We start from the raw sequence: 57,671 nt of genomic DNA on the forward strand, positions 1-57,671 counted from the left end.
GCGCGCCACCCAGCAGCAAACCGGAGACAGAACCGAGGCCGGTCATCATCGCAAAGATGGCGAACGCCTGGTTGCGCACGGGACCTGGCGCGAACGTGGTGGCGACGAGAGCGAAAGCGGTGGGCGAGGCGACAGCAGCACCTGCCCCTTGCAGAACGCGAGCGGCAATCAGGGTGATGTCCGTCGTGGCCAGGCCAGCGATCAGCGACGCGACGGTGAACACAGCGACCCCGTACATGAACATCCGCTTGCGCCCGAATGTGTCGCCCAGCCGGCCGCCGAGCAGCATCAGGCCACCGAAAGCGAGTGCATAACTGGTCACGACCCAGGTTCGGCCGCTATCGCTCAGCGCGAGATCGTCCTGAAGGCGCGCAAGCGCGAGGTTGACGACTGTTCCGTCGAGCACGACCATGAGCTGAAGCGCGCTGAGCACGACGATCGCCCAGCCGAGCACTTTGGTCGCGGCAGCTTTCTGAATCACCAGATCACTGCCTCCGCCCACGCTGGCCTCCGCTGAATCGGTCCTCCCCTGAGTAGGCCCCAAGGTAGCCGACTTCAAGGATCCAGACCCGTCGGCATCGCTGTGCCGATATTTTGCTTCTGAGGAAGCATCCACGGTCCGGGCTCCTTAGTGTCGTAAACGGCATCTCCTTGATCAATCGTTCACTGAACCGTGATTCGTTTCAGCCAAATTCAGTGCGAGTCCCGCCACAGGGCCGATAACGATGATCGCAGGAGGCCGGATTTCCTCCTTTTTGACCGTTTCTGCAACGCTGCCGAGCAGCGAGTGAGCAACCCGCTGTGTGCGAGTGGTCCCCTCCTGGATGACTGTCACTGGTGTGGTCTCGTCACGCCCGCCAGCAATGAGTGCAGTAGCGAATTGATCGATCCGTTCGACCCCCATGAGCAGCACGATCGTGCCTTTCATGCGGCCTAGCGCTGCCCAGTCGACAAGCGATTGGGGATGACCGGGCGGTACGTGTCCGCTGACGACCACGAACTCATGCGAGACACCTCGATGAGTGACCGGAACTCCGGCTGCCGCGGGCACCGCGATCGCACTTGTGATTCCTGGCACAACTGTGACGGATATCCCAGCTTCTGCGCACGCGAGCAGCTCTTCGTAACCGCGCCCGAATACGTATGGGTCGCCGCCTTTGAGCCGCACGACGAATTTCCCGGCGCGGGCACGCGAAATCAGGGTGTCATTGATTGCTTCCTGAGCCATTGCCCGGCCGTAGGGGATCTTCGATGCGTCGATCACCTCGACGTGCGGGCCCAGTTCCGCGAGAAGTTCCGGCGGCGCTAGCCGGTCAGCGACGACCACGTCGGCCTGCGCAAGCAGCCGGCGGCCGCGCACGGTGATCAGGTCCGGGTCGCCCGGCCCGCCACCGACAAGAGCGACACCACTGCGCCGTGCGTCGTCCTCCGGGTGGTCGTCGACGACGCCGGATTGCAGGGCTTCCAGGATGGCGGAGCGGATTGAGGCGGACCGGCGATGGTCTCCCCCAGCGACCACGCCGACATTCAGTCCCTCATAGGACATTGAAGCAGGGGTGACAGCAGTGCCCTCGCGAGCGTTGTCAGCCCGCACGCAGAAGATCCGCAGCCCCTCCGCCTCGGCGACGATTGCGGCATTGACGGCCGGGTCATTAGTGGACGCAATCGCGTACCAAGCGTCGGCGAGGTCACCTGGCGCGTAGTCGCGCAGCGTGAGCGTGATGTGGCCTGACGCGGCCATCCCCTCGACAGCGGCGGTCGCTTCACGCGTGATGACTTCGACCTCGGCACCAACGGAAACAAGTAACGGCACTCGCCGCTGAGCCACCGACCCGCCGCCAACAACGACGACTCGCCGCCCAGCAAGCGCAAGACCCGCCAGATACACAGGATTGTCCCCGGCCACGCGCGCTCCCTCTTTCCCGGTTATTCGCCACCAACCGCGATTACGTCTGCAACTACGGGTATAGACACTAGTGCGGCGAACAAAGCGTCCATAATGCGAGGCTCCGGCGTGCGGCCGTGCGTACCCGTTGTGTGCACAGACGTGCAGCATCCGCGCGGAAATTCTGCGAGTTTGCGCACAGAAGCGTCAGGGGTGCCTCCAGCTCGCGACAGCGACAGCGCCGGTCACGAGGTTTCCTGTTGTTTTTGGGACGCGGACATGTATACAGGCATGCACATCGGGGCCCAGCGCCGCCATCACCGGAATGAGGTCCTTCCGCCACGCCGAGTCGCAGCACGTTCCGTAGACGCAGCTCTCACCGAGTACGTATTCCGTGTGAGCAACCGCCTCCGCATACCGCAGCGCAGCACAGATGGCCGCGGCCTCGGCAACGCTGGCCGTGCCAGTGTGAGATGCGACGCGCAGACTGGGGTGCGGGACGGGAATGTCGTCGAGGACCGCCGCAGCGAAACCCTTAACCGCGATGAGCCCGAAGTTCTGCACGCCGTCAACGAGCGCGGGCAGGTGTTTCCGCTGGTCCAGCGTGCCCACCGCGTCGAAGGTGACGATCCCGGCCTGCTCGGCCAAGCCCCGGAGCATCGTCGTGACGTCGTCGGCCTGAGCGCGCAGCGATACCCCGATCCCTGCTGCGGCAATCGTGGCGGGAACGGTCACGGCGCGGACGCTGCTCGCGGATGCGCCACTGGCTGAGTCGCTCGCGCGGCCGCAACGAAACGCGCAACTGCTGACGGATGACCGGCCGGATGAGTGTGAAGATACGACGCATGAACTGACTTACCGACGAATCCTTCACGAACTAACGCGCCTGCGTGGTCCCGCCACCCCCACGCCGCGTCCGTTCCCTCAGCTTCTAGTAAATGCGTCCGGTGGAATTCGTGTCCAGTGACGCGTTCGCCCGCACGGAATGTGACGGAGTCGGACAGCGCTGCGGCGTCTCGGTACCCGAGAACCAGGCGCTTGCCGAACACCGCATCAACGGCGATGACGCCCGCCATCGGGTACGCATCAACCTTGCGAGCGAGGTAGAGCAAACCTGCGCATTCGGCGACCACAGGCACCCCAGCCGCCGCTGCGTCGCGCACCTGGCTCAGCAGCGCCACGTTTTCCGCAAGCGCTGCCGCGTGGAGCTCTGGGAAACCACCTGGCAGTACGATCCCGGTGGTGCCGTCCGGCAGACCATCGGACAACGGGTCGAAGGTGGCAATGTCCGCTCCCGCTGCGCGCAGCAGCTCGTCGTGCTCCGCGTACCGGAACGTGAAGGCAGGCCCACTCGCCACAGCGATCAGGGGGCGGCATTGATGTGCAGCTCCGCTGCTCTCCCCCAGGGCAGCACCGGGGTCCCATGCCTCAGCCAGCACCGAAGACCGGGCGATCTGCCGGAGACCTGGCAGATCGATGCACGAGCGCGCTAATTCCCCCATCGCGCGGATAGCCACGTCCGCTGCGCCTCCGTGCTCGGCAGCCGTCACGAGCCCTAGGTGCCGTGACGGCAGCGAAACCTCGCCATCACGCGGCACAACGCCGAGAACACGCATTCCAGCGCGGTCACATGCTTCACGCAGGACGTGTTCGTGGCGATCACTTCCCACTTGATTGAGTATCACTCCGGCGATCCGGACCCTCGGATCGAAAGTCGCGAACCCGTGCAGCAGCGCGGCCAGACTCTGACTGTGCCCGCGAACATCAACAACCAGTACGACTGGGGCTCCGAGCAGCGCAGCTACCTGAGCGGTCGAGCCCTCGGCTAGCTCAGCGGAGCCGATGCGCCCGTCGAATAGCCCCATCACCCCTTCGACGATGGCGATATCGCACCCGACAGAGCCATGCTGGAACAGGGGGCCGACGAGCTCCGGTCTGGTCAGCACAGGATCGAGATTGCGTCCCGGCCGTCCTGTGGCGAGCGAATGGTACCCAGGGTCGATGTAGTCGGGTCCGACCTTGAACGGCGCGACGCGTAGTCCTGAAGCCCGCAGCGCCGCCATGATCCCAGTGGCCAGTGTTGTTTTTCCGCTACCGGACGAGGGCGCGGCCAGAACAACGGCGGGGATGGTCACCACTCGATACCCCGCTGGCCCTTGCGGCCAGCGTCCATAGGGTGCTTCACCTTCGTCATTTCTGTCACCAGGTCGGCAGCTTCGATGAGTTCCTGCGGTGCATCGCGCCCAGTGATCACGACATGCTGTCTGCCTGGTCGGCTCCGCAGCGTATCGACGACCTCTCCGACGTCGACCCAGCCCCATTTCAGCGGGTACGTGAATTCGTCGAGGACGTAAAACCGGTGTGTTTCGGCCGCGAGCCGGCGCTGGATCTCGCGCCAGCCATCCCGGGCAGCCTCCGCGTGATCAGCGTTGTCGCCGTGCTTTCGGATCCACGACCAGCCCTCACCCATCTTGTGCCACTCGACGGGAGCGCCCTGCCCTGTAGTGGTGTAGAGATCGCCGAGGGCGCGCAGTGCAGCTTCTTCCCCAACGCGCCACTTTGCACTCTTCACGAACTGGAAGACGCCAACATTGAAGCCCTGATTCCACGCGCGCAATGCCATTCCGAACGCAGCAGTTGATTTGCCCTTGCCGGGGCCGGTATGAACCGCGAGGACCGGTAAATTCCGGCGTTCACGTGTCGTCAGCCCATCGTCGGGAACGGTTCCAGCAACGGGCACACCCTTCGGCATCGGCATCCTTTCGTCACGAGTACTGCCAACTGAGCTGGCTGCCAGACTATGCGGCTGCGCGGACAACACCCGTGACAGCATCCGCTGAAAGCTCGGCCAGCCGCACGTACCCACCTTGGAGATGACGGGAAAGATCGGCCGCCAGCCCGAGGCGGACCATTCCATGTTCACAGTCCACGGTGACGGACGCAATCCGCGCGCCCACCACAAGCCCTGCGGCCCGGTGCGCTCGTTTCACCGGTTCCGTTCCCGCAGTGGCGCGCCCATCCGTCAGGAGGACCACGAGTGCGCGTCGCTGCGCGTCACGGATACGCTCGCGCAACACCACCTCGCGTGCTTTGAGAAGACCTTCAGCCAGTGGCGTGCGACCGCCTGTGCGCAGCGCATCGAGGCGGCGAACCGCGATATCAATCGACGATGTAGGAGGCAAGACGAGTTCAGCCTGACGGCCCCGCAAAGTGATCACTGCCACCTTGTCTCGGCGCTGGTAAGCGTCACGAAGCAGGGAAATGACTGCTCCCGTCACGGCTGAAAGGCGGTCACGGGCCGCCATCGAGCCCGAGGCGTCGACAACGAACACTACGAGGTTGCCTTCCCTGCCTTCGTGCTCGGCGCCCCGCAAGTCTCTGGGCCGCACTGAGAAGCGGCCGCGGCTCGGCAGCTGCGCCGCGGCTTCGAGAATCGTCGCTGGTACATGCAACGCCCGCCCGCGAAACGCCGCAGGACGCACAATCCGTCCTCGCTGGGACCGTGCACGCGAACGACGCCCGGGCGCCCCTTCTCCGGTTCCGGGTATCTCGAGCAGACGTGCCCGGAACGAACCCTGAGGAGGCGCGGAGCTGCGCTCGGGCGCGTTGCCTGAGGGACCTTCAGTGCCGCGGTCATCTGCACTCTCGGCAGCCGGGTCGCCGTCGGGAGGAGTTTGTCCGCCAGAAGGCGGCGGGCCCGGGTCTTCGGGGCCAGGGCCGTCTGGGCCAGGGCCGTCTGGGCCGGGATCGTCTGGGCCGGGGTCATCCGGGTCAGGCTCGGGCCCCCCAGCTTCCGCATCCTGGGCTGCCTTCGTCATCGCGTCGTCAAGCTGGTTCTGATCGAGACCGGGCTCGTCGAAGGGGTCCCTCCGCTGCCGGTGCGGCAGGGTGAGTTCCGCGGCAGCGCGGACATCGCCTTCTCCTACTTCGACCCCACCACGCCATGCCGCGTGCGCGATCGCGGTGCGTGCCATCACCAGGTCGGCGCGCATTCCGTCGACACCGAACTCCGCGCACAGTGATGCGATGCGCCGCACCTCCCGGTCAGGCAGGTTGACCGAAGCGAGCGCGTCTCGCGCCACTGCGATGCGCTCCGCCAGTTCGATGTCCTGCCCGTCGAATCGAGCGGCGAACCGATCGGGGTCGCGTTCGTAGTCAAGGCGGCGCCGGATCACCTCCGCTCGCACCCCCACATCACGTGAAGCGGAGACGTCGACGGTCAGGCCGAATCGGTCCAGCAACTGGGGCCTAAGCTCACCCTCCTCCGGGTTCATGGTCCCCACGAGAACGAACCTTGCGGGATGCGTGTGCGAGAAACCATCGCGTTCGACGTGCACCCTGCCCATCGCGGCCGCATCGAGCAGAACGTCGACCAGGTGATCGTGCAGCAAATTCACTTCGTCTACGTACAGCACACCTTCGTGTGCATGCGCCAGCAGACCGGGCTGAAATGCCCGTTCCCCATCGCGGAGCACGCGCTCCAGGTCGATGGACCCGACCACACGGTCCTCGGTGGCACCCACTGGCAGTTCCACGAGTCGCGCCGCACGGGGACCGTCCGGTGATCGAACGGGAGGCAGCAGCCTGGCGAGGGCGCGAACTACTGTCGATTTGGCGGTGCCCTTTTCGCCACGGACGAGCACACCACCGATACCGGGGTGGATCGCACACAGAACCAGCGCGAGGCGCAACTGATCCTGCCCGACGATTGCGCTGAAGGGGAACCCTCGTTCAGCAGTCACGGCGTGGGTCATGGGGCACTCACTGAGGACGCTCACCTACTGCTTTCGTTTGCCGACAAACACTCTTATGTCGCAGGTTCAGCATCTTCGGGCACAGCAGGAACAGTGTCCTCTTGCGTTGTGAGCTTGAGAACCTTGTTGCTGTAGTCCCACACCTCACGGTAGAGACTGGCGTTCTCGTTCAGCGACTGGCCGATCGACGGGATCGCGCCCTGCAAGTCCGTCTCCCACTTCTGATACCTGTCACCGAAGCAGCGCTCCAGCACCTCGAGCATCGCTGAGACACAGGTGGAGGCACCCGGCGACGCGCCCAGCAGACCAGCGATCGTGCCGTCCTCGGCTGCCACGATCGCGGTGCCGAGTTCGAGGGTGCCCTTCGTTTCTTTACCCGGACGAATCATCTGAACGCGCTGACCTGCAGTGATGAGTTCCCAGTCGCTTGCTTCAGCTTCCGGCACGAACTCTGCTAACGCGCCGATACGCGTGTCGTTCGACTGCAGAACCTGCTCAACCAGGTACTTCGTGAGGCCCATCTCGTTAAGACCCACACTCATCATCTGGAAAACGTTGTTGGGCTTAACCGAGAGGAACAGGTCCGAAAGGTGGCCTTCCTTGAGGAACTTCGGTGTCCAGCCCGCGTAGGGTCCAAACAGGAGTCCCCGATCGCCCCCGATCACCCGCGTATCGAGGTGCGGCACAGACATCGGCGGAGCACCGACCGCAGCTTTTCCGTAGACCTTCGCGTTGTGCGCTGCGATGAGGTCCGGGTTAGTGCACCGCAGGAACTGCCCGCTCACGGGAAATCCGCCGAAACCTTTGATTTCCTTGATTCCGGACTTCTGAAGGAGCGAGAGCGCGCCGCCTCCCGCGCCGACGAACACGAAACGAGCGCGGACGATGCGCTTGTCACCCGTTCGGACGTTTCGGATCGTCAGCTTCCAGCGTCCGTCGCTTTCCTTACGCACGTCGCGCACTTCGTGGCCGAAACGAATGTCGCAGCCCGCCGCGCCCAGATACGTGAGGAGCTGACGCGTCAAAGCACCAAAGTCGACGTCGGTACCGAGATCGAACCGGTTCAGTGCGACAGGATCGCTGAAATCCCGTCCTTGCGCCATCAGCGGTACCCACTCCGAGAACGCGTGCTTGTCCTCGGTGTACTCCATGCCCTCGAACAGGGTCTGGCTGGCAAGGGCGTCATACCGTGCGCGCAGGTACTTCACGCTGTCTTCACCATGCACGAAACTCATGTGCGGGATCGGGTTGATGAAGTCCTTGGGATTGCTGAGGATGCCCTTGTCGACGGCGTATGCCCAGTACTGCCGTGACACCTGGAAGCGCTCATTGATGTCGACGGCCTTGTCGACCGCAACGCTGCCGTCAGGCTGCTGTGGCGTGTAGTTCAGCTCGCACAGCGCCGAGTGGCCGGTGCCCGCATTGTTCCAGGGGTCGCTGCTCTCCGCGGCGGCGGCATTCAGCCTTTCGTACAAAGCAACTGACCAGTTGGGTTCGAGTTCGCTCAGCAGCGCACCCAGCGTGGCGCTCATGATTCCGGCGCCGATTAGCGCTACATCGACCGACTGCTCGGTGCTGGTCGGTGCGCGGTCTGTCGAGTCGTCCCGCTTCCGCTCGTCATGTTTTGCCACTGGACTCAACTTTCTTGTCCGGTCGTTCGGCGCCGGTCGGCCTTCTCCTGACAGTGTGTACTACCGGTGGGTAGGTTTCCCACACAGCGGTACCATCCTGCCCCAAATGTTCCCCTGCAGTATGCGCGATAGGGTGTGGGTGTGACGACATGGCGTGCTGACGTTTTGGGTGATTATTACCAACAGCACACGATCGAGCTCGGTTCCGATCCGGACGGCGAGGGTGAGATCGTTGCGACGCTTGTTCGATATGTCCCGCCTGAAAACGCTGTTCCTGCACCTCACAGCACTGTCCTGTATGTCCATGGATACTCCGACTATTTCTTCCAGCGGCATCTTGCTGACAGGTTCGCTGCCCAGGGTTACCGCTTCTATGCGCTTGACCTCCGAAAGTGCGGCCGGTCGCAGCGGCCCGGTCTCACGCCCCACTTTGTGACAGATCTCGCTCTCTACGACGAAGAGCTGAACGAGGCTTTGCGCCTCATCCGTATTGATGCGCAGGGGGACAATGCAGGGAAAGGCGATGCGGGGACGCGCGTCATCGTCGCTGCGCATTCGACAGGGGGGCTGATCGCCCCATTGTGGGTCGACCGCCTGAACAGAGAGCCCGGCGGTGCAAAGGGCGCAGGGATCCGGGGTCTCGTTCTCAACAGCCCATGGCTCGACATGCAGGGCTCATGGTGGCTGCGCAGCATCGGGACTGCCGCAATCGAGGCCGTCGGGCGAGTCCAGCCGATGAGGATCGCGCAGGACGCGAAGTTCGACGGCTATGGGACCAGCCTCCATACCGATCGCAAGGGCGAGTGGGAATACAATCTCGACTGGAAACCCCACGGCGGTTATCCCGCCCGGTTCGGCTGGCTGCGCGCGATCCGGCGCGGGCATTTTTCCCTGCAGCGTGGGCTCGACGTGGGTGTGCCCGCACTGATCTTGAGGTCTTCGAAGACGTGGTTCTCGCCGCACTACGTTGCTGAGATCGATTCGGTGGACTGTGTTCTCGATGTCAGGCAGATCGCGCGATGGGCGGGCTGCATGGGCAATCGCACCGTTATCGTGCCCGTCCCGGGCGCACGGCACGACGTGTTCCTCTCGCAAAAGGGCGCACGCGAGACAGCTTTTCGTGAACTCGACGAGTTCCTCTCCTGGATTTCTGCAACCGACGGTCTAGCGAGCACGGACAGCGCCGCAATCCCCACGAGCACCGCAGTCGTATCCTGAAGCCTCGCGCTCACCACTGCATTGCGGGAGGGAAGCACTGAATGGACCATTTCGACATCGCCATCATCGGTGCGGGCTCCGGCAACATGATCGTGAACCGCCGGTTCGCCGACAAGTCAGTCGCGATCATCGAAGCGAACCGTTTCGGGGGTACGTGTCTCAACGTCGGGTGTATTCCGACGAAAATGTTCGCCTACACCGCTGACGTGGCCGCTTCGATCGACAGTGCTTCCCGATTTGGCATCGACGCGGAAATTCACGGCGTCGACTGGCAGGCAATAGTGAAGCGCGTCTTCTCCAGAATCGACGGCAACGCTGCTGCTGCTGAACAGTTCAGGCAAGACAACCCGAACGTGACGGTCTTCAAGGAACACGCGAGCTTCACCGGCCCCAGCACGCTGGAGTTGTCCAGCGGACACCGCATCACCGCGGATCAGATCGTGATCGCTACAGGCGCCCGGGCGACGGTGCCTGAAGGTCTTCCGCGCCCCAGCGAGTCTCCCAAAGACTTGCGCCCGATCTATACCTCAGACACCATCATGCGCGCTGAGACATTTCCGCAGCGTCTGGTGATTCTTGGTGGCGGTTTCATCGCGGCCGAGTTCGCACACATATTCTCGTCGCTCGGCAGCGCCGTCACCCTGATATCTCGTGGCGAGCGGCTGCTGCGCCATCACGATGCGGCGGTTTCGGGTGTGTTCACCGATGTTGCGCGGTCACGCTGGGACGTGCGCCTGTGTTCGACTGCCGAATCTGTCGAGTCATCAGCGGATGAGGTGACCGTTGTGCTGGACGACGGTTCACGCGTGCAGGGCGATGCTCTCCTCCTGGCCCTCGGACGGCGTCCGAACAGCGACAATCTGGGCCTCGAGAACGCGGGTGTCTCGGTGCATGTTGATGGTCGCGTGGTGGTTGACGACTATCAGCGAACGACAGCTGCCGGAGTTTGGGCGCTTGGTGACGTCTGCGCGCCGATACAGCTGAAGCACCTCGCCAATCACGAGGCGCACGTCGTCGCTCACAATCTGCTCAATCCCGCGTCACCCAGGGCTGCCAATCACCGTTTCATCCCGTCCGGGGTCTTCACCTATCCGCAGATCGCGAGCGTTGGGCTCACGAGTGAACAAGCAGAGGATGCGGGAATTGACTTCGCTGAATCGACCCATCATTACAAGGACACGGCGTTCGGGTGGGCCACAGAGGACGCGCCTGGCTTTTGCAAGGTGCTCGCCGACCGTTCCACTGGGCAACTGATCGGCGCGCACGTCATCGGAGCGCACGCGACCACTGTTATTCAGCCGCTGATACAGGGAATGGTATTCGGCACCACACCGAAGCGGCTGGCCCGGGACCAGTTCTGGATCCACCCAGCGATCGCCGAAGTGGTGGAGAATGCGCTGGTCGGGCTGCGTATTTAAGACTCTGATGGCCCCGTCGCCGACCCCAATCAGGTCAAGTGGTCTTACCACTTGACCTCTTACCGGCTGACGTCTAATCTCGTTTCTATGTTTGAAGCGATCGCCCGAACGTCTGCGTCAGCCGCCGTGTTCGACCAGATCTCTGCCCGCGTTCTTAGTGGTGAACTCGCCCCTGGCGATGACCTGCCAAGCGAGCGTCGCCTCGCCGAGGCGTTCGGAGTCTCGCGGCCTGCTATCCGGGAGGCGATTCAGAAGCTCTCGCAAGCTGGACTTGTGGAAGTCCGCCAGGGGGACGCGACGTCTGTGCGTGACTATCGCGCGAACGCGGGCCCAGAATTGTTGCCGCAACTTTTGCTCCGCCAGGGCGAACCCGATGTTGCAGTCGCGCTGAGCGTGGTCGAGGCACGCCAGATTGTCGGCGTGAAAGTTGCCGAACTCGCCGCGCAGCGCGTGACGCCTGACCAGGCTGCACAGCTTCACAGCGCCGCGAACGCAATGTCCCAGAACGCCGACTCGGTCGATTTGCAGTTCCGCGCATTGAGGTTCTGGGACGTCGTCGTCGATTCGGCTGATTCGATCGCGTTCCGGCTGATCTTCAACAGCCTGCGAAGCGCATACGAGCCGATGATCACCGTTCTTGCGCCGGTAATGGAGGCCGAAGTAAGCAACGCCGACGCCTACCACCAGCTCGCCGCGGCGATCGCGGCAAATGATCACCAACTGGCGGGCACACGGGCAGAGGCCCTGCTTTCCGCTGGAACACTCGCCCTCAGTTCAGTTCTCAACTCGATCAAGGACGCTCGATGAGACCTAAAGACACACGCCCCTCGCTCATTTCGCTGAGCGACGCCGCCCATACCTTTCGTCAGCAACCCACACCGTGGATGCTGGGCGCGACAATCGCTATTGCTTTCGTGGCGAGGATCTCGGTCGGTGACTGGCAGCTGAGCGACATCCTTGTGCCGCTCGCCGTCATTGCGATATTCCCGTTCATCGAATGGGTCATTCACGTATGTGTATTGCACTGGCGGCCGCGGACGATAGCAGGGAAAACCCTGGATTCACGGCTGGCGCGCAGCCACCGGGCTCACCATGCCGACCCGAAGAACGTGCCGCTGATATTCATTCCATGGCAGACGCTCACACTCGTGATCCCCACACTGGTAGCCGCTGCTTTCCTGGCTTTGCCGCGCCCCGGCCTGGCGCTCACTTTCATCCTCACAATGAGCGCAATTGGACTCGCCTATGAGTGGACGCATTTCCTGATCCACAGCAACTACCGCCCGCAATCACGCTTCTACCGTGCGATCTGGCGCAACCACCGTAACCATCACTTCAAGAACGAGCACTATTGGTTCACGGTGACCACATCGGGAACAGCAGATCGGGTCCTCGGGACCTACCCCGACCCGAAAGCCGTGGAAACATCACCCACGGCAAAAAACCTGCATTTCACCAGGGGTTAGAACGCAGAACCACTTCCGTCGCAACGATCGCCGCGACATCCTGCCCCGAAGATCCCTCGGAGCTCGCCGAGACGATGCGGAGGTCCCCCCGCACGAATGGTCCGCTCGCTTTCGCCTGCACCATTTCGGCGGGGCTCGTCGAGATGATGGTGGTTCCCACCTCGACCGGCGGACACTCTGAATCCTCTGCAGGGGCATTCGCGGTCGGAGCTGCCGGATGCGCGGCCCCAAGGACCACGAGGCTTGATACGCGATTGAAGTGCCGAGCAGCGAATTGCCATGCGACGGTGGCCCCGGCTCCGTAGCCCGCTACGTTGACCCAAGCAGCCTTCGCCGCGTCTACCGCTGCGAGCGCGGCCCGATGATCGATTCCGGGACTGTAGGGCAGAGTGATAGTAGGAAGACCTGAGTTGTGCAGGCGCGCGCAAAGGTCGTCATATAACTCAGCGGCGACTCCTGCTGATCCGATGATCAGCACGGCGCCACTGCGGTGATCCCCGTCGCAGCGAACCTCATACTCAGTGTCTCCAACTGAGACCGAGACGAGTTCCATGCAGTGCACGTTACGCGACTTCCGCTGCCGCTACCTGCACAGTTGTGCGATATCACGAAGATTGTCCCTTAGGACCCAGCACACACGAGTGCTCCGGCCCCGCTTGCGGGCTGCCGCCGATAGCTCTATGGTTAGTTACATCAGTAATGAACCGCTTAAGCAGTTAAGCAGTTCCCCTTGGGGAAGCAGGTGACGATGGACGATGGACGCCCGCTGTTTCAGCAGATCGCCGAGATGGTCGAAAACTCGATCATTGATGGGACGCTCGCGGAAGAAGAGCAAGCACCTTCGACGAATGAGCTCGCAGCGTTCAACCACATCAATCCAGCAACCGCCGCCAAAGGGCTGAACCAACTCGTTGCCGACGGGGTTCTCTACAAGAAGAGGGGCATCGGGATGTTCGTCACGACTGGCGCTCGGGATCAGCTCCGCCGTCGGCGCCAGGAGGGATTCGCGCGCCAATACGTCGAACCCCTGATCACCGAAGCACGCAAGCTGGGCATTTCGCTCGCCGACCTCAAGAAGATGCTTGACCAGCAGGAGGTAAACCAATGACCGCACCCGCCGCGCGCTGCCGCGCCGTGACCAAGAAATACGGCTCCGTGCTGGCAGTCGACGACGTGAGCTTCGAATTGAAGCCGAACACTATTCACGGACTTCTCGGCCGCAACGGCGCTGGTAAAACCACTCTGATGCGCATGATGACCGGCCAGGAGTTCCTCACCAGCGGTTCAGTGGAAGTACTCGGTGAAACGCCAACAGAGAACGCCAGCGTCCTGTCACAGATCAGCTTCATCCGGGAAAGCCAGAAGTACCCGGACGACTACACCGTCAAGCACGTACTCTCCACGGCCAGCTACCTGCTTCCCCATTGGGACCAGAAACTGGCGGATACCTTGCTCGACGACTTCCAGCTGCCGCTCAAGCGAAAGGTCAAGAAACTATCGCGCGGCATGCTGTCCGCACTCGGTGTCATTGTCGGACTCGCCTCCCGCGCACCGCTGACATTTTTCGATGAACCGTATCTCGGCCTCGATGCCGTGGCCAGGCACATGTTCTACGACCGGCTCCTCGCCGATTACGCGGAGCATCCCCGCACCGTGGTGCTCTCCACGCATTTGATCGATGAAGTAAGCAACTTGATCGAGCACGTCATAGTGATCGATAAGGGGCGTATCTTGCTCGACGATTCGGCCGACAACCTGCGGTCCCGCGCAGCGGTCGTTACCGGGGAAGCCTCATCGGTCGCGGAATTCGTCGGTTCCGCACCCGTTCTGGCCCGGGAAACGCTCGGCAGCCAGGCGAGAGTGACGGCTGAACTCTCCTTCAGCGAGTTGCGCAAGGCTGACGCGCATCGCGGCGGCCTCACCGTAGAACCCGTGTCATTGCAGCAACTGGTCGTCCACACCACCACGAAGGGGGCAGCATAATGGCAACGACAACACTCACCCGCACGTCAGCCACCCAGCGCATCCAGCGGTCGATGCACCTGCACACCGCTACCCTGCCGCAGATGGTCCTGTGGATCGCCGCGATTCTGGCTGCAATCTTCGTCGTCCAGTACGCGATCGTCGTCGCGATCGGCAATGCGGATGCCTCGATGAACACATCCACCCCGATCGTGCTGTCAATTTTTCTGTTCGTATTCGGGGTGCAGGCGTTAGCGCAGACCTTGCCATTCGCGCTGAGCCTCGGGCTGACCAGGCGTGCCTTCTTCTGCAGCACGATCCTCTACATCGCCGCGCTGAGCATCATCCTGTCGCTCGCCACGGGAATAATGGCTTCTCTCGAGGAGGTCACCGGCGGGTGGGGTCAAGAATTCACCTTCTTCCGGGCGGCGACGATAGTCCCTGTTGTCCCCATCGCCCAGTGGATGCTGGTCCCACTCGTACTCATCACAGGCGGTCTGCTCGGCATGTTCTTCGGTGCCGTCTACCAACGATGGAGCACCACCGGGGTATGGAGCGTCGCACTCACTCTCGTGCTGTTTGGCGGATTGGTCACGGTCGTCAACATCTGGCAGGGCTGGTGGCCCGCCATCTGGCAGTGGCTGAACGACATTCCACTCGAAACGATTGTGCTGGGCGGCCCAGCGCTGATCGCTCTGGTCGCGGGGATCGCCGCCTACGTCATCACGCGCAGATCGCCCGTCTGAGCAGCCCAGCAGTCCGCTCCGCCAAGAGGCAAGTCAGCGCATAACCTGCAACGCATGTTCCCGGATTGTCGCCGTCACGGGGAGCGGTGCGAGCCAGTCACCGTCCCCGTACGCGTCAACCGATCCTTCGCACTCAACTGTGACTTCTTTGCCTCGCACCCAGATCACCTCGGGGCGGCCGAGGTGTGTGCCTTTGTACACAGTCGGCATCGCCGCGATTAACCGCATCCGTGACGAAGCGGCGATCATCACCACATCGAGCAGTCCATCGGTGGGGTCCGCGCGAGGAGCGACATGCATCCCGCTGCCATAGAAACCTGAGTTCGCTACTACGACAGTGCAACCCGTGAATCGACTCCGGTTGCCATCCACGGTCACGACATAGCGCTGTGGCGGAAAGGTCGCAAGAGCCCGGACCGCCGCATATGGGTATTGCAGCGGACGCGGCAGCCATTGGGCCCTGTCAACAAGAGCCGACGCGAGAGAGTCGACACCGGCGTACACACTGCCGACAACCGTCTCCCCCGCCGCTTCGATGATGTCGACTGGCTGCGGCTTCCCGCCGAGCAGGACGCGAGCGACGCCTTCTGGATCTTTCGGCAAACCCAGCTGCCGCGCGAAGTCGTTCCCGCGCCCGGTGGGGACGATGCCAAGCGTTCCCCCTGCTTTGGCCACCGCCCCCGCAAGGGAGCCGACCATTCCATCGCCGCCCACCGCCACGATGACCTCTCCGCGCGAGACGGAATCAGGAATCATTTCCCGGGATCGTTCTTTGCCGGTGCTGTACGTGACGGTGACGTTCGCGCCTGCGTCTCGGAGACGTTCTGCCACCGGCTTCACCGCCTCGATTGCGCTGCCACCACCCGATGCGGGGTTAACAAGCAAATGGAACGACCTCATGGGATGAGCACCCCCGGGTTCAAGATGCCCGCGGGATCGACCCGGCCCTTAACAGCTCGCAGGATGTCGACTCCCACTGGTCCGATTTCCTGCGCGAGCCATGGCTTATGATCCCTGCCGATCGCATGATGGTGGGTGATCGTCGCACCGCTTGCGATCATCGCATCCGACGCCGCCTGTTTCGCCTTTTCCCATTGGGCGAGAGGGTTGTCCAGCTGGCGTGCGGCCACTGTGAAGTACAGCGACGCGCCCGTCTCATACACGTGCGAAATATGGCAGAGCACGATCGCTGGGGTTCCCTGATCGCTGAGCGACGACTCTATCGCTGACTTCACGCTGCTGTAGAGGGCGTCCACATTCGACCAGAAAGTGGCAGTTTCGAGCGTTTCAACGAGTACACCGCGGTCGAGCAACACGTCCCGGAGATACGGCCCGTGGAAGCGGCCATCTGCCCACTGCTGCCCATCCTCAGCACCGAGCGCTTCACCGCCGAGCACCGTGAGTTCTGCGGTGACTGCGGCGCGGAGCCGCGCCACGCGCTCCTCCGTTCCCTCATAACCGGTAACCATCAAACACCCACCCGTCGAGGAACTGCCAACTTCGGATGGTTTCGCCAGATTGATCGCTGTCTCGGCCTCATCCGACAAACGGATCACTGTTGGCCGCAGGCCATCCTGGGTGAGCTTGCGCATCGCGTCGCGGCCCGCAGTGAATGACCCGAACCGCCACGTCTCGTAGATGCGCACGTCGGGCACGGGATGTATCCGCACGGTGACTTCGGTGATGACGCCGAATGCACCCTCAGATCCCAGAACGAGTTGACGGAGGTCAGGCCCGGCAGCATTCGACGGCGCCGAGCCGAGAACGAGGGTGCCGATTGGCGTCGCGACTTTAAGGCCCACGACCATCGCGTCGAACCGTCCGTACCCCGAAGATGCTTGCCCACTCGACCGAGTCGCAGCGAAACCGCCGATGCTCGCATACTCAAAGGACTGCGGGAAATGCCCGAGGGTGAAGCCCTCAGCGGCAAGAAGTTCCTCAGCGTGCGGTCCAAGCAGCCCAGCCTCGAGGGTGGCCACGCCAGCAAGTTTGTCAAGACTGACCAGGCGATCCAGCCGTGCCATGTCGAGCGTGACTACGCCGCTCAAACCATTCCGTCGTGCCGCAAGCCCCCCGACCACCGAGGTGCCGCCACCAAACGGGACCACCGCGACGCGGTGCTCAGCGCATATCTCCAGCACCTTTGTGACGTCACTGTGGCTGCCAGGCCGCAGAACCGCGTCGGGCGCGTCGGTGACGTCGCCACCCCGGATCTTCAACAAGTCGGGAGTGGACTTGCCGCGCGTGTGCTGCACACGAGCCGCGTCATCGAGGAGTACGTTGCCGTCACCAAGCACCTCATGGAATGCGCTGAGCGCTTCTGGCGGCAGCGCCGAGGGCGGCAGCGTGAGGGACTCGAACGGTACCGCAGGGGTCTCGCGTGGCGGCCCGAACGCTAATTCGAGCAGCTTCCACGCGGACTCGGGGAGTTCGGTGCGGTGGGCTGGGTTGCCCCAGCGGGACCAGTGCATCAGATCTGCCATGTGTTACAGTGTTACACATGACGACCGAACGTCACAAGGCCAAACTTTCCACCATCGACCGCCAGAAGGGCATCGATGTCGACGCGGTACTCGACGCGGCTCGCGAGTGCGTCATTGCCGTGGGGTGGCGACGCACGACGCTCACCGATGTCGCCCGTCGAGCGGGGATCTCGCGCATGTCCATATACCGCAAATGGCAAGACATGACGCGACTGATGAGTGACGTCATGGCGCGCGAATGGTCGAACTTCGCTGGGGTGCATCTCCTTTCAGGGAGCGACACCGCCAGCCTGACGCCCGCGAAAGTCAGCGCCGCAATCGTCGAAGTTGCCACCGCTGTGCGAGAAAATCTTCTCTTCCAGAAAGTCGTGGAGGTCGATCCCGAACTTCTGCTGCCGTACGTCCTTCACCGGCGCGGACGGGCACAGAATTCGCTGCTCTCCGTCCTTGAAGCCGCCGTCAAAGCCGGTCAGGATGCGGAAACACTTCGGCAAGGCGACCCGCGCGGCGTCGCGCGCACTGTACTGACTGCCATGCAGGGATTCGTGTTCAGCGGAAAAACAATGACAGATTCACTCACCGCCAACGAGCTTTCCGAGCAGTATCGCCAGCTCATCGAGAGGTACCTGACGCCATGACGAAAACCGGCCTAGACAGTGCTCTCAACGCCAGCCGCCGGGAGCGCGAACTCAGCGAAGCCACCGACGGCCGCACCGTCGACGTACTCATCATCGGCCTGGGCGTCACCGGCGCGGGAGCCGCGCTGGACGCCGCCTCGCGTGGGCTTGACGTGGTCGCCGTCGACGCGTTCGACCTCGCCTGGGGGACTTCTCGGTGGAGTTCAAAACTTGTTCACGGCGGCCTGCGGTACCTGGCAAAGGGGCAGGTTGGCGTCGCATATGAGAGCGCAGTAGAGCGTGGCATTCTGATGACGCGAACGGCGCCCCACCTCGTCCGGCCCCTTCCTATGCTCCTGCCACTGCTCCCCGAGGTCACCCGCTCGCAAGGGGTGCTGGCCGGAACCGGATTCGTGGCGGGCGATGTGCTCCGCCGGGCAGCCCGCACACCGGCGGCTGTCCTGCCCACGCCGCGCAGGCTTTCGATCGCCGAAACAGTGCTGATGACCCCCGGCATCAACCGGAGCGAACTCCGCGGCGGTCTGCTGTCCTGGGACGGACAACTCGAAGATGACGCCCGTCTCGTTGTCGGTCTGGCCCGTACCGCCGCTGCTATCGGCGCACGCGTGCTCACCCGCACACGCGTACTCTCCGCATCGGGCACCGAGGCCGAAGTTCGTGACGAACTGACCGGCACAACTCACACCATCAGGGCCCGATCGGTCATCAACGCCACTGGCGTGTGGGCAAGCGACATCGACCCGGACGTCACGCTGCGGCCCTCCCGCGGCACCCACATAGTGCTTCGCCCCGAAACTCTTGGACGTCCCACCGCCGCCATCACCATGCCTGTGCCGGGAGAAACGAATCGATTCGTCTTCGCACTTCCGCAGCCTGACGGGCTCGTATACATCGGTCTCACCGACGAGCCGACCGATGGCGCGGTGCCCGATGTGCCTGAGCCGACCGAAGCCGAGATCGACTTTCTCCTCGACGTTATCGGACCCGCGTTCGCAGCCCAGCCCCGTCGTACCGATGTCGTGGGAGCCTTCGCCGGTTTGCGGCCGCTGCTCGCCTCTGAAGGCAGGACCGCTGACCTTTCCCGAAAGCACGCGATCCTCGTCTCCAGCACCGGGGTTGTGACGGTCGTCGGAGGCAAGCTCACCACTTACCGGCAGATGGCTGAAGACGCCGTTGATGCGGCGGTCACTCATGCTGCGCTGAGCGCTGGGCCGTGCCAGACCCGCAACCTCCCACTCGTCGGTGCAGCGAATAGGCGAGCGCTCGCAGCCATGAGCGAGCCATCCCGTCTTGTGAGGCGATACGGGCGGGATGCTGAAACCGTTTCCGCAGATCCAGACTTACTCGCGCCGATCCATGATCGGGTGCCTGTCACCATGGCGGAATTGGTGTTCGGCGCAACACATGAAGGCGCCACAACGGTGGGTGACCTGCTCGACCGGCGCACCCGGATCGGCTTGGTTCCAGCAGACCGGGCCGTTGCGGAAGACGCAGCGCGTGACGCGTTCCGGCTCGCGGAACAGCCTCTAGGTGCGAAGCCGTGAACCAAGGATGGGCTGACGCGCCGGTAGTCCGTCGTTGATCAAACTGAAGAGCCGCTCTACATCGACGTGCTGAGCCAGGGCATCCGCCATCAGGTCTAGCTGAGCCGCACGCTCTTCGGCGGCACTGACATTTGACGACACCACAAACCCGTTCAATCCCGCCAGAGCAGCTGTGTGCGTGAGGAAGGCCCTCCGGTACTCGTCGTTCTCAAGCAAGCCGTGCCAGTGAGTGCCGAAAACTCCAGGCCGCTGGCTTCCTTCGAAAGCATCGCCGGAGCGCAGCAGCGGGTCGTCGGCGCTGCGAGTAGCCTCACCGTGATGGATTTCGTAACCCGTCACCGCCAGATCGGCGCCGAATCCTTGTCCAGTGCCGGTAGCGACGGCGAGCGTCTTCACCGGCCCGAACACGATGTCAAGGTCGAAAATGCCCAGGCCATTGTGCTTTCCGCGCCCCGATTCCAGGTCATCATGGATGGTCTTGCCGAGCATCTGGTACCCGCCACAAATACCGAGGATGGGCATCTCCTTCTGCGCACGCCTGGTAAGCACATCCGCGATTCCGGTCGCTCGCAGCCATTCCAGATCCGCGACTGTTGCCTTCGAACCCGGCAGTACCACCAGATCTGCGTCGTGTATTGAGCCTGGGTCATCGACCCATCGCACAATCACTCCGGGTTCACTAGCGAGCGCTTCGACGTCGGTCGCGTTCGATACCCGCGGGAGCCTGACGGCAGCGACGCGCAGCCACTGCTCCCCGATCGGTGGCTTCGGCATACCAACCACGCGGCCCACTGGACTCGAAAGCGAGTCCTCCGCATCGATCCAGATGTCCTCGAGATAAGGCACCGCCCCGAAAACAGGACGTCCAGTGCGTTCCGCTATCTGCTCCAGACCGGGCGCGAGTAGCGCAGGATCGCCGCGGAACTTGTTAATCAAGAAGCCGCAGATCAGCTGCTGATCCTCCGGATCCAGAACGGCGAGAGTGCCGAAAAGATGCGCGAGAACGCCACCCCGATCAATGTCCCCCACCACCACGACAGGGATCTGCGCAGCCTGTGCGAGCCCCAGGTTCGCAACATCGGATGCACGCAGATTGATCTCCGCCGGCGAGCCCGCGCCCTCGCACAGCACGACATCGAAATCATCGCGCAAATCGCGCAACGTGTCCGCCGCGATTCGGCGAAGGTGCGCGCGATGAGTCAGGTAGTCCCCCGCCCGCAGCTGTCCTTCTGCTTTCCCCCGAATCACAAGCTGCGACGAGCGATCGCTGCCCGGTTTGAGCAGGATCGGGTTGAAACGGACGCTCGGTGGAAGGCCGCACGCCTGCGCTTGCAGGCCCTGCGCGCGGCCGATCTCGCCCCCGTCGAGCGTCACAACCGAGTTATTCGACATGTTTTGTGCTTTGAACGGCGCAACCTTCACACCTTGCCGCGCGAGCAGTCGGCACAGCCCAGCGACAACAAAACTCTTGCCCGCATCAGACGTCGTGCCGGCGATCAGCAGCGCACCCTTCATGAGCGGGCGCCTACGGGAGCGTCAGCACTTCAGCGCCCGAGTCGGTGACCACCAGCGAATGTTCAAACTGCGCCGACCAGCTGCGGTCCTTCGTCACCACTGTCCACCCGTCCGGCCACATCTCGTAGTCGATGCCGCCGAGATTGATCATGGGCTCGATTGTGAACGTCATGCCCGGTTCCAGCACCGTATCGACACTCGGATCGTCGTAGTGAAGAACGACGAGGCCATTGTGGAACGTCGTGCCAACGCCATGGCCCGTGAATGCGCGGACTGTGCCGTAGCCGAAACGATTCGCGTACGACTCGATCACTCTGCCAACCACATTCAGCTGGCGGCCCGGCTTCACAGCTTTAATCGCTCGGTCGAGCGCCGACTTCGTGCGTTCCACCAGGAGACGGTGCTCATCGGAAACGTCACCAGCAAGGAACGTCACGCAGGTGTCACCGTGCACCCCGTCGATGTACGCGGTGACGTCGATCTTCACAATGTCACCGTCTTCGACCACGGTCGAGTCTGGAATTCCGTGGCAGATCACTTCATTCAGCGACGTGCAGCACGACTTCGGAAAGCCCCGGTACCCAAGCGTCGACGGGTAGGCACCGTGGTCGAGCAGGAACTCGTGGACGATGGCATCCAGCTCGTCGGTGGTCACACCGGGCTGCACCGATTTGCCCGCCTCCTGAATGGCCTGCGCGGCGATTCTGCCAGCGACTCGCATTCCCTCGATCGTTTCGGGGGTCTGCACCCACGGTTCGCTGCCTTCCTTCGCTGTTTTCTTCCACGCGTACTCAGGAGGATCAATTGACGCGGGGACGTTCCGCGTCGGCGACACGGTACCGGGGCTCAGCAAAGAACGGGTAGGCATGATTACGAGAGTAATGTGTGATCAGCCGTGATGCTAAAGCGCGTCAATCCACCAGCACTGTGGCGAAAGTCGCTACTTGGGTGAAACCGACTTTCGAGTACATCGTCCGCGCGGCCCCATTGAAACCATTGACATACAGGCTGGCGGTCCTCCCGGTACGGATAATCCACTCCGCGACCGTCGCGGTGCCCGCTGCACCGATCCCACAACCCCGGAACTCAGGATTGACCCACACTCCATGGATCTGCCCAACCCGATTCGACATCGAACCGACCTCAGCTTTGAACGCGATCGTGTCGCCCTCGATTCGAGCCCATGCGCGGCCCGCTTCAATCAGGCTGCGAACTCTGTAACGGTACGAGCGACCCCCGTCGTGCGCGCACGGATCAACCCCCACCTCTTCAATGAACATCTTTACAGCAGCATCAAGGTACAGCTCGAACTCGTCCAAACGGACGCGGCGCGTCACTGGGTCGGGCAAACACGCCGGTGCGCCCCGCAACGCGAGCATCGGCTGGTCAGCGCGGATTTCCCGGGGCTGTCCCCAGTCGCCCTCGAGCTGCTCCCATAGCGGCAGGACCAGCTCCGCCCGGCCCACGAGCGATGAGCATGCGCGAGGGCTGCGGCAAGCACGATCAGCAAAAGACCGAATATCGTCTTCGTCGCCGAGCAGCGGTATTAGATTCACTCCGGAAAAGCAGAGGGACTCGCCGGGCTTGCCGCGACTCCACAGTTCTCCGCGCAGAAACCTCGGATCGACGCCGAACTCCTCGATCCGCGAAGCCACCATGCACGAAGCGATTGGGTCCGAGTCCAGCGCGCGTAAGACAGCTGGGGTGTCACGCAACCCCAGTGGCTTCGCACCCAGCAACTTCAGCACATCACCAGATTGCCACGCACAACATGACGAGCGGTAGCCCAACTTTGAATCGATCGATGAAACGCCGTGATAATCCGGTTCCCTGACCGTTATATGGAAGCCCTCCGGCGTAATGGCTCAGCTCACCGTTACTACGGGCGCGCCGGCACCTTCGCCGTCCGATTCCATTTCCTCCGCGATGCGCATGGCTTCTTCGATCAGGGTCTCGACGATCTGCGCTTCTGGGACTGTCTTGATTACCTTGCCCTTAACGAAGATCTGGCCTTTTCCGTTGCCTGAGGCCACACCGAGGTCTGCTTCCCGCGCCTCACCGGGACCATTGACTACGCAGCCCATTACTGCGACACGCAACGGGACTTCCATGCCTTCCAGGCCAGCGGTCACTTCGTTCGCGAGGGTGTACACGTCGACCTGGGCCCGTCCGCAGGAGGGACAGGACACGATTTCGAGTTTGCGTGGACGCAGATTCAGTGACTGCAGAATCTGGTGCCCCACCTTTACTTCTTCTGCGGGCGGCGCAGACAGCGACACACGAATCGTGTCGCCGATCCCCTTCGAGAGCAGCGCACCAAAGGCGACCGCCGACTTGATCGTTCCCTGGAAAGACGGGCCCGCCTCAGTCACGCCGAGGTGCAACGGATAATCCGATTGCTCAGCTAGCAATTCGTACGCCCGCACCATGACGACTGGATCATTGTGCTTCACGGAAATCTTGAAATCCCCAAAACCGTGTTCCTCGAACAGGCTCGCCTCCCACAGCGCGGACTCGACGAGCGCTTCAGCGGTCGGTTTGCCGTACTTCGCGAGCAGGCGCGGATCCAGCGAGCCAGCGTTGACGCCGATGCGGATCGGCGTGTTCGCCTCAGCGGCGGCCTTAGCGACCTCCTGGACTCGGCCATCGAACTCTCTGATGTTGCCCGGGTTGACGCGCACCGCCGCACAGCCAGCTTCGATCGCGGCAAAGATGTACCGGGGCTGAAAGTGGATGTCCGCGATGACCGGGATCTGGCTCTTCTTCGCGATAGTTGCCAGCGCGTCAGCGTCTTCCTGACGTGGACAGGCAACTCGCACGATGTCGCACCCGGAGGCAGTCAGTTCGGCAATCTGCTGCAAGGTCGCGTTGATGTCATGCGTCTTGGTTGTGGTCATCGACTGGACTGATACTGGATAGTCACTGCCGACACCCACGTCGCCGACCATCAACTGCCTGGTCTTGCGCCGCGGAGCCAAAGTTGGCGCTGGACCAGCCGGGATTCCCAGACCCACAGATCCAGACGGCGGAGTGTTCGGATTCGGGGTGGTGTTCAGTTCAGCTGAACTGGGGCCAGTCACAGAAACCTTCCTTACGTGCTCACCGGAACGTGATCGGGTTGACGATGTCAGCGGTGATAGTCAACAGCATAATCCCGGCACCGATCACCATCACAACGAAAGTGATAGGCATCAACTTGGTGTAATCGACCGGTGGCCCGTTGGGCTTGCCCATCAGCCGCCGCAGCCGGTTGCGGATCGCCTCATAGATCGTGACCGCCATGTGCCCACCATCGAGTGGCAGCAACGGGAGGAGGTTGAACAAACCGACGAAGAGGTTCAGTACCGCGAGCAGCAGAATGAAAACCTGCCACAGGCCCATATCGACGACCTCGCCGCCGAGACGGCTCGCTCCCACAACGCTGATCGGTGTATCAGGGTCTCGATCCTCGCCCATGATCGAGCGGGCAACAGCAGGCAGACGCTCCGGGAACCTGAGGAGCGCTTCCCAGGTCTGAACCGTCAATTCGCCGGTAAAGACGAATGTGGCTGGCACTGCTCCCAGCGGCCCATACTGCCGGATCTCGGAAGCCTCCGCGCGAGTTTCGAGGTCCTGCGCTACGCCGATAGCCCCCACGGTCGCGAGCTCCGGTTCCGCACCCGCCGAACCAATGACGTACCGTTCGACCGGCTGGACCGCGACCGGGATTTCCCGCGTTTCCCCGTCACGCTCCACAGTCAGAACGGCGGTGCCGTCGGTCGCCTGAACACGCTGAACAACCTCACCAAAGTTGCGCATCCGGTCGCCATTCACGGCAACGATAAGGTCGCCCGGTTCGATACCGGCAGCCTCAGCAGGCCCCCCACCGCCGCAGGGCGCAAGCTCGCCTGCAACCCATCTCCCGTTGTCCTGCTCTGGCGGGGCTTGTGTGGGTGCTACGCACGTGGTTTCTCCGACCACCGCGTCATTGAAGGCGAGTTTCGGCAGACCCCAGCCCAGCGCGAGGATAAAGACCAGCGTGAGACCGATGATCGCGTGGCTGATCGGGCCGCCCAGCATGACAAGAAGCCGTTTCCATGTGGCCTGCTTGTACATTGCCCGGTCATGCTCATCGGGTTCGAGTTCGTCAAGCGCTGTCATTCCGGCGATGTCACAGAAGCCGCCAGCCGGGATCGCTTTGAGGCCGTATTCGGTCTCGCCACGTTTGAACGCGAAGATCTTTGGCCCGAACCCAATGTAGTACCGGCGAACCTTCATCCCGAAGGCCTTGGCCATGGCTAGGTGGCCGTATTCGTGGATCGCGATGGAAATACCGATCCCAAGCGCGAACAAGATCACACCAAGGGTGAACATCATGAGCGGGGTCTGGCCTCCTGTGTGATGAGCTCACGGGCACGCGCACGCGCCCAACCCTCGGCGGCGAGTACATCGTCAACGGTACTCGGTGCGCTCGACCATTCGTGCGCACCGTCAAGCACATGCTCCACGATACGGACGATGCGCGGGAACGGCAGGTCGCGCTGGAGAAACGCAGCCGCAGCCTCTTCGTTCGCCGCGTTGTACACCGCGGGAAGACAGCCGCCCCCAGTACCGGCCTCGCGCGCGAGCCGGACAGCCGGGAACACCTCATTGTCTAGTGGCTCAAAATCCCAGTGGCAGCCCGCCGCGAAATCGAGAGGCTTTGTCGCGCCGCGAACGCGGCCCGGCCAGCCCAGCGCGAGCGCGATGGGCAGGCGCATATCGGGGGGACTTGCCTGGGCGATCGTCGAACCATCCACGAACGTCACCATGGAATGCACGATCGATTGCGGATGGACCACGACGTCGATCCGGTCGTATGGGATCCCGAACAGCAGATGCGTCTCAATAAGCTCCAGCCCCTTGTTCACGAGAGTGGCCGAGTTCAGCGTATTCATCGGCCCCATCGCCCAGGTGGGGTGCGCACCCGCCTGTTCGGGAGTTACCTCGGCCAGGTCTTCAGCCTTGCAGCCCCGGAACGGGCCACCGGATGCCGTGAGCACGAGACGAGCGACTTCGTCACCGGTCCCGGATCGCAAACACTGCGCGAGCGCGGAATGTTCGGAGTCGACCGGAACGATCTGGCCTGGCCTGGCCGCCGCAGTGACGAGCGGGCCGCCCGCTACGAGCGATTCCTTGTTCGCAAGCGCGAGGCGAGCTCCCGTCTTCAGCGCCGCGAGCGTTGGCTGCAGCCCTAGCGAACCGACCAGCGCGTTCAGGACGACGTCGGCCTCCACTGACTCCACAAGCGCAGTGACCGCATCCCCTCCGCTGCGGACACCGGGCACGTGCAGTTTCGCTGCCGCAGCCGGATCCGCCACCGCCACCGCATCGCCCGGCACCCCGGTCTGTTGAATCTGTTGTTCAAGGAGAGCCGTGTTGCCGCCTCCCGCTGCGAGTCCGGCCACTGTGAACAAGTCGGGGTTAGCGCCGATCACATCGAGCGCTTGGGTCCCGATCGAGCCGGTGCTGCCGAGTATCAGTACACGCTGGGGGGATTGCGGTGAGGACGTCACCGAGTCATTGTCACTGATGAACGTCGGCAACTCACACAAGGGTGAGGCACCCAACGTGGCACGTCGCGTCCGACACGAATCGGCGACCCAAATGCACTCAGCCCGCATCGGTATGTCAGGATGATCCCAGTGAGCTGCGTGTGGCGCGGGAGTCTAGATCACCAGCAGCCTGCGCAGGGCGATTTTTTTGAAGCGATCAGGAGGGATCACAGTGGCCGACGCGAACGTGGATCCAGGTTTGGAACGCGCGATTGTGCGCTCGAACGTCAACCCTGCTGATGAGCCATCAGTAGGCTGGGGCTGGCACGGCGAAGCTCCGAAGGCGTTTCAGATTGTCGGCTGGCTCTTCACGATCCTGGTCTTCGCCTACCTGATTGGCAACCACGACGGCAACGTGGAGAACATGTGGATCATCGGCGTGGGCGTGGCACTCGTGTTCTTGCTGGTCCGATACAACATCAGTACCCGCAAGGAACGGAAACGCCGCATTTAGCGGTTAGTTCTCCGCAGCAAGCTGGCCGCATGCCGCGGCGATTTCCTGACCGCGAGTATCACGAACGGTGCACGGAACTCCCTGAGCCTGCACGCGGCGCACGAATTCCGTCTCGACTGCCTTCGGGCTAGCATCCCATTTGCTGCCAGGCGTGGGATTTAGCGGTATGACGTTGACATGCACGAGGTGGCCGAGCGCTTTGCGCAGCTTTTTACCTAGCATGTCGGCGCGCCAGCCCTGATCGTTGATGTCGCGGATGAGGGCGTACTCGATTGAGACGCGTCGGCCTGTGGTGTCGGCGTAATATTTTGCGGCGTCGAGCACCTCAGCGACGGCCCATCGATTGTTCACCGGCACCAACGTATCCCTAAGCTCGTCGTCAGGGGTGTGCAGCGAAACCGCGAGCGTCACGTTCAGGTCCTCCTCCGCGAGTTTCCGGATCGCGGGAGCTAGACCTACTGTCGACACCGTGACGTTCCGCTGCGACAGGCCGAGTCCCTCTGGTGCGGGAGCAGTGATGCGCCGGACCGCCGCAATCACTCGCTTGTAGTTCGCGAGCGGTTCGCCCATGCCCATGAACACAACGTTGGAGAGGCGGCCGGGTCCTCCTCCCACCTCACCGTCGCGCATGGCCGCAGCTGCGGCACGGACCTGATCCACGATCTCGGCTGTCGATAGGTTCCGCGTCAGGCCGGCTTGGCCAGTAGCGCAGAACGGACAGGCCATACCGCACCCGGCCTGACTAGATATGCACACCGTCGCGCGATCCGTGTAGCGCATGAGCACGCTTTCGAGCAACGTGCCATCATGCGCCTTCCACAGCGTCTTCCGCGTCTCACCAGCGTCACAAGCCAGATGGCGGACGGTGCTGAGCAGCGGAGGAAACAGCGTCTCCCCAATCTTCTCGCGAACATTGGCAGGAAGATCGGTCATCGCTGCGACGTCAGCTTCGAGGCGACCGTAGTAATGGCGAGCGAGTTGGTCGGCGCGAAAGGGCTGCATGCCCAGGTCCGCGACAGCTTTGCGACGCTCGTCGCGATCGAGATCCGCGAAATGTCGCGGGGGCATTCCGCGGCGCGGCGCATTGAATACAAGTGGAATATCGACGCTCATGATGCGACCAGTGTCCCACGGAAGGTGTACATCCGAGAATTCGTGCGTGGCAGCGCTAAATACGTCATGATCATGTCATGGCATCAAAATCAGGCGAGCCGTCCAAGGACCATGGCACACCACAGCCTGACTTGGACGATACGCAGTCCGGATATGAGGGTTGGTCCGAGCCGGAAGAAATGGCGGATCTGCCGCAGTCAGGCTCGGAATTGCCTGTCTCGGCAACCTCCACTCCGCCGCATGGCAAGGCGCATTCCACGGCTCTGCCACATACGCGTGCGGGCGCCTGGTGGTCAGCTCTGATCATTGGGGCCCTGCTTCTGATTTTGCTCCTTGTGTTCATTCTTCAGAACTTGGCATCGACAACGATTTTTGTCCTGTTCTGGGAGTGGGACATGCCGCTGGGAGTTGCTCTGCTCGGCGCTGCAATACTCGGCATCTTGATCGCCGCCTGTATCGGCGGTGTCCGCATTCTGCAACTGCGCCGCACCGCTCGTAAGGGGCTGCGCTAGGCGAACGCTCCCCTCCCCAGCACCCAGCAAGCCGCCTAGCTCAGTGTGTTGCGCAGCCAGTGAATCCGGTATCGGACATCAAGAGTCACACCCGTTGTTTCGCGGCGGGCGCGTGCCGCCACTCTGGGACTGAATTCAATCGCCAGAACCTCGTCTAATAGTGCGCGTGTGGGGAAGACCCAACGCGTATCGACGCGACGGAGAGAGAACCCCTGGCGACGGAAAAAGTCCTCCACAAGGAGCGGCTGATACTTCGGCAGATCGTCACACATCCATGCGCCGTATGGAAATGCTGTCGCATCAAGATCAACGATTGTCAGGATGCCGCCATGGCGCAGCACCCTCAGCGCTTCCTGGATGCCTGGTTCACAGCCGGGCCCGAAGAAGTATGCGGTCCTCGCATGCAGCAAATCTGCTGACCTGGACTCCAGGGGTAACCGCGCCGCCTCGCCCTGGAGGACGTTGACGTGATCGAACTCCGCGATACGGTTGCGGGCGTGTTCGAGAAGCGGACTGTAGGGCTCGACGCCGATCACTGACCGGGCGGTCTCGGCGAATCGCGGGAGATGAAATCCGGTACCGCAACCAACATCAACGACATCGCGGCCGATCCAGGGTGCAATGACCGCAAGCTCTGACCAGATCGCACCATCTGCGTCCTGCGCGTGATTCTCTACCTCGTAGGTATCTGGCCACTTCCAGATATTCGGGCTCGCTATGACTGAGTCGCGCCGGCTGTCTTTGGAACGCAGCCAGGACATGTCACACCGTCATCTGATATCCAAGCACCGCTACGATCCCCCAGACGACCACAGCTGAGATCAGGAGGGAGTCGAGGCGATCCATGAGGCCGCCGTGCCCAGGAAGCAGCGTTCCCATGTCCTTGATACCAAGATCGCGTTTGAACTGTGACTCGATGAGGTCTCCCAGCGTCCCAGACACGACGAGTGCCGCCCCGACCAGAATCCCCAGCAACGGCGATTCGTCGAGGAACACCGAGACGGTAATGACGCTGCCGATGATTCCCGCGATCATCGAACCCGCGAAACCTTCCCAGGATTTCTTCGGGCTGATCTGCGGCACCATTGGATGCTTGCCGAAAAGCACGCCCGCGGTATAGCCGCCAATGTCCGAGCACACGACGGCGATCATCAACACCCAGATGGGTCCGGCGCCCTGCTCTGTGAGGACAAGGAGAGCACCGATGCCACCGAAAAGGATGACCCAGGTTGCAACAAAAAGGGTGATCGCCGCGTCACGCACATAGTTCTCGGGCTTACCGTCGAGTCCGTTGTGGAGTAGACGCCACACCATGGAGACCGCCGCAGTGATGGCGAATCCCGTCAGAACCCCCTGCACGCCGTAAGGCAGCGCTGAGAGGGTCGTCAACGGCGCCCCGACGATCAGTGGCACCAGGGGGAGATGGAAGCCCTGCTGGCGCAGACGCTTGAACAGTTCCCAAATCGCGAGCGTAAGCGCCGCGGCCACGACGACGACCCAGCCGCGAGGCTCGATCACGAGCGTGGCAATGACCAGAGCGCCGAGGGTAGCTCCAACACCTATGGCTGCTGGGAGATTACGGCCAGCACGGGACTTCTTCTGCTGCTCTGCGGCGGAGGCGTTGGCGGGTTGCCCTGACCCCGTCATAGGATGACTGGGCTCACGGTCTTCTGCCACAACTTCTCCCATCTCCACACCGAGGTTTCCAAGAACATTTCTTAGCTGTTGAGGCTAGACCTCCATGAGCTCAGATTCTTTATGTTTCACCAACTCGTCAACCTGGGCGCTGTACTTCGCGGTGAGTTTATCGATCTCTTTTTCCGCGCGACCCACTTCATCCTCGCCAGCCTCGCCGTCCTTCTGAATGCGGGACAACTCATCCATTGCTTTCCGCCGGACGTTACGAACCGCAACTCGGGCGTCCTCGCCCTTCGAGCGCGCCTGCTTAGCTAGGTCGCGGCGTCGCTCCTCTGTCAGTTGAGGGACCGCAATGCGAATTATCGCGCCGTCATTTCCCGGGTTGACACCGAGATCTGAATTGCGGATCGCGGTTTCGATTGCGCTCAACTGCGATGTGTCGTACGGCTTGATGACGACAAGCCGCGCTTCAGGGACGTTGATACTTGCGAGTTGCGTAATCGGGGTTGGCGCGCCGTAATAGTCGATGACGATGCGCGAGAACATCCCCGGATTAGCACGACCCGTTCGAATGGAGCCGAGTTCGTCCTTCGCTACCGATACAGCTTTTTCCATCTTCTCTTCGGCGTCGAAGAGCGCTTCATCAATCACGGCACACCTTCTTCTGGTCTTTTTGCCTAATCTCCACTATCGCATCTCGCCTAAACAACAAACCTACCTTGCGTGCGCGCAACGATTTCTAGGGTCTCACGAGGGTGCCGACGTGCTCCCCTGCTACCGCACGGGCGATATTGCCGTGCTTGAGCAGATTGAAAACAATGATCGGCATGTCGTTGTCCATGCAGAGGCTGAAGGCCGTCGCGTCGGCAACCTTCAGGCCACGCTCAAGCGCCTCCCGATGCGTTATCTCGTCAAACATGGTGGCGTCTGGATCTAGTTTCGGGTCTGCGGTGTAGACGCCGTCAACTGACTTAGCCATCAGCACGACCTCCGCGCCAATCTCCAGGGCGCGTTGCGCGGCAGTTGTGTCAGTGGAGAAGTACGGCATGCCCATGCCGGCACCGAAAATCACCACCCGGCCCTTTTCGAGGTGCCGTATGGCGCGCAACGGGATGTACGGTTCGGCCACTTGGCCCATGGTTATCGCGGTTTGTACGCGAGTGTCCACACCCACCTGCTGCAGGAAGTCCTGCAGTGCTAGGCAGTTCATGACGGTTCCGAGCATGCCCATGTAGTCAGCCCGTGAACGGTCGAGTCCGCGCTGCTGCAATTCAGCGCCGCGGAAGAAGTTTCCACCACCGATTACGATGGCGACTTCAACTCCGTCCCGGACGATTTCCCCGACCTGCTCCGCAACCATATGGACAACATCCGGATCGACGCCGATCTTGCCGCCGCCGAACATTTCACCGCCGAGCTTGAGCAAGACCCGCTTGTACTTCTGCCGCTCCGAAACTGTGTCTTCAGCCATTTCTCTCCTCGCTGGTCACCGAGTGCAGTGTCGCCGCTGGACACGCGAATGCGGGGCTGCCCGATGGTTTTATCGCCACCTTGCAACCCCGCATATCTTGCCTCATCGTTCTCGTTCGGTTTGGTGAGGCGCTCCGGTCAGGACTGGCCGACTTCGAATCGCGCAAAGCGCGTGATCGTTGCGCCAGCCTCGTCGAGGAGAGACTTAACGGTCTTCTTCGAGTCCTTCACGTACGCCTGCTCCGTGAGAACCATGTCCTTGAAGAACCCGTTGACACGGCCTTCGATGATCTTCGGCAGTGCCTGCTCAGGCTTGCCTTCCTCACGGGCGGTCTGCTCGGCGATGCGCCGCTCGTTCTCGACGACGTCCGAAGGAACATCGTCGCGGGTGACGTAACGCGCCTTTAGTGCTGCGACCTGCATCGCAGCTTCGCGGGCAGCGTTAGCAGCGCCTTCACCTTCACCGGTGTACTCGATGAGGACACCGACGCCAGGAGGAAGATCACCGCTGCGCTTATGCAGGTAGGTTGCGACCTGACCGTCGAAAGCGACGACGCGGCGCAGTTCAAGCTTCTCACCGATACGCGCGGCGAGTTCCTGAACAGCGGCATCGACAGTACGACCGTTGACGTCCGTTGCCTTCAGTGCTTCGAGGTCTGCTGGCTGAGACGCGGCTGCAGCGGCCACGATCTCGTCCGCGAGGCCCTGGAAGTCCGCGTTTTTCGCGACGAAGTCTGTTTCGCTGTTCAGTTCGATCATGACGCCGCCAGATGCTGCGACGAGACCTTCAGCTGTGGCGCGCTCAGCGCGCTTGCCGACGTCCTTCGCACCCTTGATGCGCAAGATCTCAACTGCTTTGTCGAAGTCGCCGTCAGTTTCGACCAGAGCGTTCTTGCAGTCGAGCATTCCGGAGCCGGTGAGCTCTCGCAGCCGCTTCACATCTGCGGCGGTGAAATTCGCCATGGTGGGGCGAGCCTCCTCTATTTCACTTCTCACGTGTCTGGCGAGACTGGCCCCGAAACGTGTTCGGGGCCAGCGCTCAAGTCAGTTTTCGGTGGTGGTTGCTTCCGCAGCCGGTGCCTCGGCAGGAACCTCGGCAGGAACCTCGGTGGGCGCCTCTGCAGGAGCCTCCGTGCCTTCCGCTGCCGGGGATGCTGACTCGAGAAGTTCCTTCTCCCAGTCAGCGAGCGGCTCTGCCTCGCCCTTCTCGTCACCGGAGGTATTCAGGCCAGCGCGCGCCTGAAGACCATCAGCAACCGCCGCTGCGACGACGCGAGTGAGCAGTGCAGCCGACCGGATCGCGTCGTCATTGCCCGGAATCGGGTAATCAACGAGGTCCGGGTCGCAGTTCGTGTCGAGGATCGCGACAACCGGAATGTTCAGCTTCCGCGCCTCGCCCACGGCGATGTGCTCCTTGTTGGTGTCAACGATCCACACCGCGCTCGGAACCTTGGCCATGTCACGGATGCCGCCCAGGGTGCGCTCGAGCTTGGTCTTCTCACGGGTCAGCATCAAGATTTCCTTCTTGGTGCGCCCCTCGAAGCCGCCGGTCTGCTCCATGCTCTCAAGTTCCTTGAGGCGCTGAAGCCGCTTGTGGACGGTCTGGAAGTTCGTGAGCATGCCACCGAGCCAGCGCTGGTTCACGTACGGCATACCAACGCGGGTTGCCTCGCCTGCGATCGACTCCTGGGCCTGCTTCTTTGTGCCAACGAAAAGGATTGTGCCGCCGTGCGCGACTGTCTCCTTGACGAACTCGTATGCCTTGTCGATGTACGACAGGGTCTGGCGCAGGTCGATGATGTAGATACCGTTGCGGTCGGTGAAGATGAAGCGCTTCATCTTGGGGTTCCACCGACGGGTCTGGTGTCCGAAGTGCACGCCGCTGTCAAGCAGCTGCTTCATGGTTACAACAGCCATAGCGATTATCAGACCTCCGTGAGAGGTCTTCGCTCCTTCTCTCGTGTTCCGGTTGATGCGGCAAGCCACGTTGGCTTCCGCCCTGGTCCCCGTCCGGACACCCAACCCGTTCAGCACGGGACCGAAGGGCGCCTGGCCGCCTCACCATCGGAAACAGCGCGAACCGGATGGTTCAGGCCGTACCCTCAGTGTGGCTGCACGCGGGGACGCGAAGTACGGTGCGCTCACAGCACACCGCCAAGCAGTGTACGCCGAGTTGGGGTCAACTAGGTAACCGAGATTGTCAGCAGGTTCAATCCGCCCGTGTAACCCTGTGGATAACGCCTCCTCGCAGCCGTTTTATCCACATTTCCACGCGCGGAGGCCACCCGTTCAGCGGGAGCGGCATTCTCAATGACATGCATCCCGGCCGCCGCCCCACGCTTCCCTGCCTGCTGCTCGTTGCGTTGCTGACCTTTGGTGGGGCTGCCGGGCTGCCCCATGAACCGGCTAACGCCGCGCCCAGCACCACGCCCCGGCATGAAAGGCACGAGTGGCCCATTCAGCCTGCCCCCAAAGTTACGCGCGACTTCGACCGGCCAGCGCATCCCTACGGCCCTGGGCATCGCGGCGTTGATCTCGCCGCGGCACCCGGAACCACCGTGTACGCCTCGCACGAGGGCGTGGTTGCGTTCGCGGGGCCAGTAGCTGGCCGAGGGGTCGTGTCGATCGACCACCGATCTGGAGTGCGCACCACGTACGAGCCCCTTCAGCCGCTGGTGCATAGAGGCGACCATGTAAGAACGGGAACACCTATCGGCACACTCGATGCATTGCACGCTGGTTGCACCGCGACAGCGTGCCTGCATTGGGGTGCGCGTTTGGGAAACGACTACCTCGATCCCCTTCTCCTACTGAGCCTGCTGAAAATCGTGCTCAAGCCGGTGGAGCCCGAACATACCGCGCTCATGCCCTCGGGTGGGCTTGCTCGTGGACGGCCCGCAGTCGGCCGATAGAGACATGCGTGTAGAGCTGTGTAGTCGCAAGACTGGCGTGCCCAAGCAATTCCTGAACGACTCGCAGATCTGCACCACCTTCCAGAAGGTGGGTCGCTGCGGAGTGCCGAAGGCCGTGCGGTCCTAGGTCAGGCACGTCCCCCGCAGCGGACAGGACGCGGTGGACAGCCCTGCGGGCTTGCCGTTGATCGAGGCGGCGGCCTCGCTTCCCTAGCAGCAGCGCGTCCCCTGATGCAGGCAAAGCAAGCAACGGCCGCCCCTCCCGCAGCCACGTGTCCAGCGCGTCCCGGGCAGGCCGACCGAAGGGCACCACCCGCTCTTTGTTGCCTTTCCCAAGCACTCGGAGCACATTGTTCCCAAGATCGAGGTCAGCGACGTCGAGGCCACACAACTCGCCGACCCGTATTCCGCATGAGTAGAGCAGTTCGACGATCAGTTGATCCCGGATTTCGATCGCGTCCGCTGAACCGTCGGTCCGGTCTTCCGCGCGCTTCTTTGCCTGGTCAAGCGCGGATGCTGCCTGCTCCTTGCGCAAAACCGCAGGGAGCTCGCGGTACGGCCGAGGGCTCTGAAGCCTGGCCGCTGGGTCGTCCGCGATCAGACCCACATGCTGCGCCCAGGCTGTGAAGGTCTTCACCGACGACGCCCGCCGCGCCAGTGTTGACCTCGCAATTCCGCTGGCCGATTGTGCAGCCTGCCATGATCGCAGCACCCGCAGATCAAGATCTGTGAGACTGCCGCGTCCGGGATCCGCGCAGAGGTGGGCTAGAAGTGACCGTACATCCGAGCGGTATGCCCGGATCGTGTGCTCCGATCGGCCTTTGCGCAGCCGAAGGTGCTCCTCGAATGTCCGCAACACACGCTCGTATTCCTCGGGGAGTTGCGCGGTGTCGTCCTGGGCGGCCACACCCTCAGCGTGCCCAGGAGGGTGGGGGTGCGCAAGCGATGACACCAAACAGTGACCCCGGAAGTCGCCGAAACTGCTAACAGCGCCTTTTCGCTCGCCTCCAGCCAGCATCGCCGCGCTGCGCAAGACCACCGATCTCGAGTACCGCCAACGCTGCCTGCACTGATGTCGCAGGCACACCCGAGGAAACAGCGATCTCAGCAAGACTCGCACCTCCACGCATCGGAAGGCTGTCGAAAACGCGCAGCTGGGTCCGGTCAAGGCCATCGGTCACGCGGTCGAGCTTTGTCTCGGTTTCGATGCCGGGCCCCACCAGCATGCGCTGAGCCGCACGCTCACGCAGACCGGTGTCTGAAAGCACCTCGCTGCCACACGTGACCAGACTTGCCTCACCAGTACGGATCATCTGATGGCACCCGACTGAACTCACGGAAGTCACCGGGCCCGGCATCGCATAGACGGGTTTGCCGAACAATCGCCCCCATCGTGCCGTATTGCGTGCACCGCTGCGTTTCCCGGCTTCCGTGACAAGGACAGCGTCAGATAGCGCTGCGACAAGTCTGTTCCGCGCGAGAAAGCGGAAGCGGGCCGGGCGCGTTCCAGGCGGATACTCAGTCACGACAGCACCGTTCCGAACGATTTCGCTCAGCAACCTGTCGTGACCTGATGGGTACACCTGGTCGATCCCGCACGCAAGGACAGCAACTGTGGGCATCTGTCCTGCGAGCGCAGCACGATGTGCGCACGCGTCGATTCCGTATGCTGCGCCTGACACAATCGTGCAGCCCGCCGCGCTGAGTTCGCACGCCATGTCAATCGTGGATTGTTCGCCATAAGAACTTGGTGCACGCGTCCCAACAACGGCGACAGCGGATGAAGAAACCTCGTCGATCGAGACCGCACCACGTTTCCACAGCGCGATCGGGGCTATAGCGTCGGGATCCTGGCGCACTTCCTGCTGATCGAAGGCCAGCATTCGCCATGCGGGCCACTCCCGACTATCCGGCGTGACTAGCTCACCTCCCATATCGATCAGCAGTTCGAGGTCCCGAGCGGAGTGATCATCCTGACGCCGTGCACGCGTCGGGCGGTCCAGTACCTGCGGCAGCCCGCCGCTTTGGACGGCGCGGGCCGCGTCCTCCGGCCCAACCTGATTGATCAGGGCTAGCAATTGGCGGCATGGTCCTTCCACGACGCGTGAGAGGTAAGCCCACGCGCGGAGCCGAGGATCACGCGGGTCTTGCAGATTCGTCGATATCACGGTTTCGCTTTCTGAAAGAAGCAAGTGTTACTCAGAGATCTCGGGACAATCGATAAGAGAGCGCTGTCTGCACGTCCTCAACATTCGGACTGGTTCTGCCGTGCAGATCAGCGATGGTCCACGCGACGCGGAGAGCTCGGTCGGCGCCGCGAGCGCTTATGGCTCCGCGTTCGATCGCGAAGTTGATTGGGATCATTGCCTCGGCGGACCGGCCAAGTTTTGCGCGCAGCTTGGGCCCAGGCACTTCACCGTTCGTGGCGCACCCAAGTTGCGCCCACCGCTCGCGTGCGGCCTGCCGGGCGGCGATGACACGTTGTCTGACGACAGCCGTGGATTCAGGGTCGTCCCCCATCGTGGTTGCTTCTCGCGCACGATTAGTCTCCATCTCCACGCACAGATCAACGCGATCCAGCAACGGACCCGACAATCGGGAGCGGTAGTGACGGCGCACTCGAGACGAGCATTCACAGTCAATCGCTCGCACGGCGGCACACGGACACGGATTCGTGGCCAGCACCATCAGAAATCGAGCAGGATACGTCGCCAGCCCGCACCTGCGGCTGATGCGTACTTCGCCTTCTTCAAGCGGAGTCCGCAGCGAGTCCAGAACCCGGGGCGGCATCTCGGTGCATTCGTCCAGAAAGAGCACACCGCGGTGCGCTCGGCTGACAGCTCCCGGTTTGGCGTAACCCGCTCCCCCGCCGATGAGAGAGACAGCTGTCGCAGAATGGTGCGGCGCCACAAAAGGTGGATCGGCAATGAGGGGGCAGTCGTGTGGCAGTTCCCCCGCGATGGAATGTATCGCTGTGACTTCCAGCGATTCGTCCTCGGTCAGCGGTGGCAGCAACCCCGGAAGCCGATGCGCGAGCATTGTTTTGCCCACGCCGGGCGGTCCCGTCAAGAGCAAGTGATGACCGCCTGCAGCTGCCAGCTCTACCGCGCGGCGTGCCATGAATTGCCCCTCTACATCGCCGAGATCCGGTGATATCCGCCTTGGGGGTGGCGGAAGTGCCGGGGGCGCGATGAGATCCCCGCTTCGGTTCAGCCACATCACCAGGTCGCGTAGTGTCGCAGCGCCAACGACCGTCACGCCCGACACAAGCGACGCTTCAGCCAGGTTGTCCGCAGGAACGACGATTCGCTTCCACCCTTGATCCCGCGCAGCGAGAACAGCCGGCAAAATGCCGTTAACCGCGCGAAGGCGACCGTCCAGAGCCAGTTCTCCGAGCAGAACTGTGCTGTGAATCCTCGCGCAGCTTGCGAGTCCACTTGCGTTGAGCACTGCACACGCTAGTCCAGCGTCGTACAGGGATCCGACTTTGGGAAGATCCGCCGGAGAAAGCGATAGCGTCGTCCTCCCGGGCGGCCAGCGATATCCCGAGTTGACAATTGCCGCACGAACACGATCCCGGGCTTCTTGCAAGGTGGTGTCGGGCAATCCGACTAGATGCATCCCTGGGAGGCCGCGTCCCACATCGGCTTCGATCTCAACGATCGAACCGGTGATGCCCGTGACAGCCACTGCAAAAGCACGCCCAAGCGGCATCACACCACCCGCTCAACATGATCAAAGGTTGGTCCGTCAGGCCCCCAGAGAACACCGATGACATCGAACTGCACGACCGCGACGGGGTGCGGGTGCTGGCTGAGCCATTCCACCGCCGCCAGCCGCATGCGGTGCAGCTTGATCGGAGTGACGGCTTCGACAGGTTCACCGAACGCATCGCCGCGGCGAGTTTTGACCTCGACGAATACCGTGGCGCCGGAGGGGGCACGGCATATCAGATCAATTTCGCCGTTCCGGCAGCGCCAGTTCCGGTCGAGCACCGTATATCCATGTGCACGAAGATAATCCGCTGCGGCCTGTTCCCCGCGCCGGCCAAGCGCAATACGTGTACTGATGACATCCTCCACAAGTGATGAGAGCGATCACGACGATCGCGCAACACCCTCAACAATGCGGAGATCAAGCGCGGGCCAACAGCTGCAATCCGCGAAATGTGGACAATTACGATCCTGTGGACAACTCACCCTGGAACGACGGTGCCGGAACGCTTCTGTCAGTGCCGCGAGCTAGGGTCGCGGGGGGCGCTCTCAGTCTCTTGCGACGCAGAACCGTTCCCGGGCCGCGCCCAATTGACACTGATCGAACTCAGCCCGGACCGCTCACCGATCCGGAAGCGCAGGTCGACCAGGCCGAGTAACCGCCGTCGGTAGTCCATATGACTCCTACCCGAAGTGTCCGCCACCAGGCGGAAGATTGATGTCTGGCTTCTCGAGCTCTTCGATGTTGACGTCTTTGAAGGTGAAGACGCGAACATGGCTGACGAAGCGCGCCGGGCGGTACATGTCCCATACCCAGGCGTCGGACATGCGGACTTCGAAGTAGACTTCGCCCTCTGCGTTACGAGGAATCAACTCGACAGCGTTAGCCAGGTAAAAGCGGCGCTCAGTCTCGACGACATACGCGAACTGTCCCACAACGTCGCGGTACTCCCGATACAGCGACAGCTCCATCTCGGTGTCGTACTTCTCGAGATCCTCGGCACTCATGGGGAAGTCCTTCCTTCTCTTCTCAGCGATCCTCGCACGTTTCAGCCGAGGAGGACCGCATCGCGGTCACCGCGCGGGGCGGCAGCGCAAGCAACGTTGGCAAATGACAGCCTGTGCTCAGGACAGGGGCCCCTCATCGTGAGCGCTGCACTGTGCGCCGCGGTGGAGTATCCCTTATGGATCGCGAATCCGTATCCCGGCAATTGCGCATCGAGTGCGACCATAAACCGGTCACGCGTCACCTTCGCCAGAATGCTCGCTGCTGCGATACATGCGGCGGATGCGTCACCGCCGATAACGGGCAGCGATGGGCACGGCATGCCTGGCACGCGAAACCCATCCGTGAGCACATATCCTGGCCTATCGCGCAGACCCGCGACCGCACGCCGCATACCCTCGATGTTGGCCACATGGACGCCACGCGTATCCACCTCAGCGGCAGGAATTTCGATGATGCAGAAATCTTCCGCGTGGCGAAGTATCAGCGGAAAGAGCTCCTCACGCGCCCGCTCAGTCAACCGCTTTGAATCGTCAAGCCCGGCGAGAGTACGGTGCTGCTTCGCGCCAAGCACACATGAGGCGACCACGAGAGGGCCCGCGCAAGCTCCGCGCCCTGCTTCATCGACCCCCGCTACGGGACCAAGCCCTCTACGGTGGAGTGCTGATTCGAGTGCCCGCAATCCGGTGTCACGCCGGACCAGGGCCCGCGGTGGCCAACGCGTCATTCTCGTGAAGCTACCGGCTCTTGAATCTCCGGCGCACTGATCGATCCCCATCGCGCCGGCGGAAGAATGATCCATCGCGCTTTCCCGACTACGTTTTCGACGGGCACTGCGCCGTCGCTCTCATCGCCAACGTACCAGCGAGAGTCCTTCGACTGGTTCCTGTTGTCGCCCATCATCCATATGTGGTCCTCAGGGATGCGGACCGGACCGAAGCAGCGCCCGGAGCGCACGTCGGTGTCGCAGTCGATCTGCCCGGGTGTGTACGGGAAATCCGAGACGACGTACGGCTCATCGACTGGCCGACCGTCAACGAGGACACTTCCGTCATCGTCACAGCACTCGACGGTTTGGCCACCCACGGCGATCACACGCTTGACGAGATCGTTCTCATCCGGTGGAACAATGCCGACCGCAGAACCGATCTCCTGGAGCCCGCGGACTACAACATTCTCCGAGCGGGTCGACACATAGTCCTCCGCCCAAGGGCCCGTTCCGCGGAACACCAGAACGTCACCGGGACGGGGATCAGAGAACCGGTAGCTCACCTTTTCCACCAAGATCCGGTCGCCCGTGCATCCCGGGCATCCATGCAGCGTCGGCTGCATAGATTCGGACGGGATGAGATATACCCGCGCGATGAAGGTTTGGATGACGAAACTCAGGACCAGCGCGACGAGAATGAGAATCGGCAGTTCGCGCCAGAAGGAACCCCCGTCTTTCTTGCTGGATTCCTTCGCGGCGGCGTCCTGCCGATCTGCGGTATCTGTTTTGCTGGCGGGCTCGTCGCCCTGTCCCTCGTCGGCTCCCCGCGGCTCAGTCACGAGACCAGGTTAGTCACGTTGGGACTCAAAACGCGGTAAGCCTCAGCGCTTTTCTTTGATCTTCGCTGCCTTGCCGCGGAGATCGCGCAGGTAGTACAGCTTCGCGCGACGCACGTCACCGCGAGTGACGACCTCGATTTTGGCCAGGTTGGGGCTGTGAACGGGGAACGTACGCTCGACACCAACACCGAAAGAGACCTTACGAACGGTGAATGTTTCGCGGATGCCACCGCCCTGGCGGCGGATAACGACTCCCTTGAACTGCTGGATTCGTTCCTTCTGGCCTTCAATAACCTTCACGTGGACATTCACCGTGTCGCCGGGACGGAAGGCGGGGATGTCATCACGTAGGGACTGCGCGTCGAGTGCGTCCAGGGTGTTCATTACTGTCTATTCCTCGCGTTTTCGCGTTTCTGAGCAGAGGAACCGAGTGGCCTGACGACTCGTCTGGTTCGTACTCCCGTGTTGGTGCACCTAGACCTTATGGTCCGGGCAACCCTGCCATCATGCCAGATGCGGTCGCTGACAGGAAATCCGGCATCTGCGCCTACTTGGAGTATCCCGCGCGCCGTAGTGCGTCGGCAAGGGACCCGGATTTAGCGTTACCACCGCCTTGATTCCGCTGGCCTTTCGCTTGCTGTTTCGGCGATTTGCCAGGTTGCTGATTCTTGGGCGGCTGATTCTTGGGCTGCTCGTTCTTGGGGGGCTGATTTTTGGCAGGCCGCCGTTCGCGACGCGGCTGGTCCGAGCCGCTGCCAGCCGTCTCATCGTCGAGTCGCAGTGTCAACCCGATTCGCTTACGGTCAACGTCTACTGTCATAACCTTCACCTTGACGATGTCACCGCTCTTCACGATCTCGCGCGGATCCGATACAAAGCGCGACGACATCGCTGAAACGTGCACGAGCCCATCCTGGTGCACCCCTACGTCAACGAACGCACCGAAAGCTGCGACGTTCGTGACAACACCCTCCAGAACCATCCCTGGCTTGAGGTCGCTGACACGCTCAACACCTTCCGCGAACTGGGCGGCACGGAACTCCGGACGTGGGTCGCGACCAGGCTTGTCGAGCTCAGCAAGAATGTCATTCACCGTAGGGACTCCGAAGGTGTCATCGGTGAAGTCGCTGGGCCGCAGTCCGGCGAGCACCTGCGAGTTGCCGATCAGTTCGCGCACTCGCAGACCACACGAACTCACGATCCGGCGAACCACGGGGTACGCCTCCGGGTGCACGGCGCTCGCGTCGAGTGGGTCATCACCGTCAACGATGCGGAGGAATCCCGCGCACTGCTCGAACGCTTTCGGACCGAGCCTCGGTATGCCCTTCAGCGCCGTGCGCGAACCGAACCTTCCGTGACTGTCCCGGTGTGCCACGATGTTTTCGGCAATGGTGGCACTGACACCAGAGACCCTGGCCAGCAAAGGCACCGACGCTGTGTTGACGTCGACGCCCACGGCGTTCACCGCGTCCTCCACGATCGCATCGAGCGACCTCGCAAGCAGTCCCTCGGCAATGTCATGCTGATACTGGCCCACTCCGAGCGACTTTGGATCAATCTTCACGAGTTCCGCGAGGGGATCCTGCAACCGTCGGGCGATCGACACCGCCCCACGCAGCGAAACGTCGAGTTCCGGTAACTCGCGGGAACCGTATTCGGACGCTGAGTACACGGAAGCTCCCGCCTCAGAAACCACCATCTTCGTGAGTTTCGTTTCCGGCATGCGCTTCAGCAGTTCGGCGGCGAGTGCGTCCGTCTCACGGGAAGCTGTCCCGTTACCTATCGCAACGAGGTCTACGTTGTGGCGAGTGACCAGTTCTGCGAGGGCACCGAGCGCGGCGTCCCACTGTGACTGGGGTTTATGCGGGTAAACGGTGGCGGTTTCGAGCAGCTTCCCCGTGCCATCCACGACGGCGACTTTGACCCCGGTGCGGTACGCGGGGTCGAGGCCCATCGTGATCCGCGGGCCAGCAGGCGCAGAAAGCAGCAAATCCCGCACGTTCCGGGCAAACACGTCCACAGCATCCGCCTCAGCGGCCTGCCGCAATCGTGCGCGCACATCGATGCTTGAGCTGACTTGCAATTTCGTCTTCCAGGCCCACCGGACCGTGTCGGCGAGCCAGCGGTCACCCGGCCGCCCCTGGTCGCGCACACCCAGCGCGACTGCGATTTTCTGTTCGTAGAGAGAGGGGCCTGGAGCGCCCTCGGCGTCCGGTTCAGGGTCGAATTGCACCGACAGGAACTCTTCTTTCCCACCCCGTAGTAGGGCAAGGACACGATGTGACGGGAGCGAAGTGAAGGGTTCCGCGAAGTCGAAGTAGTCAGCGAACTTAGCGCCGTCAGCTTCTTTTCCTTTGCGAGCCGAGGCGACAATTCGTCCGCGCCGCCACATCAACTCTCGTAGTTCACCCACAAGATCGGCGTCTTCGGAAACCCGCTCAATCAGGATCGCGCGCGCGCCGTCGAGCGCGGCCGCAGCGTCCGCGACGCCTTTTTCCTCATCTACGAAGCTCGTAGCCACCGATGCGGGATCTTGGGAAGGGTCGGACAGCAGCCGTTCAGCCAGTGGTTCCAGGCCCGCTTCACGGGCGATCTGAGCTTTCGTCCGGCGCTTGGGCTTAAACGGCAGGTAGATGTCTTCGAGTCGCGACTTCGTCTCCGCTCCGACAAGCTGCGCTTCGAGTCCGTCGTCGAGTTTGCCCTGCTGCCTGATCGACTCGATGATCGCGCTCCGCCGCTCATCGAGTTCTCTGAGATACCTCAAGCGCTCCTCGAGCTGGCGAAGTTCAGCGTCATCAAGCCCGCCCGTCGCTTCCTTCCGGTAGCGGGCGACGAACGGTACCGTCGATCCCCCGTCGAGAAGCGCAATGGCAGCGGCTACTCGCCACTGCGCCACGTTCAGTTCTTCCGCGATCCGGTCAGTCACAGGCCTCACAGCGATACTCACGGCGGGCAGAGTACTCCGTGGCACCGACACAATCGAGTGTGGCGGGGAATTAGTCCTCGAATTCGCCGTGATCGCTACGGTGCGCGTCGAGAACCGCCGAGTCCGCTTGCGCGAGGTCGATCTGGGCGAGAAGTTCTGGGCGGCGGTCAGCGGTCCGCCGGAGGGCTTGATCTCGTCGCCATCGAGCGATTCGCGCATGATCACCCGACAACAGCACTGCCGGAACGTCAAGTCCTCGCCAGGACGCTGGGCGTGTATAGGAGGGGCCCTCGAGCAGGCCGTCGGAGAATGAATCCTCCTGATGCGATTGCTGGTTTCCCAGCACGCCCGGCAGGAGGCGCACCACAGCCTCCGCCATCACGAGGACCGCGACTTCCCCACCGATCAGGACATAATCGCCGAGGGAGACTTCCGCGACCCGGACTCGGCGCCTCGCGTCATCGACAACACGCTGGTCGATGCCCTCGTAGCGCCCGCATGCAAACACGAGGTGCGATTCTTCGGCCCATCGCTCGGCTGTCGCCTGAGTGAAAGGCACGCCGCTCGGCGTGGGGAACACGAGCAGCGCGTCGTCGGGGCAGACGTCATCGAGTGCCGGTCCCCAAACGGAGGGTTTCATGACCATTCCAGGGCCACCGCCGTACGGCGAATCGTCGACCGACTTGTGGACATCATGGGTCCAGTTCCGTAGGTCATGGACACTCACTTTGATGAGGTCCTTCTCCCGGGCTTTACCGAGGAGGGAGACGCGCAGCGGCTCGAGATACTCGGGGAAGATGGTGATGACGTCAATCTTCACCGCGGTGGTCAGAGCTCCAGCAAGCCGTCGGGGGGCGTCACTTCGACGAACCCGCCAGGCACATCCACGATGGGCACAAAGTCGGTAATGAAGGGAATCAGCACTTCCCTACCGTCAGTGGCCTCAATGGAGAGGGTCTCCCCTGCCGCTGTGTGCAGAACCTCGCGGATCACACCCAGGTCTCCACCCGACGCGATTCGGACAACCAATCCTTCAAGTTCGTGGTCGTAATACTCGTCGTCCCCACTCGCTGGCAGTTCAGAGGAGTCCACGACGAACAGCAATCCCCGCAGTGAGTCGGCGGACTCTCGGTCCGCAACGCCTGCCAAGCGCACAAGAAGCCGCCCGGAATGCTCCCGGGCGGCTTCTACGGTAAACGATGTGACGGCACTTGAACGCGGTGCACGGGCCCGCAGTTGCGCGCCCACAGCGAAGCGCTGCTCTGGCTCGTCCGTACGGACCTCCACGACGATTTCGCCCCGGATGCCGTGTGACTTCGCGATACGACCGATCACGAGTTCCATGTGGATGCCTGGCTCAGTCAGTTATCCGTGTCGACAACGTCGACGCGGATGCCTCGGCCACCGATTCCCGAAACAAGCGTTCGCAGCGCAGTCGCAGTGCGTCCTCCGCGACCGATGACCTTACCCAGGTCGTCTGGGTGCACATGAACCTCGATCGTGCGACCACGCCGCGTGGTGCTCATGCCAACACGAACATCGTCAGGGTTGGAAACAATCCCCCGCACGAGATGTTCGACAGCATCGATGAGGACTGAACTCACTGCTGTGCAGCCTCATCCGACGCAGCGGCAGCTTCTGCGGCTGGGGCTTGCTCGGCCTCATCCTTCTTAGCTGCCTTCTTCTTCGGCGTCGCAGCAGGAGCGGGCGAACCACCATCGGCTTCCGCGAGGGCAGCCTGGAATAGCTCGAGCTTGGTCGGCTTCGGAGCCTTGACCTTCAGCGTTCCTTCGGCACCGGGGAGGCCCTTGAACTTCTGCCAGTCACCGGTGATCTTCATGATTGCGAGGACCGGTTCGGTCGGCAGGGCGCCAACACCGAGCCAGTACTGAGCGCGCTCCGAGTCGAGTTCGATGAAGCTCGGCTCTTCCTTTGGCCGGTACTTTCCGATCGTCTCGATGGCACGACCGTCACGACGGGTGCGCGAATCGGCTACGACGATGCGGTACTGAGGGGTGCGGATCTTGCCGAGCCGCTGAAGTCTGATTTTGACAGCCACGAATGTAGCGCTCCTTGTTCTGTTCACGGTGCAATTCAGCGATGCACACGGTTTAGTGCACCCGGTTTTGCGGTTTCGTGGTTCGCTGGGCAGCGCGCAGTGAGACACCACGCAAGTTGCTGCGGCGAACAGCGGATCATTCTGCCAGATACCGGCGAGTTGCGGAAATCTGCCTCCCACATCCCGGTTGCCGTGCCGTCACGGCATCACGTCCGGCAGCACGAGCACGCTGAGAGCGGGCAGGGTGTTGTTCACAATGTGCGCAACTGTCGAGGACAGGACAGAACCCGTGTAGAGGCGAGCCAGCCCGAACATCGCGCCCGCGAATAGAAGGATGGCCAGGCGCCAGAACTCCACATGCCAGAGCGCGAAGACGACCGTGGTGACGGCGAGAACTGACCAGTTACTGCTCAGAGCAACTAGGACGCCGACCCTGCGCCTGACGAATCGGTACCGCTCGAGCGCCCCCCACAAAATGCCGCGGAAGATGACCTCTTCGGCGATCGGTGCGCCGATCCACACCCACATCACGAGCGCGATGCGCACACTCATAGGCATGCAGCCCGTTTCCTCGAGTACCGACGACGGCACGTCATCCACCACGAGGAAGAGGAGGAACGCAAGAATTATCCCGCCGACCACCGCTCCGCCACCAAATGCTAGTCCAGTGGCGCACTGCCTCGCGAACTCGCGCATCTTGGTGGGCAGACCGAAGTCGACTACCGGGCCGTTTCCGCGCGTGAAAGTGATCAGGACGGCTACCAGCGCCGCAGAGAGCGTGGGGAGGATGATCGCGAGAAGGATCGCGGGCGATGCGGGATCCTCCACGAGAAATGCGCCGATGGCGAAGCCGAACAGGTTGACAGCAAGGACAAATGCCGCCGCCCCTAGTCCCCATCGCTGACCAGGCTGTCTGCGCTGGGCCGCTTCGTCGGATCGCCACCAGCGACTGCGCTGGGAGGACATTTCGCGCCCGGCGGGAGCGCCTCCTACCGTCGTCGGCTCGACCTGGGCTGCGCTTCCGGTGCTCGTCGGATACCACCAGTCAGCAGGTACCGGCGGAAAAGGTTCACGGGGTTCGTCGCGAGGATCGGGAGTACCACTGCCGTCATCGGCACGCCTCACGCAACCACCCTGCCGGCGCACACGACACGAACTGGCTCACGGAGAGTGTCGAGGTTTACCCGTGGATCCTCTCGATAGACCACGAAGTCAGCTCGCTCGCCAGGCATGTAGTTCTGTGCCGCGCCAAGCCAGCTCCGCGCGCCCCACGAACCTGCCGCGATCGCATCTTCCGCTGTCATACCCACTCGCACCAGAGACGCGATTTCGTCGACAACCCGGCCATGCTCAATCATCCCGCCGGCATCGGTCCCGGTGTAAACACGTACCCCAGCTTCGATAGCTGCGCTTATCGTGGCGTCTCCACGCGCGTGAAGGGCGCGCATGTGGTCGGCGTACATCGGGAAGCGCGCCGCGCTTTCCGCGATTTCGGGGAAGTTCTCGATGTTGATCAGCGTCGGCACCAGGGAGACATGGTTGCGTGCCATGAATTCGATCGTTTCTTCGGTGAGCCCCGTGCCATGCTCAATGCAGTCGATCCCCGCAGCAAGCAGGCCGGGGAGCGCGTCACTTCCGAAGACGTGCGCAGTCACCCGTGCCCCTTCATCATGTGCGGCGGCGATGGCTTCTTTCAGGACGACGTCACTCCAGAGCGGCGTCAGATCACCGACTTCCCGGTCGATCCAATCGCCGACGATTTTCACCCAGCCGTCACCAGACTGAGCCTGACGCCGAACTTCACCGGGCAAGTCCGCTTCGTCATCCAGGTCGACTCCCAGGCCTCGGATGTAGCGTTTGGGAGCCGCGATGTGGCGCCCGGCCCGGATGATGCGCGGCAGCCCCGGTTCCTCGTCCAGAAACCGGGTCGGTACGGGCGCGCCCGCATCACGTGCCAGGAGAACACCAGCGCGGGCCTCGGTTATTGCCTGCCAGCGCGCACCGTCTGGATTCTCGTGTCCACCGCCGTAGCGGATACCCACATGGCAATGCGCATCGACCAGGCCCGGGAGAATCCAGCCGTCGTCTGTGAGCGATTCCGCACCGGGAATGGGGCCGTCCTGGAAGACCCCGTCACGGAACCAAAGCTCCCGAGTTTCCTCTTCGGGGAGCGCGACCCCGCGCACGACAAAGGCACTCATGGATCGCTACTTCTTCTTCCCCTGGTTCGGAAGGTTCAGCTGAGACAAATCGAGACCTTCGAGCCCCGGTGGCAGTTCATCGAGACCCTTGGGCATGCCCGATAGATTCGGCATGCCGGCGGGGAGGCCACCGGGCATACCACCGCGCACCTTCGGTGGCGTCGGGCCGCGCCCGCGGCCCTTGCCCTTCTTTCCTTTTTTCGTTCTCCTGCGCTGCGAGCCGGGGAGACCCATACGCCCAGCCATGGCAGACATCATTTTGCGTGCTTCGAAGAAGCGATCAACCAGCTGGTTGACATCGGACACCTTGACGCCTGAACCGTTTGCGATCCGTAGACGACGGGACGCGTTGATGATCTTCGGATTAGCCCGCTCAGCTGGGGTCATGCCCCGGATGATCGCCTGGATTCTGTCGAGCTGCTTCTCATCGACCTGGTCGAGCGCATCCTTCATCTGTCCGGCACCGGGGAGCATGCCCATCAGATTTGCGATGGGGCCCATCTTGCGGATTGCCATGAGCTGGTCGAGGAAGTCCTCGAGGGTCAGCTCACCCGAACCGATCTTCTGGGCAGTGGCCTCAGCCTCCTGCGCGTCGAAAACCTGTTCCGCTTGCTCGATGAGGCTCAGCAAGTCACCCATGCCGAGGATTCGGCTCGCCATCCGGTCAGGATGGAAAACGTCGAAGTCCTCGAGCTTCTCGCCCGTCGACGCGAACATGATCGGACGACCGGTCACCTCACGAACGCTGAGGGCTGCACCACCGCGAGCGTCGCCATCGAGCTTCGTCAGTACGACACCGGTGAATCCGACGCCGTCTGCGAACGCGTTAGCGGTGCTCACCGCGTCCTGACCCACCATTGCGTCTAGGACGAAGAGCGTTTCGTCAGGCTGAACTGCGTCGCGGATGTCCGAAGCCTGCTGCATCAACTCTTCATCGATGCCCAGTCGCCCAGCGGTATCCACAATGACGACGTCATATTGCTTCGCACGGGCCTCCGCGACACCGTCGCGAGCGACGTTCACCGGATCGGAAGCGGTAATACCGAGCGGGTTCTCTCCGCCGCCGATAGAAGTGCCTGGATGCGGCGCGAAAACATTCACACCCGCCTTCTCACCCACGATTTGCAGCTGGGTGACAGCACCGGGCCGTTGAAGGTCGCACGCGACAAGCATCGGAGCGTGGCCCTGCGCTTTGAGGTACTTCGCGAGTTTGCCCGCCAGCGTTGTCTTACCCGAGCCCTGCAGACCTGCGAGCATGATCACGGTCGGCGGGTTCTTAGCCAGGGACAGGCGACGGGTTTCCCCACCGAGGATCCCTACGAGCTCCTCGTTGACGATCTTGATGACCTGCTGTGCGGGATTCAGAGCGCCGTGGACTTCAGCGCCTTTCGCCCGCACCTTGATTTGCTTGATGAACTCACGCACGACGGGAAGCGCGACATCAGCTTCGAGCAGCGCGAGCCGAATTTCACGGCAGGTGGCATCAATATCCGCGTCAGTCAGCCGCCCCTTCCCGCGCAGACCCTTCAGCGCGCCGTTCAATCTGTCAGAAAGGGAATCGAACACCGAGTGCACTCCTTTACGCGGTTCTCGCCGAACGTCCATACGGATGCTGAGCGACCAGCATGACCGACGATCTGTACCAGGGTAACGGCAGCGGACGCTCGGCGGTGCCGCGTGGGTCCGCCGTCAGCGTGCCGTCTTCCCTACTGCCCTGATTTTCTGGGCGCAGGCTGCGGCAGCACCATACGGACCGCCGCGTCTGCACGGGACCGGCCGTCATCTCCCGCCCCCCGCACAAATCGCACCGAGAAGACGTCGTCGACGTACGCCCCCATCGTAGCCACCTTCGCCCACTTGATGTCCGCACCCGCCCCCTCTAGCGCGAAGGCGACGCGGCAGAGCAGCCCCAAACGGTCCACGGAACGGATCTCGAGCAGACCTTCGTCCGCTGCGACCGTGGGAAGCCATCGAACAAGCGGCGGTGCGTCTGGATACTGAATGGGGACTGCGGCAGGAAGCGTCCCCAGCACCGTCGAACCGGGAACGGTCAGTCCAGCAGCGATGGGGTCGGAAGCCAGTTCGTCAGCGAGGACCCTCGCCGCCAGGTCCTGCCGTTCGTCCAGCATCTTCAGCACGTCAATGCCGCCGCTCAGCGCGCGGATCAGTTCCTGACGGAGGAACCCTGCATCGGGCGGGGTACCGAATCTGGGTGTGACCATGAACACGTTCACGACGCTTCCGTTCACCCCGGATACCGACGCCGCGTGAACGCGCAGCGAATGCAGCGACAACAAACCAGCTGCCTTGGCTAGCAGTCCTGGCTCATCGGGACCGCTGATCGTCAGCTCATACATGTGGTGACCATCGGTGGGCTGCAGCGCGACCCGCAGCGGCACTTTGCCGGTCTCGTCCGGCTGCAGCCGCTCAAGGAGACGCTCAGGCACCGGGTCCTGCACGGGCAGCTCTTCGCCGTCGAGAACACGCTCACATCGGCGCACAAGCTCCGCTATGAGTGATGCCTTCCACTCGCCCCACACACCGGGGCCGGTCGCATGGGAATCGGCCTCCGCGAGCGCGTGAAGCAGTTCGAGGAGAACCCTCGATTCGCCGAGCATGTCGACCACCCCGTGAATAATGTCAGGATCATCGAGGTCGCGGCGAGTCGCAGTCTGCGGCAGCAGCAGATGATGCCGCACCATTTCGCTCAGAATCTGCACGTCCGACTGGGGCAGACCCATGCGCGTTCCCACCTGGATCGCAAGTTCCGCTCCGACGACGCTGTGGTCGCCGCCACGCCCCTTACCTAGGTCGTGCATCAGCGCGCCCAGCAGCAGCAGGTCGGGCCGGGAAACGCGTGTGCTCAGTGAGACCGCATACGCCACCGTCTCGACGAGGTGACGGTCGACTGTCCACGTGTGGATCGCATCCCGCGGCGGCAGATCCCGTACCGGTCCCCATTCGGGGAGGATGCGCCCCCACAAACCCGTGCGATCTAGCGCCTCGATGACGGGAATCATCTGACGACCAGACCCTAGAAGCACCAGAAGATCGTGGACCGCCTCGCGCGGCCACGGCGCTTTGAGTTCCGGCGCGGTATCGGCCAGCCTCCCCAGAGTTCCTGCGCTCAGTGGGAGTCCACTGACAGCTGCGGCCGCTGCAGCGCGCACGACAAGCGCCGGGTCTCGTTGCGGACGCGCGTCCCGAGCGAGGACGACCTCGCCTGCTTGTTCGACCACACCTTCGTCGAGGGGCCGCCGGGACGGCAGCTTGCGAAAGCTCCCAAGAATGCTGCGGGGAAGCGCGTTCCGTGCTGTGCGCACACCAACCTCGACGGAAAAGCTGATGGTGCGTGCACAATCGCTCAACGTGCGCGCCAAGTCGAACCTGTCGCCAATATGCAGGGCTGCCGCGACTTCGTCCGCGTCCTGCGCTCGGAGCTGATCTCGTGCCCGCCCAGCGACCCGATGCTGCTCAGTTCTGATGTCGAGCAGACGTCGGTGCGCGGCCTGCACTCGGCCTGCGTTCCCGCCGCTACGGAAGCCCGGGGCAGCGTCGGTCAGCTGCGCGGCAGCGAGCGCGTTGAGCAACTGAATATCCCGCAGTCCGCCGCGGCCGCTCTTGAGATCCGGTTCCGAACGATGCGCAATCTCACCGTTGCGTTCCCAGCGCTGTTCGGCCTGACGGACGAGCTCGTCGAATCGCACTTTGATGTTGTCACGCCAACTCTGCCGCACACCGCTGAGCAGCTGGCTGGAAAGTTCACTGTCGCCGACGATGTGGCGCGCTTCGAGCATGCCGAGCGCAGCTGTCATATCGTTTCCGGCGACGTCAAGCGCCTGCACGACCGTGCGAACACTGTGATCAAGTTTGATGTGCGCGTCCCAAAGTGGATACCAGAGGCTATCGGCGATTGTCGAGAGCATCCGTGGATTCGCATCGTCATGGAGCAAGATCAGATCGAGGTCGGAGAAGGGCAGCATTTCGCGGCGGCCGAGACCGCCGACGGCGACAACCGCGAATCCGCTGTCAGGCTTGATTCCTAGCTCAGCGCCTTTTGTGTGCAGCCAGACTTCATAAAGATCGACGAGGACGTCACGCAGTGCCTGCGAGTCGAGTTTTGTCCCGGCCAAGAGAAGCTGCTGTTTTGCCCGCGCCAAGTCGGCAGCGCCGGTGGATACACCGTGCGGCACCGCGGACGGGCGTGGCCCCGCACCCGCGGCTGACGCCGCCGGCACAGGGCCACCCTTTGGCCTCGTGGGCTCAGATCGCATCCGTGCCACGTTCTCCTGTCCGAACCCGGATTACCGAGTCGACAGAGGTAACCCAGACCTTTCCGTCACCGATCTTGCCGGTACGAGACGCCTCGACGATGACATCGACAACCTTGTCGACTGCGGCTTCGTCGACGACGACCTCCACCTTGACCTTCGGAACAAAGTCCACCGAGTATTCCGCGCCGCGATAAACCTCGGTGTGGCCCTTCTGGCGGCCATAGCCCTGGACCTCGCTGACAGTCATGCCAAGCACGCCCGCCTGCTCGAGACCTGACTTGACATCCTCCAAAGTGAACGGCTTGACGATTGCCGTAACCAACTTCATTTCATTTTCCTCCGGGGCGATGAGTGGCGAGTAGTAGGTGTAGGGGCCGACAGGCATCCAGCATCGCTAGCAGCGAATGCATGTCGCGGATGCCTGTCAGCCGTAACTAGATTCCATCAGACAGTCAATCAGACGAGGTCGTATGCCGTTTCAGCGTGTTCAGCCTCATCGATTCCACTGTGCTCTTCCTCGATCGTGACTCGCCAGCCGAAGGGCTTGAGGATGAGCGCGATGACCAGGGTGACCACCGCCGCGAAGACCACTGCCACGATCGCGATCAGGGTCTGGACGACCAGCTGACCAATTCCACCGCCGTAGAGGAAGCCCGTCTCGGTAGCGAGTGCACCAATCGCGACGGTGCCCCACAGACCGGCGACGAGGTGGACGCCCACAACATCAAGCGAGTCGTCGTAGCCGAACTTGAACTTGAGCCCGACAGCCAGTGCGGACAACGCGCCAGCGATGACACCGAGCGCGATCGCGCCGACGGGGCTGATCGAACCTGCTGCAGGAGTCACTGCGACAAGACCCGCGACGATACCGGAGGCGGCACCAAGGCTTGTGGCCTTGCCATCGCGGATACGCTCCACTACAAGCCAGCCGAGGATTGCCGCTGCAGTCGCAGTCGTGGTGTTGACCCAGGCGAGGCCAGCCATACCGTCGGCTTCATACGCCGAACCAGCGTTGAATCCGAACCAGCCGAACCACAGCAGTGCCGCGCCGAGCATGACAAACGGGAGGTTGTGCGGACGGAACGCAGTCTTACCGAAGCCCTGACGCTTACCGATGATCAGCGCGAGCACGAGCGCCGCGACACCAGCGTTGATGTGAACGACTGTGCCACCCGCGAAGTCGATTGGCTCAATGCCCTCGAACATGTCTGCGAACGGGCCATCTTCTGAGAGCAGCCCGCCACCCCAGACCATGTGAGCGAGTGGGAAGAACGAGAACGTCACCCAGAGTGCGGCGAACGCCAGCCAGGTGCCGAACTTCACGCGTTCGGCAAGCGCGCCGCTGATCAGCGCCACGGTGATGATGGCGAAGGTCGCCTGGAAGCCCACATCGACAATCACTGGGAGACCGTCGGCGAGGAGGAACTCTCCCTCGCCATCGTAAATTGCCCCGTTCAAGCCGAACTGCTCAAACGGATTTCCGAAGATCCCGCCGATGCTCTGCTCCGCGTACGACATAGACCAGCCCCAGAGCACGTAGATCACGCTGACTACGCCCAAGGTTCCGAATGACATCATCATCATGTTCAGCACTGACTTCTGCCGGGACATGCCGCCATAGAAGAACGCCAGGCCCGGGGTCATGAGCAGGACCAATGATGCGGACACCAGCATCCATGCTGTGGTGCCGTAATTGATCTCTTCCACCTAATTCCTCCTCCCGGCGCGCCCGTCAGCACGCCGCTTGGGGAAAGACTGCTCACCCGTTGTTTCCACGGTGGCGCCCCCGTGTTTCAATGACGTGAACGAACGTCCAGAATGTGTTACTTCGACATTGCACCTGGGGGTATTCGTCCGTATTACTGGTCATCCTCGAAGGTGTCGCCGTTCAGAATCGTGTGATCGGGATCATCGAGGCCGTGTTCGATTTCCGGGCCCACTTCTTCTTCGGGCACCTCGACGACTTCATAGACGCCGTAATATTCCGGCGCCGGTTCTCCTGGGAAAGCTGGGGAGCCGATGCCCAGCCACGCTGGCACACGGCGGCTTTCGCCATCTGGACTAATTCCGGGACTGCATACAGCGTCTTCGAGTTCTGGACATGCCCCGGCTGGGGCTGCCCCGTCATATACACCCTGTCCCGCCCAGAACACTCCACTGTGCCGGTGCACCAGCAGCGCCGACGATCCTCCACTGTCGAGCTGAACACCCATCGCAGCACCAAGCCCCCGCAGCAAATCGCCCAACTCCGCCTGGGTAAGACCGGATTCTGGATCCATATTCGATCCCGCCTGAATCAGGAAGAGCCGATCGTACTTGGGGCTATATCCGATCGCGCTGCGTCCAGTCCTTGCTTCGTCCGGCATGTCGACGTCCCCGGAGGGATGCAGGAGCGACAGGCCGGCGAATGCGACGAATGCCCTCCCCGACGCCTCAAGTTCATCGAGGCGCTGCTCAGCCGCGGGGTTCTCGAAAGGACGGGGCGCCACCAGCATTTCGATGGTGCTCGCGCCAGAGCCATCACCGCTGATGAGGAACGTAGCGAGCCGGCCCCACCCATTCTCGAGCTCACCGGTGAGCCCCATCGGTCCGCGATAGAAACGGCCAGTGCCGTCAGACCGGATCCCACCGTCAAGACGTTCACGCCCCGGATCATCGTGGTTGTCGTAATACACCCCGAACGGGGTGCTGCAATTCGTGTCGCGCCATCCCTGGCCTCCGAGCTGGGGACGTACGTCGAAGAAGTTGGTGTTGATCAAGATCGCTGGGCGCTCCAGCGCATCCCACGCCTCCCGCGCCGTGAAGAGTGCTGACTGCTGCACGGTGCCGTCAGCCGTCTGGGCATTGGGGTTCCCGGCACACCGGGCGGATCCGCCATGCGCGTCGAGAAGCAGCCGCCCGGTTATCGACTGCGACGCGTTCGGAACGACGACGATACGGACATCGTGGGCCGTCGAATACCAACTCAAGTCCGACGATTGCATCGGAGCGGGGAAATCGGGCCCCGCTTGGTAGGCAACGACGCGCCCGCCCGCGTCATCAATCGCCGCGGCTACGAGTGTGCGCGCATCTGGCTCCTGCGCTACTGCCTGACCTGCCGCCATCACGGTACAGGCGGCGACGGCGAGACAGGCAGCAACAGTGAGGTAGCGACGGGACCAAGTACGCACGGGTCAACCTCCAGCGCTGGGCACTTTAAGAGGGCAGATTCCTCTTGCCTGTCCAATCTCGGCCGGAAGTCCATATTCGCGCGCGTGTGACACTCATCGCGCCATCTTTGTCGTTCGATCGTGACCGGGGCTTTATCGGAAACGCCGCACGGTGGCCAGTGGCGACTCTCCTACAGCAGCGCATCCACGAACGCGTTCGGCTCGAACGGGGCGAGGTGGTCCGCGCCCTCACCGAGACCGACGAGCTTCACTGGCACACCGAGTTCGTGCTGCACCTGGAAGACAATCCCACCCTTTGCGGTGCCGTCCAGTTTGGTGAGGACCACCCCGGTTATGTCCACGACGTCGGCGAATACGCGCGCCTGGGTCAGCCCGTTCTGTCCGATCGTCGCGTCGAGCACAAGCAGCACCTCATCGACGGGTGCCTTTTTCTCGACTACCCGCTTAACCTTGCCGAGTTCGTCCATCAAGCCTGTCTTCGTGTGGAGACGCCCGGCGGTGTCGATGAGGACCGAGTCAACACCAAGCTCGATTCCGCGGCTGACGGCGTCGAAGGCCACCGATGCCGGGTCTGCGCCCTCACGGCCGCGCACTACCTCGGCACCAACGCGCTCGGCCCACGTCTGCAACTGGTCTGCCGCAGCGGCGCGGAATGTGTCGGCCGCGCCAAGCAAGACGCGGCGGCCATCAGCGACGAGCACCCGGGCGAGTTTGCCGGTGGTCGTCGTCTTTCCTGTTCCGTTGACTCCGACGACAAGTGTCACCGATGGGCGATCACCATGCGGCAGGACGCGAATGGAGCGATCCAGCTCAGGACGAAGCGCGTCGACGAGCACTTCCTTGAGCAGTCCGCGCGCTTCGGCCTCGGTCCGGATCGTTCGGGATGCCATCTCTTCCCGTAGTCGGTCCACGATCTTTGTGGTCGTCGCCGAGCCGAGGTCCGCAATAAGGAGCGTGTCCTCGACCTCTTCCCACGAGTCTTCGTCCAGATCGCCGCCGCCGAGCAGGCCTAGCAAGCTCTTTCCGACAGCGTTCTGCGATCGTGACAGCCGTCCGCGCAGCCGGTCGAGGCGGCCCTCGGTGGGTTCGATTTCCTCGATTTCGGTGACGGGTGCTTGTTCAGAAGGGGCTGCTTCGGGAGCCTCTTCCGCAGGCTCAGCCTCAGCGGGTTCGGCTGGCTCCGTGGCGGGACGCGGCGTAGGTGCTTCCGGGATCTCGACATCGCGGATCAGCCGTTTGGGTGCGTCACGCGGAATTGCGGCGTCGTCTCCGACGTGTGGTTGGCCCTCGGTGTCAGTGCGTTCAATGATCGGAGGTTCCGGCGGGGCTGCAGGGCCTGATGGTTTTCCGGGAGGCGGTTTGAGTGCGGTCGAGCCAGACGGCCCCGTGGTGAAACTGAAGCTTCCTTTCGCCTGGTAACCGCCAGACTTGTCTTTCTCGACTTCAGGCGGCTTCGTGAGCGAGATCTGCCGGCGCCGATAAAGGACAGCGCCAGCAACCAGCGCCACGAGGATGATGGCGGCAATAGCCGCAACGACAATCCAGAGTTCGGTGGTCACCCGGGCAGTATTCCAAACCTCAGGCCGAAGTGCCGCATGCGTTCACCGGGAAGCCGCAATCAGGGAGTGAAGCCGTCGAACTGAACGATCTCGCTGAGCGGTGCGCGCTCAGCCATGAATGCGTTGGCGGGGTCTGCTGTGTCTGCATACCCGATGGCCATTCCGCAGAACAACATGTGTTCGTCCGGCGGTTTGATGACCTCCGCGACGGAGCGATGGTAGATCGACCATGCCTCTTGCGCGCAACTCGCTAGGCCTTCCTCTTCGAGCAGGAGCATCAAGG

At 62.5% G+C, this 57,671-nt stretch carries 57 protein-coding genes (2 of these 57 running past the window's edge); 12 read left to right on the forward strand and 45 right to left on the reverse strand.

The genetic code is table 11. The features are described 5' to 3' along the window. The 7 genes from FHU29_RS14880 to mqo all read right to left on the reverse strand — a co-directional run. Positions 1–478, reverse strand: the 5' portion of a protein-coding gene (locus FHU29_RS14880) for an MFS transporter (protein WP_157095134.1). It extends 998 nt beyond the left edge of the window; 478 of the gene's 1,476 nt are visible here — the first part of the coding sequence; it begins with the start codon at positions 476–478; its stop codon lies beyond the left edge, outside the window. A gap of 177 nt (positions 479–655) precedes the next feature. Continuing rightward, the gene (gene cobA / locus FHU29_RS14885) at positions 656–1,906 is read right to left on the reverse strand and encodes a uroporphyrinogen-III C-methyltransferase (protein ID WP_064440498.1); all 1,251 of its coding nucleotides are present in this window, start codon (positions 1,904–1,906) and stop codon (positions 656–658) included. Positions 1,907–2,092: 186 nt separating this feature from the next. Then, positions 2,093–2,620 (reverse strand): cobalamin biosynthesis protein, encoded by a 528-nt coding sequence (locus FHU29_RS14890; protein ID WP_064440499.1) that lies wholly within the window; start codon positions 2,618–2,620, stop codon positions 2,093–2,095. Beyond that, on the reverse strand, positions 2,617–4,020 hold the full coding sequence (locus FHU29_RS14895) for a cobyrinic acid a,c-diamide synthase CobB (protein ID WP_157095120.1): 1,404 nt from the start codon (positions 4,018–4,020) through the stop codon (positions 2,617–2,619). The genes FHU29_RS14890 and FHU29_RS14895 overlap by 4 nt, the downstream gene beginning before the upstream one ends. After that, positions 4,017–4,637, reverse strand: a complete 621-nt coding sequence (gene cobO / locus FHU29_RS14900; RefSeq protein ID WP_064440501.1) for a cob(I)yrinic acid a,c-diamide adenosyltransferase — start codon at positions 4,635–4,637, stop codon at positions 4,017–4,019. Before cobO ends, FHU29_RS14895 begins: the two co-directional genes overlap by 4 nt. 46 nt (positions 4,638–4,683) lie before the next feature. Then, positions 4,684–6,639 (reverse strand): magnesium chelatase subunit D family protein, encoded by a 1,956-nt coding sequence (locus tag FHU29_RS14905; protein ID WP_064440502.1) that lies wholly within the window; start codon positions 6,637–6,639, stop codon positions 4,684–4,686. A 53-nt stretch (positions 6,640–6,692) separates the two neighbouring features. Continuing rightward, positions 6,693–8,270 carry a malate dehydrogenase (quinone) gene (gene mqo, locus FHU29_RS14910; protein ID WP_074390867.1) on the reverse strand — a complete coding sequence of 526 codons (1,578 nt, stop codon included), beginning with the start codon at positions 8,268–8,270 and terminating at the stop codon, positions 6,693–6,695. A gap of 141 nt (positions 8,271–8,411) precedes the next feature. Here mqo and FHU29_RS14915 point away from each other — a divergent pair, with 141 nt between their 5' ends. The 4 genes from FHU29_RS14915 to FHU29_RS14930 all read left to right on the forward strand — a co-directional run bounded on the left by FHU29_RS14915 (position 8,412) and on the right by FHU29_RS14930 (position 12,372). Beyond that, positions 8,412–9,488: an alpha/beta hydrolase gene (locus FHU29_RS14915; protein WP_064440503.1), complete on the forward strand. Its 1,077-nt coding sequence runs from the start codon at positions 8,412–8,414 to the stop codon at positions 9,486–9,488. A gap of 41 nt (positions 9,489–9,529) precedes the next feature. Then, on the forward strand, positions 9,530–10,906 hold the full coding sequence (locus FHU29_RS14920) for a mycothione reductase (protein WP_064440504.1): 1,377 nt from the start codon (positions 9,530–9,532) through the stop codon (positions 10,904–10,906). 87 nt (positions 10,907–10,993) lie between these two features. Beyond that, positions 10,994–11,713: a FadR/GntR family transcriptional regulator gene (locus FHU29_RS14925; protein ID WP_064440505.1), complete on the forward strand. Its 720-nt coding sequence runs from the start codon at positions 10,994–10,996 to the stop codon at positions 11,711–11,713. Then, entirely contained in the window at positions 11,710–12,372 is a 663-nt protein-coding gene (locus FHU29_RS14930; RefSeq protein ID WP_064440506.1) for a sterol desaturase family protein, read from the forward strand. The genes FHU29_RS14925 and FHU29_RS14930 overlap by 4 nt, the downstream gene beginning before the upstream one ends. Here FHU29_RS14930 and FHU29_RS14935 read toward each other — a convergent pair. Next, positions 12,359–12,925 (reverse strand): hypothetical protein, encoded by a 567-nt coding sequence (locus FHU29_RS14935; protein ID WP_064440507.1) that lies wholly within the window; start codon positions 12,923–12,925, stop codon positions 12,359–12,361. The genes FHU29_RS14930 and FHU29_RS14935 overlap by 14 nt on opposite strands. A gap of 195 nt (positions 12,926–13,120) precedes the next feature. Here FHU29_RS14935 and FHU29_RS14940 point away from each other — a divergent pair, with 195 nt between their 5' ends. The 3 genes from FHU29_RS14940 to FHU29_RS14950 are packed head-to-tail and all read left to right on the forward strand — an operon-like array spanning position 13,121 to position 15,080. Beyond that, entirely contained in the window at positions 13,121–13,480 is a 360-nt protein-coding gene (locus tag FHU29_RS14940) for a GntR family transcriptional regulator (RefSeq protein ID WP_064440508.1), read from the forward strand. Further along, positions 13,477–14,355: an ABC transporter ATP-binding protein gene (locus FHU29_RS14945; protein WP_064440509.1), complete on the forward strand. Its 879-nt coding sequence runs from the start codon at positions 13,477–13,479 to the stop codon at positions 14,353–14,355. Before FHU29_RS14940 ends, FHU29_RS14945 begins: the two co-directional genes overlap by 4 nt. Further along, positions 14,355–15,080, forward strand: coding sequence for a hypothetical protein (locus FHU29_RS14950; RefSeq protein WP_064440510.1), 726 nt, complete (start codon positions 14,355–14,357; stop codon positions 15,078–15,080). The genes FHU29_RS14945 and FHU29_RS14950 overlap by 1 nt, the downstream gene beginning before the upstream one ends. A 33-nt stretch (positions 15,081–15,113) precedes the next feature. On the opposite strand, the gene FHU29_RS14955 is transcribed toward FHU29_RS14950, so the two are convergent. Together FHU29_RS14955 and FHU29_RS14960 are read right to left on the reverse strand one after the other, a co-directional pair. Next, the gene (locus FHU29_RS14955; RefSeq protein WP_064440511.1) at positions 15,114–15,980 is read right to left on the reverse strand and encodes a diacylglycerol/lipid kinase family protein; all 867 of its coding nucleotides are present in this window, start codon (positions 15,978–15,980) and stop codon (positions 15,114–15,116) included. Next, entirely contained in the window at positions 15,977–17,563 is a 1,587-nt protein-coding gene (locus FHU29_RS14960) for an FAD-binding oxidoreductase (protein WP_064440512.1), read from the reverse strand. The genes FHU29_RS14955 and FHU29_RS14960 overlap by 4 nt, the downstream gene beginning before the upstream one ends. Before the next feature lie 17 nt (positions 17,564–17,580). Here FHU29_RS14960 and FHU29_RS14965 point away from each other — a divergent pair, with 17 nt between their 5' ends. Both FHU29_RS14965 and FHU29_RS14970 read left to right on the forward strand, forming a co-directional pair. Continuing rightward, a complete protein-coding gene (locus tag FHU29_RS14965) occupies positions 17,581–18,201 on the forward strand; it encodes a TetR/AcrR family transcriptional regulator (protein WP_064440513.1) in 621 nt (206 codons plus the stop codon). Further along, positions 18,198–19,745, forward strand: coding sequence for a glycerol-3-phosphate dehydrogenase/oxidase (locus tag FHU29_RS14970; protein ID WP_064440514.1), 1,548 nt, complete (start codon positions 18,198–18,200; stop codon positions 19,743–19,745). The genes FHU29_RS14965 and FHU29_RS14970 overlap by 4 nt, the downstream gene beginning before the upstream one ends. Here FHU29_RS14970 and FHU29_RS14975 read toward each other — a convergent pair. From FHU29_RS14975 to dxr, 6 genes are all read right to left on the reverse strand, one after another. Further along, positions 19,728–21,260 carry a cobyric acid synthase gene (locus FHU29_RS14975; protein WP_064440515.1) on the reverse strand — a complete coding sequence of 511 codons (1,533 nt, stop codon included), beginning with the start codon at positions 21,258–21,260 and terminating at the stop codon, positions 19,728–19,730. The two genes, FHU29_RS14970 and FHU29_RS14975, sit on opposite strands and share 18 nt — an antisense overlap. A gap of 10 nt (positions 21,261–21,270) precedes the next feature. Beyond that, positions 21,271–22,128, reverse strand: coding sequence for a type I methionyl aminopeptidase (gene map / locus FHU29_RS14980; RefSeq protein ID WP_064440516.1), 858 nt, complete (start codon positions 22,126–22,128; stop codon positions 21,271–21,273). Positions 22,129–22,171: 43 nt separating this feature from the next. Beyond that, positions 22,172–23,008, reverse strand: a complete 837-nt coding sequence (locus FHU29_RS14985; protein ID WP_064440517.1) for a GNAT family N-acetyltransferase — start codon at positions 23,006–23,008, stop codon at positions 22,172–22,174. 117 nt (positions 23,009–23,125) lie between these two features. Continuing rightward, positions 23,126–24,262 carry a flavodoxin-dependent (E)-4-hydroxy-3-methylbut-2-enyl-diphosphate synthase gene (ispG, locus tag FHU29_RS14990; RefSeq protein ID WP_049793863.1) on the reverse strand — a complete coding sequence of 379 codons (1,137 nt, stop codon included), beginning with the start codon at positions 24,260–24,262 and terminating at the stop codon, positions 23,126–23,128. A gap of 97 nt (positions 24,263–24,359) precedes the next feature. Then, complete coding sequence (locus tag FHU29_RS14995) at positions 24,360–25,616, reverse strand: M50 family metallopeptidase (RefSeq protein WP_064440518.1); 1,257 nt, start codon at positions 25,614–25,616, stop codon at positions 24,360–24,362. Continuing rightward, positions 25,613–26,848, reverse strand: coding sequence for a 1-deoxy-D-xylulose-5-phosphate reductoisomerase (dxr, locus tag FHU29_RS15000; RefSeq protein ID WP_232322972.1), 1,236 nt, complete (start codon positions 26,846–26,848; stop codon positions 25,613–25,615). Before dxr ends, FHU29_RS14995 begins: the two co-directional genes overlap by 4 nt. A 157-nt stretch (positions 26,849–27,005) precedes the next feature. Here dxr and FHU29_RS15005 point away from each other — a divergent pair, with 157 nt between their 5' ends. Further along, on the forward strand, positions 27,006–27,287 hold the full coding sequence (locus FHU29_RS15005) for a DUF2631 domain-containing protein (RefSeq protein ID WP_083962332.1): 282 nt from the start codon (positions 27,006–27,008) through the stop codon (positions 27,285–27,287). A 3-nt stretch (positions 27,288–27,290) separates the two neighbouring features. On the opposite strand, the gene rlmN is transcribed toward FHU29_RS15005, so the two are convergent. Further along, positions 27,291–28,400 carry a dual-specificity RNA methyltransferase RlmN gene (gene rlmN, locus FHU29_RS15010; RefSeq protein WP_064440519.1) on the reverse strand — a complete coding sequence of 370 codons (1,110 nt, stop codon included), beginning with the start codon at positions 28,398–28,400 and terminating at the stop codon, positions 27,291–27,293. A 77-nt stretch (positions 28,401–28,477) separates the two neighbouring features. Between rlmN and FHU29_RS15015 the strand changes: the two genes are divergently transcribed. Next, a complete protein-coding gene (locus tag FHU29_RS15015) occupies positions 28,478–28,912 on the forward strand; it encodes a LapA family protein (RefSeq protein WP_064440520.1) in 435 nt (144 codons plus the stop codon). Between the two features lie 35 nt (positions 28,913–28,947). Here FHU29_RS15015 and FHU29_RS15020 read toward each other — a convergent pair whose 3' ends face one another. The 6 genes from FHU29_RS15020 to rpsB all read right to left on the reverse strand — a co-directional run bounded on the left by FHU29_RS15020 (position 28,948) and on the right by rpsB (position 33,937). Next, positions 28,948–29,673 carry a class I SAM-dependent methyltransferase gene (locus tag FHU29_RS15020; protein ID WP_064440521.1) on the reverse strand — a complete coding sequence of 242 codons (726 nt, stop codon included), beginning with the start codon at positions 29,671–29,673 and terminating at the stop codon, positions 28,948–28,950. Between the two features lies 1 nt (position 29,674). After that, entirely contained in the window at positions 29,675–30,559 is an 885-nt protein-coding gene (locus FHU29_RS15025; protein WP_064440599.1) for a phosphatidate cytidylyltransferase, read from the reverse strand. A gap of 84 nt (positions 30,560–30,643) precedes the next feature. Next, positions 30,644–31,201, reverse strand: coding sequence for a ribosome recycling factor (gene frr, locus FHU29_RS15030; protein ID WP_013806382.1), 558 nt, complete (start codon positions 31,199–31,201; stop codon positions 30,644–30,646). A gap of 88 nt (positions 31,202–31,289) precedes the next feature. Further along, complete coding sequence (gene pyrH, locus FHU29_RS15035; RefSeq protein WP_064440522.1) at positions 31,290–32,021, reverse strand: UMP kinase; 732 nt, start codon at positions 32,019–32,021, stop codon at positions 31,290–31,292. Between the two features lie 137 nt (positions 32,022–32,158). Further along, complete coding sequence (tsf, locus tag FHU29_RS15040; RefSeq protein ID WP_064440523.1) at positions 32,159–32,983, reverse strand: translation elongation factor Ts; 825 nt, start codon at positions 32,981–32,983, stop codon at positions 32,159–32,161. Positions 32,984–33,064: 81 nt separating this feature from the next. After that, positions 33,065–33,937: a 30S ribosomal protein S2 gene (rpsB, locus tag FHU29_RS15045; RefSeq protein ID WP_064440524.1), complete on the reverse strand. Its 873-nt coding sequence runs from the start codon at positions 33,935–33,937 to the stop codon at positions 33,065–33,067. A 398-nt stretch (positions 33,938–34,335) separates the two neighbouring features. Between rpsB and FHU29_RS15050 the strand changes: the two genes are divergently transcribed. Then, complete coding sequence (locus FHU29_RS15050) at positions 34,336–34,932, forward strand: murein hydrolase activator EnvC family protein (protein ID WP_064440525.1); 597 nt, start codon at positions 34,336–34,338, stop codon at positions 34,930–34,932. On the opposite strand, the gene FHU29_RS15055 is transcribed toward FHU29_RS15050, so the two are convergent. From FHU29_RS15055 to FHU29_RS15160, 22 genes are all read right to left on the reverse strand, one after another. Then, a complete protein-coding gene (locus FHU29_RS15055; protein ID WP_157095136.1) occupies positions 34,883–35,950 on the reverse strand; it encodes a tyrosine recombinase XerC in 1,068 nt (355 codons plus the stop codon). The two genes, FHU29_RS15050 and FHU29_RS15055, sit on opposite strands and share 50 nt — an antisense overlap. Continuing rightward, positions 35,916–37,100 carry a DNA-processing protein DprA gene (gene dprA, locus FHU29_RS15060; protein WP_083962341.1) on the reverse strand — a complete coding sequence of 395 codons (1,185 nt, stop codon included), beginning with the start codon at positions 37,098–37,100 and terminating at the stop codon, positions 35,916–35,918. Before dprA ends, FHU29_RS15055 begins: the two co-directional genes overlap by 35 nt. Before the next feature lie 31 nt (positions 37,101–37,131). After that, on the reverse strand, positions 37,132–38,646 hold the full coding sequence (locus tag FHU29_RS15065; RefSeq protein ID WP_064440527.1) for a YifB family Mg chelatase-like AAA ATPase: 1,515 nt from the start codon (positions 38,644–38,646) through the stop codon (positions 37,132–37,134). Continuing rightward, complete coding sequence (locus FHU29_RS15070) at positions 38,646–39,014, reverse strand: YraN family protein (protein ID WP_198156532.1); 369 nt, start codon at positions 39,012–39,014, stop codon at positions 38,646–38,648. Before FHU29_RS15070 ends, FHU29_RS15065 begins: the two co-directional genes overlap by 1 nt. A 315-nt stretch (positions 39,015–39,329) precedes the next feature. Further along, positions 39,330–39,653, reverse strand: a complete 324-nt coding sequence (locus FHU29_RS15075; RefSeq protein ID WP_013806372.1) for a DUF2469 domain-containing protein — start codon at positions 39,651–39,653, stop codon at positions 39,330–39,332. A 41-nt stretch (positions 39,654–39,694) separates the two neighbouring features. Further along, positions 39,695–40,378, reverse strand: a complete 684-nt coding sequence (locus tag FHU29_RS15080) for a ribonuclease HII (protein ID WP_064440529.1) — start codon at positions 40,376–40,378, stop codon at positions 39,695–39,697. Continuing rightward, on the reverse strand, positions 40,375–41,199 hold the full coding sequence (gene lepB / locus FHU29_RS15085) for a signal peptidase I (RefSeq protein ID WP_064440530.1): 825 nt from the start codon (positions 41,197–41,199) through the stop codon (positions 40,375–40,377). The genes FHU29_RS15080 and lepB overlap by 4 nt, the downstream gene beginning before the upstream one ends. A 42-nt stretch (positions 41,200–41,241) precedes the next feature. Beyond that, the gene (gene rplS / locus FHU29_RS15090; RefSeq protein ID WP_064440531.1) at positions 41,242–41,583 is read right to left on the reverse strand and encodes a 50S ribosomal protein L19; all 342 of its coding nucleotides are present in this window, start codon (positions 41,581–41,583) and stop codon (positions 41,242–41,244) included. A 163-nt stretch (positions 41,584–41,746) separates the two neighbouring features. Next, the gene (locus tag FHU29_RS15095; RefSeq protein WP_064440532.1) at positions 41,747–44,146 is read right to left on the reverse strand and encodes a Tex family protein; all 2,400 of its coding nucleotides are present in this window, start codon (positions 44,144–44,146) and stop codon (positions 41,747–41,749) included. A 49-nt stretch (positions 44,147–44,195) separates the two neighbouring features. Next, positions 44,196–44,945: a tRNA (guanosine(37)-N1)-methyltransferase TrmD gene (gene trmD, locus FHU29_RS15100; protein WP_064440533.1), complete on the reverse strand. Its 750-nt coding sequence runs from the start codon at positions 44,943–44,945 to the stop codon at positions 44,196–44,198. A gap of 8 nt (positions 44,946–44,953) precedes the next feature. Continuing rightward, positions 44,954–45,469 (reverse strand): ribosome maturation factor RimM, encoded by a 516-nt coding sequence (rimM, locus tag FHU29_RS15105; protein ID WP_064440534.1) that lies wholly within the window; start codon positions 45,467–45,469, stop codon positions 44,954–44,956. A gap of 17 nt (positions 45,470–45,486) precedes the next feature. After that, positions 45,487–45,729, reverse strand: coding sequence for an RNA-binding protein (locus FHU29_RS15110; RefSeq protein ID WP_013806365.1), 243 nt, complete (start codon positions 45,727–45,729; stop codon positions 45,487–45,489). Continuing rightward, positions 45,726–46,184 (reverse strand): 30S ribosomal protein S16, encoded by a 459-nt coding sequence (rpsP, locus tag FHU29_RS15115; RefSeq protein ID WP_064440535.1) that lies wholly within the window; start codon positions 46,182–46,184, stop codon positions 45,726–45,728. Before rpsP ends, FHU29_RS15110 begins: the two co-directional genes overlap by 4 nt. A gap of 198 nt (positions 46,185–46,382) precedes the next feature. Further along, a complete protein-coding gene (locus tag FHU29_RS23730) occupies positions 46,383–47,309 on the reverse strand; it encodes a CPBP family intramembrane glutamic endopeptidase (protein ID WP_083962333.1) in 927 nt (308 codons plus the stop codon). Beyond that, positions 47,306–48,385, reverse strand: a complete 1,080-nt coding sequence (locus FHU29_RS15125) for an amidohydrolase family protein (RefSeq protein WP_064440536.1) — start codon at positions 48,383–48,385, stop codon at positions 47,306–47,308. The genes FHU29_RS23730 and FHU29_RS15125 overlap by 4 nt, the downstream gene beginning before the upstream one ends. 6 nt (positions 48,386–48,391) lie before the next feature. Next, complete coding sequence (gene ffh / locus FHU29_RS15130; RefSeq protein WP_064440537.1) at positions 48,392–49,951, reverse strand: signal recognition particle protein; 1,560 nt, start codon at positions 49,949–49,951, stop codon at positions 48,392–48,394. Positions 49,952–50,091: 140 nt separating this feature from the next. Continuing rightward, on the reverse strand, positions 50,092–52,659 hold the full coding sequence (locus FHU29_RS15135; RefSeq protein ID WP_064440538.1) for a [protein-PII] uridylyltransferase: 2,568 nt from the start codon (positions 52,657–52,659) through the stop codon (positions 50,092–50,094). Further along, positions 52,649–52,987, reverse strand: a complete 339-nt coding sequence (locus FHU29_RS15140; RefSeq protein WP_064440602.1) for a P-II family nitrogen regulator — start codon at positions 52,985–52,987, stop codon at positions 52,649–52,651. Before FHU29_RS15140 ends, FHU29_RS15135 begins: the two co-directional genes overlap by 11 nt. Positions 52,988–53,115: 128 nt before the next feature. Beyond that, positions 53,116–54,366 (reverse strand): ammonium transporter, encoded by a 1,251-nt coding sequence (locus tag FHU29_RS15145; RefSeq protein WP_064440539.1) that lies wholly within the window; start codon positions 54,364–54,366, stop codon positions 53,116–53,118. A 152-nt stretch (positions 54,367–54,518) separates the two neighbouring features. Continuing rightward, positions 54,519–55,829: a phosphodiester glycosidase family protein gene (locus tag FHU29_RS23735; RefSeq protein WP_157095124.1), complete on the reverse strand. Its 1,311-nt coding sequence runs from the start codon at positions 55,827–55,829 to the stop codon at positions 54,519–54,521. Between the two features lie 170 nt (positions 55,830–55,999). Further along, positions 56,000–57,388 (reverse strand): signal recognition particle-docking protein FtsY, encoded by a 1,389-nt coding sequence (gene ftsY / locus FHU29_RS15155; RefSeq protein ID WP_064440541.1) that lies wholly within the window; start codon positions 57,386–57,388, stop codon positions 56,000–56,002. 59 nt (positions 57,389–57,447) lie between these two features. Then, on the reverse strand, positions 57,448–57,671 hold the 3' portion of the coding sequence (locus FHU29_RS15160) for a nitroreductase (RefSeq protein WP_064440542.1). The gene runs 454 nt beyond the window's last position; 224 of the gene's 678 nt are visible here — the last part of the coding sequence; its start codon lies beyond the right edge, outside the window; the stop codon is at positions 57,448–57,450.

This window comes from Hoyosella altamirensis (genome assembly GCF_014191505.1).
Lineage (GTDB): Bacteria > Actinomycetota > Actinomycetes > Mycobacteriales > Mycobacteriaceae > Hoyosella > Hoyosella altamirensis.

What these genes read in the sequence shown, in the direction of transcription:
- cobO (WP_064440501.1), bottom strand. Translation starts at nt 4,637, where the DNA reads ATGCCGAAGGGTGTGCCCGTTGCTGGAACCGTTCCCGACGATGGGCTG.
- FHU29_RS14905 (WP_064440502.1), bottom strand. Translation starts at nt 6,639, where the DNA reads ATGACCCACGCCGTGACTGCTGAACGAGGGTTCCCCTTCAGCGCAATC.
- FHU29_RS14920 (WP_064440504.1), top strand. Translation starts at nt 9,530, where the DNA reads ATGGACCATTTCGACATCGCCATCATCGGTGCGGGCTCCGGCAACATG.
- FHU29_RS14925 (WP_064440505.1), top strand. Translation starts at nt 10,994, where the DNA reads ATGTTTGAAGCGATCGCCCGAACGTCTGCGTCAGCCGCCGTGTTCGAC.
- FHU29_RS14930 (WP_064440506.1), top strand. Translation starts at nt 11,710, where the DNA reads ATGAGACCTAAAGACACACGCCCCTCGCTCATTTCGCTGAGCGACGCC.
- FHU29_RS14935 (WP_064440507.1), bottom strand. Translation starts at nt 12,925, where the DNA reads ATGGAACTCGTCTCGGTCTCAGTTGGAGACACTGAGTATGAGGTTCGC.
- FHU29_RS14940 (WP_064440508.1), top strand. Translation starts at nt 13,121, where the DNA reads ATGGACGATGGACGCCCGCTGTTTCAGCAGATCGCCGAGATGGTCGAA.
- FHU29_RS14945 (WP_064440509.1), top strand. Translation starts at nt 13,477, where the DNA reads ATGACCGCACCCGCCGCGCGCTGCCGCGCCGTGACCAAGAAATACGGC.
- FHU29_RS14950 (WP_064440510.1), top strand. Translation starts at nt 14,355, where the DNA reads ATGGCAACGACAACACTCACCCGCACGTCAGCCACCCAGCGCATCCAG.
- FHU29_RS14955 (WP_064440511.1), bottom strand. Translation starts at nt 15,980, where the DNA reads ATGAGGTCGTTCCATTTGCTTGTTAACCCCGCATCGGGTGGTGGCAGC.
- FHU29_RS14960 (WP_064440512.1), bottom strand. Translation starts at nt 17,563, where the DNA reads ATGGCAGATCTGATGCACTGGTCCCGCTGGGGCAACCCAGCCCACCGC.
- FHU29_RS14965 (WP_064440513.1), top strand. Translation starts at nt 17,581, where the DNA reads ATGACGACCGAACGTCACAAGGCCAAACTTTCCACCATCGACCGCCAG.
- FHU29_RS14970 (WP_064440514.1), top strand. Translation starts at nt 18,198, where the DNA reads ATGACGAAAACCGGCCTAGACAGTGCTCTCAACGCCAGCCGCCGGGAG.
- FHU29_RS14975 (WP_064440515.1), bottom strand. Translation starts at nt 21,260, where the DNA reads ATGAAGGGTGCGCTGCTGATCGCCGGCACGACGTCTGATGCGGGCAAG.
- map (WP_064440516.1), bottom strand. Translation starts at nt 22,128, where the DNA reads ATGCCTACCCGTTCTTTGCTGAGCCCCGGTACCGTGTCGCCGACGCGG.
- FHU29_RS14995 (WP_064440518.1), bottom strand. Translation starts at nt 25,616, where the DNA reads ATGATGTTCACCCTTGGTGTGATCTTGTTCGCGCTTGGGATCGGTATT.
- rlmN (WP_064440519.1), bottom strand. Translation starts at nt 28,400, where the DNA reads ATGAGCGTCGATATTCCACTTGTATTCAATGCGCCGCGCCGCGGAATG.
- FHU29_RS15015 (WP_064440520.1), top strand. Translation starts at nt 28,478, where the DNA reads ATGGCATCAAAATCAGGCGAGCCGTCCAAGGACCATGGCACACCACAG.
- FHU29_RS15020 (WP_064440521.1), bottom strand. Translation starts at nt 29,673, where the DNA reads ATGTCCTGGCTGCGTTCCAAAGACAGCCGGCGCGACTCAGTCATAGCG.
- FHU29_RS15025 (WP_064440599.1), bottom strand. Translation starts at nt 30,559, where the DNA reads ATGACGGGGTCAGGGCAACCCGCCAACGCCTCCGCCGCAGAGCAGCAG.
- pyrH (WP_064440522.1), bottom strand. Translation starts at nt 32,021, where the DNA reads ATGGCTGAAGACACAGTTTCGGAGCGGCAGAAGTACAAGCGGGTCTTG.
- tsf (WP_064440523.1), bottom strand. Translation starts at nt 32,983, where the DNA reads ATGGCGAATTTCACCGCCGCAGATGTGAAGCGGCTGCGAGAGCTCACC.
- rpsB (WP_064440524.1), bottom strand. Translation starts at nt 33,937, where the DNA reads ATGGCTGTTGTAACCATGAAGCAGCTGCTTGACAGCGGCGTGCACTTC.
- FHU29_RS15050 (WP_064440525.1), top strand. Translation starts at nt 34,336, where the DNA reads ATGCATCCCGGCCGCCGCCCCACGCTTCCCTGCCTGCTGCTCGTTGCG.
- FHU29_RS15055 (WP_157095136.1), bottom strand. Translation starts at nt 35,950, where the DNA reads ATGCTGGCTGGAGGCGAGCGAAAAGGCGCTGTTAGCAGTTTCGGCGAC.
- FHU29_RS15065 (WP_064440527.1), bottom strand. Translation starts at nt 38,646, where the DNA reads ATGCCGCTTGGGCGTGCTTTTGCAGTGGCTGTCACGGGCATCACCGGT.
- FHU29_RS15075 (WP_013806372.1), bottom strand. Translation starts at nt 39,653, where the DNA reads ATGAGTGCCGAGGATCTCGAGAAGTACGACACCGAGATGGAGCTGTCG.
- FHU29_RS15080 (WP_064440529.1), bottom strand. Translation starts at nt 40,378, where the DNA reads ATGACGCGTTGGCCACCGCGGGCCCTGGTCCGGCGTGACACCGGATTG.
- rplS (WP_064440531.1), bottom strand. Translation starts at nt 41,583, where the DNA reads ATGAACACCCTGGACGCACTCGACGCGCAGTCCCTACGTGATGACATC.
- rimM (WP_064440534.1), bottom strand. Translation starts at nt 45,469, where the DNA reads ATGGAACTCGTGATCGGTCGTATCGCGAAGTCACACGGCATCCGGGGC.
- FHU29_RS15125 (WP_064440536.1), bottom strand. Translation starts at nt 48,385, where the DNA reads ATGAGTGCCTTTGTCGTGCGCGGGGTCGCGCTCCCCGAAGAGGAAACT.
- FHU29_RS15135 (WP_064440538.1), bottom strand. Translation starts at nt 52,659, where the DNA reads ATGCGATCTGAGCCCACGAGGCCAAAGGGTGGCCCTGTGCCGGCGGCG.
- FHU29_RS15140 (WP_064440602.1), bottom strand. Translation starts at nt 52,987, where the DNA reads ATGAAGTTGGTTACGGCAATCGTCAAGCCGTTCACTTTGGAGGATGTC.